Source organism: Cupriavidus sp. 05N39 (genome assembly GCF_056397325.1).
The window spans coordinates 1-47081 of sequence record NZ_JBFTNE010000093.1 but is presented as its reverse complement, the minus strand read 5'-3'; the positions used below and the strand labels follow the sequence as shown (position 1 = coordinate 47081).

Here is a 47081-nt window from a genome sequence, read left to right as displayed (position 1 = left end):
TGTTGATGGAAGCGGCGATGCAGCGCGCCAACGGTAATATGAGTCAGGCGGCGCGGTTGTTGGGGATTACGCGGCCGCAGTTGGCGTATCGGTGGAAGACGAGGGGGATTCGGGGGGAGGGGGGGTGATTTGGTTGGGTTGGTCGGTGTTTGTTTGAGCGGCGATGGCTATTGCACCCAAGTGCGTACGACATCCCCCTGCGGGGGACGCCGGTCACTCTTCTTTGCTTCGGCAAAGAAGACTAACGAGAAGAAAGCCGACCCTGCCGGGAGCAGAGCAATCGCGGGGGCGAGGGGCGCTGGTTTCGTCGTACGGCCGCAGTTTTGCTGGCATCTGCCGTTACCAGCTTGTAGGGCATCGCAATGGCATGATCCATGGGTTTCGTGGTGATGCCCTTGACCTCGTGTGTGGTGACCATTCCCACATCTGCCGTTACCGGCACGGACCACCACGACACACCACATGCCAATGGTTTCGTGGTGGGGCGGGCGCGGTGGTGAAGGCCTGGGGCATATCACCCGGTGCCACCGCGCCCACGACGGAACCGGACCGCCTGAAACTTCGTGGCCGGCCACTACGCGAGCGACAGACGGCTTGAAGCAAGTGATGTCTGCTACCGGGGGCCTCACCACGAATCCCGGAAGCTGGCAGGATCGTGGCCAGTCAAGCCGGTACCGGCAGAAGCCCGCCGGCACTCTGGGCTGTACGACGAAATCATCGATATTCGAGAGCCTGATGGCTCTGCCCCCGGCAGGGTCGGCTTTCTTCTCGTTAGTCTTCTTTGCCGAAGCAAAGAAGAGTGACCGGCGTCCCCCGCAGGGGGATGTCGTACGCACTTGGGTGCAATAACCATCGCCGCTCAAACAAACACCGACCACCCTCGCAGGGGGATGTCGTATAGCTGTTGGGTGCAAAAACCAACGCCGCTCAAACAAACCGCGCCACCCACCACCCAAAAGCCATTTAATCATTTGATGCAGTCAGCAATCCACACCCCAAGCAAGTGACCAATCCGGTTGTTGCGCCGCATGCGCCCGCAATCCCTTCCCCCTCCTACCTCTAACCTCCCCCCGCCCCCATCACTGTTGCAGCGCCGCAGCCTTACCGCGATTCCGCCGACTCCCCGCAAACCACCGCCCGGCGCGACATTTGATCAATTGATCAAATGTCGCCGCCATCTTCATCAATTGATAGAGCTATGGCGCGGGCATCGCTTCGGGTAAACGCGCAAGCCGGTCCGGCAAGATTCCCAGGATCCCTTGTGCCGTCGTGATTTGCATCCGCTGGCACGCTCTTCGCAATAGAGGCCATACAAGCCAAGCGAAGGAGCAGCGCCATGATCAACCAGTCGGTCCCCTTGTTTGAAGCCACGCCCCGCTACGTCCGCGTCGGCGGTCGCACGCCGGAAGGCTTCGTGCAGTTTGCCTTCAGCGTGTCCGACCCGGAGCTCAACGTCGAGCTGATCATGCCCGAGCCGATGTTCGAGGCTTTTTGCAGCGTCAACCACGTGCGCTTCCTGCCCCCGGAAACTCCGGTGGCCGGCCAGGACGACTGAGCACGCCAAGCCCCGCGCACCCGTTCCCCCCACATAAAAAACAGCAAGACCCAGGAGACCAAAGCGATGCAAGTCGACATTAAGACCCAGCAGATCCAGCCGCTGCGCCAGACCTACGGCCACGTGGCCCGCCGCTTCGGCGACAAGCCCGCCTCGCGCTACCAGGAGGCAACCTACGACGTGCAGTCGGAGGTCAATTTCCACTACCGCCCGACMTGGGATCCGCAGCACGAGATCTACGACAAGCGCCGCACCGCCATCGTGATGAAAGACTGGTACGCGCTCAAGGACCCGCGCCAGTACTTCTACGGCGCTTACGTGACGGCGCGCGGCCGCCAGCAGGACGCCACCGAGAAGAGYTTCGCCTTCGTGGAGAAGCGCGGCTTGCTGCAGGCGCTGCCCGCCGAATGGCAGGACCGCCTGGCCGACGGCCTGCTGCCGCTGCGCCATGTGGAGTGGGGCGCCAACATGAACAACTTCTATTGCGCCGACTACGGCTGGGGCACGGCCATCACGCAGGCCTGCACCTACTGCGCGATGGACCGTCTCGGCATTGCCCAGTACCTGACGCGCATCGGCATGCTGCTCGACGGCAATACCGGCGTGGCGCTGGAGCGCGCCAAGGTGGCCTGGATGGAGAGCGCCGCGTGGCAGCCGATGCGCCGGCTGGTCGAGCGCAGCTTCGTGATCGAGGACTGGTTCGAGACCTTCGTTACCCAGAACCTGGTGCTCGACGGCCTGCTTTACCCGATGGTGTACCAGCACGCCGACGCCGCCATCGTCCGCGGCTGCGGCACGGGGCTGGCGGTGCTGACCGAGTTCATGAACGACTGGCGTGAAGAGCATGCGCGCTGGGTCGACTCGGTGGTGCAAACCGCCGCTGCCGAATCCGACGCCAACCGCGTGCTGCTGTCCGGCTGGGCCCGCGCCGCGCGCACGCAGGTGGCCGAGGCGCTGGTGCCGGTGGCCGACACCTTGCTGGGCGAGGGTGGCGAGCAGGTGATCGCGCTGTGCCTGGAGCAGTTCGACGTACGCCTGAACAAGCTTGGCCTTGCCGCCTGAGGAGCCCGCCATGACCGCCAACGTCTATATCGCGCTGCAAAGCAACGACGACACCCGTCCCATCATCGAAGCCATCACCGAGGCCAACCCGCACGCCGTGGTGTCGCAGTTTCCCGCCATGGTGAAGATCGATGCGCCGGGCCACCTGACCATCGTGCGCGAACTGGTGTCGGAAAAGCTCGGCCGCGAGTGGGACCTGCAGGAGATCCACCTGAACCTGATTTCGCTGTCGGGAAACATCGACGAAGACGACGACGCCTTCACCCTGCACTGGAACGCCTGAGACGGCCCGCCCACCGCAAAGAAAAACGGAGACAGAACACCATGGACGCACGCAAGAAGCTGAACCTGCGGGAAAAATACGCGACGATGACCCGCGACCTCGGCTGGGAAACCACCTACGAGCCGATGGACAAGGTCTTTCCCTACGACAAGTACGAGGGCATCAAGATCCACGACTGGGACAAGTGGGAAGACCCGTTCCRCATGACCATGGACGCCTACTGGAAATACCAGTCGGAGAAGGAGCGCAAGCTGTACGCCATCATCGACTCCTTCGTGCAGAACAATGGCCACCTCAACGTCTCGGACCCGCGCTATCTGAATGCGCTGCGCCTGTTCCTGACCGGCGTGACCCCGCTGGAATACGCGGCGCACCGCGGCTACGCCCATCTCGGGCGGCACTTCCGCGGCGCCGGTGCGCGGGTCGCGGCGCAGATGCAGTCGATCGACGAGCTGCGCCATGCCCAGACCCAGATGCACACGCTGTCGGTCTACAACAAGTACTTCAACGGCTTCGGCGAGTGGCAGCACATGCACGACCGGGTCTGGTACCTGTCCGTGCCCAAGTCCTATTTCGAGGACGCCATGAGCGCGGGGCCGTTCGAGTTCATCACCGCGATCTCGTTCTCCTTCGAATATGTGCTGACCAACCTGCTGTTCATGCCCTTCATGTCGGGCGCGGCCTACAACGGCGATATGGCTACGGTGACGTTCGGCTTCTCCGCGCAGTCCGACGAATCGCGCCATATGACGCTGGGCCTTGAGGTGGTGAAGTTCCTGTGCCAGCAGGACCCGGACAATATCCCGATCCTGCAGAAGTGGCTGGACAAATGGTTCTGGCGCGGTTTCCGCCTGCTCACGCTGGTCGGCATGATGATGGACTACATGCTGCCCAAGCGCGTGATGTCGTGGGCCGAAGCCTGGGAGATGTACTTCGAGCAGGCCGGCGGCGCGCTGTTCAAGGACCTGGAGCGCTACGGCCTGCGCATGCCCAAGTACCACGAGGTGGCCACCAAGACCAAGGACCGCATCACCCACGAGGCCTGGGGCACCTTCTACAACTACGCCGCCGCGGCCGGCTTCCATACCTGGGTGCCCAAGCAGGACGAAATGGCCTGGCTGACGGAGAAGTATCCCGACACCTTCGCGCGCTACTACAAGCCGCGTCTCGACTACTGGCTGGAACGCCAGCAGGAAGGCGAGCGCTTCTATAACGGAACGCTGCCCATGCTGTGCCAGACCTGCCAGATCCCGATGGTGTTCTCGGAGCCTGACGATCCCACCCAGACCTGCTACCGCGAGAGCACCTACCACGGCATGCAGTTTCACTTCTGCTCGGACGGCTGCAAGGACATCTTCGACGGCGAGCCGCAGAAGTACGCCCAGGCCTGGCTGCCCGTGCACCAGATCTACCAGGGCAATTGCGGCGGCGCCTCGCTGGACGATGTGCTCAAGTGGTACCGCATCAACGTCGGCGCGGACAACCTCGATTTCGAAGGGTCGCAGGATCAGAAGAACTGGAACACCTGGAAGGGCGTGCCCGACACGGCGGCCTGAGCGCGCAACCGACAAGAGACAGAAGATAAGGAGACCACCATGTCCGTCGTATCCATTGGCCCCTACGAGTTCGAACCGGCCGATCGCGAGGCCGTGTTCCACGGCAACCGCCTGCTGTACATCGGCTGGGACCGCCACCTGCTGTTCTGCGCGCCGCATTGCCTGCCTTTTCCGCCGTCGATGCGTTTGCGCGATGTCGTGGAGAACGTGCTACCCGGCGTGTACGGCTACCACCCCGACTTTGCCCGCATCGACTGGAGCCGCGTGGAATGGCTGCGCGGCAACGCGCCCTGGCAGCCGGACCTGGACCGCACGCTGGAAGAGAACGGCCTGGGCCACAAGGCAGTAATCCGCTTCCGCACGCCGGGGCTGGACGGCATCGACGGCAGTTGCAGCTAAGCCGGCGCCGTGGCTGGAACGATCAGAAAGCCTAGTAGGCTAGTAGGAGACACAAGATGTATTCCCTGACCATTGAACCGATCGGGCAGACCATCCCGATCGCGCCCGGCCAGACCGTGCTGGATGCCTGCCTGCGCAACGGTGTGTGGCTGCCGCACGCCTGCTGCCACGGCCTGTGCGCCACCTGCAAGGTGCAGGTGGTGAAGGGCGAGTTCGAGCATGGCGAAGCGTCCAGCTTCGCCCTGATGGACTTCGAGCGCGACGGCGGCCAGTGCCTGGCTTGCTGCGCCACCGCGCAGTCCGACATGGTGATCGAGGCCGACATCGAGGAGGATGCCGACTCGCTCGGGCTGCCGCTGGCGGACTACCGCGCCGAAGTGGTGGAGACCCGCGCGCTGACGCCCACCATCCGCGGCATCTGGCTGCGCGTGAAGGACGGCAATGCCGCCGCCTTCCAGGCCGGCCAGTACCTCAACCTGCGGGTGCCCGGCTGCGAACAGCCGCGCGCCTTCTCGCTGGCCAACCGTCCGGGTGACGACCTGGTGGAACTGCATGTGCGTCGCGTGGAAGGCGGCCAGGCTACGGCCTACCTGCACGAGCAGCTCGCGGTTGGCGATGAGCTTGGTTTCTCGGCGCCCTACGGCCGTTTCTTCGTACGCAAGTCCGCGCAGGTGCCGATGCTGTTCCTGGCGGGCGGTTCCGGTCTGTCCAGCCCGCGCGCGATGATCCTGGACATGCTGGCTGCCGGCGAGACCTTGCCGATCACGCTGGTGCAAGGCGCGCGCAATCGCGCGGAGCTGTACTACGACGAGGCGTTCCGCGCACTGGCCGACGCGCATCCGAATTTCCGCTATGTGCCGGCGCTATCCGACGAACCGGCCGGCAGTGGCTGGGATGGCGCGCGCGGCTACGTGCATGAAGTTCTGCACGGGCTTTACGCCAATGGCGCCACCGCTGACTTCCGGGGGCACAAGGCCTACCTGTGCGGACCGCCACCGATGATCGAAGCCTGCATCCGCACGCTGATGCAGGGCCGGTTGTTCGAGGAGGACATCCACACCGAGAAGTTCATCTCCGCCGGCGATGCGCAGAACAGCGCGCGCAGCCCGCTGTTCAAGATCTGAAGGAGAGAGCGCCATGCATACCGTGGAGATCGCGGGAAGCGGCCAGCGCTATCCGTGCGCGCCGGAGCAGAACCTGTTGCGCGCGATGGAAGCGCTTGGCAAGCGCGGCATACCCGCCGGCTGCCGTGGCGGCGGCTGCGGGGTTTGCAAGGTGCGCATCGAGGCCGGCCGCTACCGCACCGGCAAGATGAGCCGGGCCTGCCTGTCGGCCGAGGAGGAGGGCAGTGGCCTGGTGCTGGCGTGCAAGGCCTATCCGGACAGCGATATCCGCCTGCGGCCGGTGGCGCTGCTGCAGCGCTGCCTGGACCGGCAGCGGGAGCGGTGGGATGAACAGGAAGCGAAGGGATCAACGTAGCAAGCTTGCAGCAAAACGTAGCAATAAAAAAGATGGACCGATAACCCCATCATCAAGGAGACCGTCATGGCATTGACAGGCGTATTGCGCCCCGGGCACGTGGCATTGCGCGTGCTGGAACTCGAACCGGCGCTGAAACACTACACCGAAGTACTCGGACTGATCGAAACCGCGCGCGACGACAAAGGGCGCGTCTACCTGAAGGCCTGGGACGAGCACGACCACCACAGCGTGGTGCTGCGCGAGGCCGACAGCCCGGGCATGGACTACATGGGTTTCCGCGTCGATAGCGGCCGCACGCTGGAACGGCTGGCGCGGGAGGTGGAGCAGTCCGGCCTCGCATCGGATTTCCGGTGGATTCCTGCCGGCGAGCATCCGCATACCGGCGTGCGCTTCCGTTTCACCATTCCCACCGGCCATCCGATCGAGCTCTTCGCCGACAAGGACAAGCTGGGCTGCCTGACCGGCGACAGCAACCCGGACCCGTGGCCGGACGACCTGCGCGGCATGGCGCCCAGCCGCTTCGATCATTGCTTGCTGTATGGCGACGATCTGGATGGCACCGTCAGGCTGTTCCGCGACGTGCTTGGCTTCACGCTGGCCGAGCAGGTGGTGGCCGGCCCGGACAAGATGATGATCGGCGCTTTCCTGACCTGTTCCAACAAGGCGCATGACATTGCGTTCATTCGTCATGCCGAGAAGAACAAGTTCCATCACGCGTCGTTCAACCTGGACAACTGGGGCGAGGTGCTGAAGGCCGCCGACATCATTTCCAAGAAGGATGTGTCGCTCGATATCGGGCCGACGCGGCATGGCATTACGCGCGGCGCCACCATCTACTTCTTTGACCCTTCTGGCAACCGGAATGAGGTCTTCTCCGGCGGGTATATCCACTATCCAGACAAGCCGACCATCACCTGGACCGACAACGAACTGGGCCGGGCGATCTTCTATCACGACCGGAAGCTGAACGATGCGTTCCTGAGTGTATTGACCTGATTCCCGGCGTAGCGTCACGGCCGATGCCAAGTGTTTTCTCCCCTTTCCCGCTTGCGGGAGAGGGGAGAAAGGCGAATCACCAGCAAGATGCGGCGCACGCTGCCGCAACCAGCGAGACAACATGAAAGAGTTCAAGAACTTCATCAACGGCGAATGGGTGGCCACCAACCGCCAGTTCGACGACCGCAACCCGGTCGACAACAGCCTGATCGCCCGTGTGCACGAAGCCGGGCAGGCCGAGGTCGATGCCGCGGTCGCAGCGGCAAGGCAAGCGCTGAAAGGCCCTTGGGGCAAGATGACCGTGGCACGGCGTGTCGAGATACTGCACGCCGTAGCGGACGGCATCAACCGCCGCTTCGACGATTTCCTGCAAGCCGAGATCGCCGACACGGGCAAGCCGCTGTCCCTCGCCAGCCATATCGATATCCCGCGCGGCGCGGCCAACTTCAAGGTCTTCGCCGACCTGATCAAGAATGTGCCGACCGAGAGCTTCGCCATGGCCACGCCGGACGGCGGCGAGGCCATCAACTACGCGGTGCGCTCGCCGCGCGGCGTGATCGGTGTGGTGTGCCCGTGGAACCTGCCGCTGCTGCTGATGACCTGGAAGGTCAGCCCGGCGCTGGCATGCGGCAATACAGTCGTGGTCAAGCCGTCCGAGGAAACCCCCGCCACCGCCACGCTGCTGGGCGAAGTGATGAACGAGGCCGGTGTGCCGCCGGGCGTCTATAACGTGGTCCACGGCTTCGGCCCGGATTCCGCCGGGGCCTTCCTGAGCGCGCACCCGGATGTGAACGGCATCACGTTTACCGGCGAGACCCGTACCGGCGAGGCCATCATGAGAGCCGCCGCCAATGGCGTGCGCCCCGTCTCGTTCGAACTGGGCGGCAAGAACGCCGGCATCGTGTTCGCCGACGCGGACTTCGACAAGGCAGTCGCCGGCATCACCCGCTCGGCCTTCGAGAACAGCGGCCAGGTTTGCCTGGGCACCGAGCGCGTCTACGTGCAGCGGCCCATCTTCGAGCGCTTCGTCGCGGCGCTCAAGGCCAGGGCCGAGGGCTTGCGCATTGGCCGACCGGGCGACGAGGGCGTGAACATGGGCCCGCTGGTGTCGCTGGAGCATCGCGCCAAGGTGCTGTCCTACTACAAGAAGGCGGCGGAGGCGGGCGCCACCGTGGTCACTGGCGGCGGCGTGCCCGAGATGCCCGGCGCGCTGGCCGAAGGCGCCTGGGTGCAGCCCACCATCTGGACCGGGCTGCCCGAGGATGCGGCCGTGATCCGCGAGGAGATCTTCGGCCCCTGCTGCCATATCGCGCCGTTCGATACCGAGGAAGAAGTGATCCACCTTGCCAACGACACGCCTTACGGCCTGGCCGCCACGGTGTGGACATCCAACTTGGGCACCGCCCACCGCATGGGTAGCGCCCTGGACGTCGGCATCTGTTGGATCAACGCCTGGTTCCTGCGCGACCTGCGCACCGCCTTTGGCGGCGCCAAGCAATCCGGCATCGGCCGCGAGGGCGGGGTGCATTCGCTGGAGTTCTATACCGAGCTGCGCAATGTGTGCGTGAAACTGTGAGCCAGTCCATGAAACCCGAACAAATCCTCGACATCGGCGCCAGCCTGCACCACGCGCTGTCCACGCGGCAGGCCGTCGCGCCGCTGACCGGGAGCTACCCCGAGCTGTCCATCGATGATGCCTACCGCATCCAGCTCGCCATGGTGCAGCACCGGCTGGACGCCGGCGAGCACGTGATCGGCAAGAAGATCGGCGTGACCAGCCGGGTAGTGATGGACATGCTCGATGTGCGCCAGCCGGACTTCGGGCACCTGCTCTCCGGCATGGTCTACGCCGATGGCGCGGCCATTGCCGCCGATACGCTGATCGCGCCCAAGGCCGAAGGCGAGATCGCCTTCGTGCTCAAGGAAGACCTGGAAGGCCCGGGCGTGACCAATGCCGATGTGCTGCGCGCCACCGCCTACGTGCTGCCGTGCTTCGAGATCGTCGACTCGCGCATCCGCGACTGGAAGATCCGCATCCAGGACACGGTGGCGGACAACGCGTCCTCGGGCGTATTCGTGCTGGGCGATGCGGCGGTGGACCCGCGCGGCCTCGATCTCGGCACGGTCGGCATGACGCTGGAGAAGAACGGCGAGATCGTCGCCACTGGCGCGGGCGCCGCCGCGCTCGGCCATCCGGCCAACGCCGTGGCGTGGCTGGCCAATACGCTGGGCCGCCTCGGCATCGGGCTGAAGAAGGGCGAGGTAATCCTGTCCGGCTCGCTCGCCGCGATGGTGCCGGTCAAGGCCGGCGACCAGCTTCGCATCAGCCTGGGCGGCATCGGCTCGGCCGGTGTGCGCTTCATTTGAACGGACCCCAGATCTGGATAAGCAGCCCGGGACATCGCCATGAAACTCACCCAAGACATCATCCAGCAGCTCGCCGAGCACCTGGAAAACGCCGAGCTCAATCGTGAGCCCGTGCGCAAGATCACCGACACCCATCCCGACATGGACTGGGATGACGCCTATGCCATCCAGGACGCGATCCGGGCACGCAAGGAAGCGCGCGGCACCCGCATCGCCGGCCTCAAGATGGGGCTGACCTCCTTCGCCAAGATGCGCCAGATGGGCGTGACCGAACCGGTCTACGGCTTCCTGACCGACTACGGCGCCTGCATGGACGGCGGCGCCATCGATACCGCATCGCTGATCCATCCCAAGGTGGAAGCCGAGATCGCCTTCGTCCTCAAGCATCCGCTCAAGGGGCCGGGTTGCCATATCGGCGACGTGCTCGCCGCCACCGATTTCGTGCTGCCCGCGGTGGAGGTGATCGACTCGCGCTACGAGAACTTCCGTTTCGACTTGAAGAGCGTGATCGCGGACAACACTTCGTCGGCCCGCTTCGTGGCGGGCGGCACGCATTGCAGCGCGCAAGGCATCGACCTGAAGAACCTCGGCGTGGTGCTGGAGAAGAACGGCGAAGTGGTCGCCACGGCGGCCGGCGCGGCGGTGCTGGGCCATCCGGCCAGCAGCGTGGCCATGCTGGCGAACATGCTCGGTGCGCGTGGGCGCGAGCTGCCGGCGGGCGTCTTCATCATGACCGGCGGCGTGACCGAGGCCATCGCGGTGGCGGCCGGTGACAACATCACGGTGCGCTACCAGCATCTCGGCGCTGTATCGATGCGCTTCGTCTGATGCGCCAGGCCAGCGTGATGGTGGCGCTGTACGATATTGCCCACTCAACCCACACAGCAGGAGAAGAGCCATGCCCATCATGCAAGTGTTTCTGATCGAAGGCCGGACCGAAGAACAAAAGGCCCGCCTGATCAGCGCGCTGACGGACGCCGCCGTGGAATCGATCGGTGCGCCGATCGAGAGCGTGCGCGTGATGATCACCGAGGTGCCCAAGACGCAGTTTGGCATCGCGGGCAAGACAGCGAAGGAACTCGGCCGCTGAGGGAGCGGCATACGGAATGCCTGGCGGCACTGGACTGCCCGGGCACGGAGACAACATGGACATGAAAGCAGGCGCCGGCGGCAGCCATCCGCCCGGCAAGCACAAGGTAGCCATCATCGGTTCGGGCAACATCGGCACGGACCTGATGATCAAGGTAATGCGCCACGGCCGGCATCTGGAGATGGGTGCCATGGTCGGCATCGACGCCGCGTCGGACGGCCTGGCCCGGGCCGCGCGGCTGGGCGTGCCCACCACGGCCGAGGGCATCGAAGGCCTGGTGAGGATGGACGGATTCGGCGAGATCCGCATCGCCTTCGATGCCACCTCTGCCGGCGCGCATTCGCACCACAACAAGATCCTGCAGCAGCACGGCATCCAGGTGATCGACCTGACCCCGGCCGCGATCGGGCCTTACGTTGTGCCGGTGGTCAACCTGGACCAGCAGCTCGGCGCCAGCAATATCAATATGGTCACCTGCGGCGGCCAGGCCACCATCCCGATGGTGGCGGCGGTATCGCGCGTGGCGAAGGTGCACTATGCCGAGATCGTCGCGTCCATCTCCAGCAGGTCGGCCGGGCCGGGCACGCGCGCCAATATCGATGAGTTCACCGAGACCACCAGCCAGGCGATCTGCTCGGTAGGCGGCGCGGCGCGCGGCAAGGCCATCATTGTGCTGAACCCGGCGGAGCCGCCGCTGATGATGCGCGACACGGTGTTTACGCTATCCGAGAACGCCGACGAAGCGGCGATGGAAGCCAGCGTGGAAGCCATGGCGAAGGCGGTGCAGGCCTATGTGCCCGGCTACCGGCTCAAGCAGCGCGTGCAGTTCGAGCGCATCGATCCGTCCGCGCCGTTGAACATCCCGGGGCTGGGGCCGATGAGCGGGCTAAAGACATCGATTTTCCTCGAAGTGGAAGGCGCCGCCCACTACCTGCCCGCTTATGCCGGCAACCTCGACATCATGACCAGCGCCGCGCTCGCCTGCGCCGAGCGCCTGGCGGAAACCCGGCTGGCCGCGTAAGCGGCGGGCGCACGGAGACAACACATGACCCAGCAAGCCACGCAGAAGAAACTCTATATCTCGGATGTCACGCTGCGCGACGGCAGCCACGCCATCCGCCACCAGTACAGCCTGGACGACGTGCGCCGCATCGCGGCGGCGCTGGACGCGGCCAGGGTGGATTCGATCGAAGTCGCGCACGGCGATGGCCTGGCCGGCTCCAGCTTCAACTACGGCTTCGGCGCGCATACCGATCTCGAATGGATCGCCGCCGCGGCCGAAACGGTACGCCATGCAAAGGTCGCCACCCTGCTGCTGCCCGGCGTGGGCACCGTGCACGACCTGCGCGCCGCGTACGACGCCGGCGCGCGCGTGGTGCGGGTTGCCACGCACTGTACCGAGGCCGATGTCTCGCGCCAGCATATCGAGTACGCGCGCGAACTCGGCATGGACACGGTGGGCTTCCTGATGATGAGCCACATGACCACGCCCGCCGCGCTGGCGCAGCAAGCCAGGTTGATGGAAAGCTATGGCGCGCAGACTGTCTATGTGGTGGATTCCGGCGGCGCGCTCAATATGAACGACGTGCGCGACCGCTTCCGCGCCTTCAAGGATGTGCTCAAGCCGGAAACCCAGACCGGCATGCACGCGCACCACAACCTGAGCCTGGGCGTGGCCAACTCCATCGTCGCCGTGGAGGAGGGGTGCGACCGCGTCGACGCCAGCCTGGCCGGCATGGGCGCGGGCGCCGGCAACGCGCCGCTGGAGGTATTCATCGCCGCGGCGAGCAGGCTGGGCTGGCACCATGGCTGCGACCTCTACACGCTGATGGATGCCGCCGACGAGATCGTGCGCCCGCTGCAGGACCGCCCGGTGCGGGTGGATCGCGAGACGCTGGCGCTGGGCTATGCCGGCGTCTATTCCAGCTTCCTGCGCCATGCCGAGGCCGCGGCCGCGCGTTATGCGCTGAAGACCGTCGACATCCTGGTGGAACTGGGCAAGCGCCGCATGGTGGGCGGCCAGGAAGACATGATCGTCGATGTGGCGCTGGATCTGGTGGCGCGGCGCGAGGCGGGAGCAACGCGGATCGCGGCGTAAGGCAGGGCGCCCGCGTCGGGCGCGGGCGCCGCTTCCCTCAAGCCTGCGCCGGTTCCTCCTCCACCCTCGTCATCCGCCGTATCGCCTGCGGCGGCTGCCCGAATGCCCGCAGGAACGCCCGCCGCATCCGCTCGCGATCGCCGAAACCGGTCTCGCGCGCCACCACGTCGACCGGGTGCCGGCCGGACTCCATCATCAGCCGCGCGGCTTCGATGCGCAGGTGTTCCACCGCCTTGGCCGGGGTTTGCCCGGTCTCCTCGCGGAAGGCGCGGCTGAACTGGCGGGGGCTGAGGTTCGCGGCGTTGGCCAGTTGCTCGACCGACAAGCCTTCATGCAGGTTTTGCCGGGCAAAGGCGAGGGCGGACTGGATGCGATCGGATTTGGGTTCGAGTTCCAGCAGCGCGGAGAACTGCGATTGCCCGCCGGCGCGGCGGTGATAGACCACGAGCTTGCGCGCCACCTGGCGCGCGATCACGGCGCCGGCATCCTTCTCGACCAGCGCGAGCGCCAGGTCGATGCAGGCGGTCATGCCTGCCGAGGTCCACACGGGCCCGTCGATGATGAAAATGCGGTCTTCCTCCACGCTGACCCCGGGATAGGCACGCCGCAACCGGGCCGCATAGAACCAGTGGGTGGTGGCGCGGCGGCCGTCGAGCAGGCCCGCTTCGGCAAGGTTGAACGCGCCGGTGCAGGTGGCGCAGACGCGCCGGGTGGAAGTTGCCGCTTGCCGGAGGAACGCCACCAGGCCCGGCGACGCGGGCTGGATATCGTTGTCGCCGACTACCAGCAGGGTATCGAACGCCTCATCGCCGAATGGCTCGGTAGTAACCGAAAAGCCGGCCGAGGTGGCTACCGGGCCGCCATGCTCGGACAGCAGGCGGACGTCGTAGAGGGCCTTGCCGGCGGTGCGGTTGGCGAACTCCAGGACCGTGGTGACGCCCAGGTTCATGACCTGGAACCCAGGATAAAGGACGATTCCGATACGTAGCATGGCGAATCCCGACGATGGCGGAAAAGGTGGCATCTATGACATTGATGCCACTGGATTATGCACCTAATCTTCGTTCCGTGAGGGCCGGCATGGGGCCGGCAGCAGCATCGGAGAACGAACATGGCAGCAACCACAGCAACCACAGCAACCACAGCAACCACAGCAACCACAGCAACCACGCTGCATCGCGGCACGGCCTTGATTACCGGGGCATCCTCGGGGATCGGCGCCGTCTACGCGGACCGGCTTGCCCGGCGCGGCTACGACCTGATCCTGGTCGCACGCAACCGCGAACGGCTCGCCAGGCTGGCCGGCCGCCTGACCAGCGAGACCGGGCGCTCCGTCGAGATCGTGACCGCGGACCTTGGCGCGGACGCCGACGTCGGCCGCCTTGAGACGCTGCTGCGCACCGACGCCAGCATCACATTGCTGGTCAACAATGCGGGCATCGGCGCCGCCGGTCCGTTGCTCGAGTCAGATGCCGCCAAGATGCAGGCGATGATTGCACTCAATGTCACGGCGCTGACCCGGCTGACCTACGCCGCCGCGCATGGACTCGTGGCCCGCGGCAGGGGGACGATCATCAACATTGCGTCGATCGTGGCGGTGGCGCCCGAGCTGCTCAACGGCGTGTACGGCGGATCAAAGGCCTTTGTGCTGGCCTTTACGCAGTCGCTCCAGCACGAGCTGGCGGACAAGGGGGTGCGGGTGCAGGCTGTGCTGCCCGGCGCGATCCGCACGGAGTTCTGGGATGTGGCCGGGAAGCCGGTGGAGAGCCTGCCGCAAGGGTGGGTGATGAGCGCGGACGACCTGGTCGACGCGGCCCTGTCCGGGCTGGACCAGGGCGAAGTGGTGACGCTGCCGTCTCTGCCGGACGCGGCCGACTGGGACGCCTTCGAGGCCGCCCGCGCGGCGCTGGGGCCGAACCTGTCGCGCAGCGTGCCGGCGGCGCGCTTCAAGGTGGCTGCGGCAAGCTGAGGCTGACGGTGGCCGGGACGCAAGCTTCAGTGGCTGGCGTCCCGAAAGCTCAGGCGCGCCGCCACACCGGGGACTCCGCCACCACCACCTTGCGCGGCAGGATCTTCTGGCTGGTGAAGGCATCCGCAATGCGCTGCTGCTCGTCGAGCGATGCCGCGTCCACGGTCTGCACCTGGTAGGTCCGGCGGCGGTTGGCGGCTTCCACGGTGGGTGCGTCCAGGCCAATCAGCGGTGCTTGCCATTGCGCGGCGACGGCGGGGTTTTGCTTGATCCATTCGCCGGCGCGGCGCAGCTCATCGTAGACCACCGCCAGCACGTCCGCATGCCGCTGCGCATAGGGCGTGGCGGCCAGGTAGAAGCGCCGGTAACTCGACAGGCCCTTGCCGTCGCGCAGGATGCGGGCGTTGGCCTGGCGTTGCACGGCTGCCAGGAAAGGGTCCCAGATCACCCAGGCCGCCACGCTCCCGCGCTCGAAGGCGGCGCGCGCGTCGGCCGGGCTCAGGTAGGCGGGCTCGATGTCGCGGATCGACAGGCCCGCGCTGGCCAGGGCTTCGAGCAGCAGGTAATGCGCGCCCGCCCCCTTGGCAAAAGCGATGCGCTGGCCCTTGAGCTGCGCGATTTCCCTGATCGGCGAATCCTGCCGCACCACGATCGCCTGCGCCTCGGGCGAGGGCGTCTCGATGGCGTAGTAGGTCAGGTTGGCGCCGGCAGCGAGCGCGAAGGGCGGCACCGCGTCGGCCACGTCGGCGCTCAGGTCGAGATTGCCGATATTGAGCGACTCCAGCAGCGGCAGCCCGGAGGTGAATTCATACCATTGCACCGACGCGCCCAGTGGCGCCAGTGCCTTCTCCAGCGTCTCGCGCGATTTCAGCAGGATCATCAGCGTGGACGATTTCTGGAAGCCGATGCGTAGCGTGTGTTTTTGCGCCTGCGCCTGCGCGCGCGCGGGCAAGGCCAGGCCGAATGTCGCTGCGGTGCCCGCGGTGGCCAGGCTGCCCACCACGATTTGCCGGCGCCGCCTGTCGAATGCCCTTGTCAACTTTGTCATTGTCGCTCTCCCCGTGTGTTCCGCCGACTCCATCATCAGCACAAGAGCGTAGGGCATGGCACGGGGGCGGGGAACGAAGAATGCCGCAGTTGCTTATGCGGGGAGGTGTGGATAAGCCGGCGCCGGTGCGTGCCGATGTGCATGATGGCGCGTCAAAGAAAGGTCCAATGAATATCGGCTGGGTCGAGTGCGTTAGACTTCATCAAGCTCGACGCTGTGATTCTGATATCTACTAGGTCCTTTCGCAGAGAATCCCATATGAAACCGACCAAAGCATGTCCTGTCGTGCTGAGAACAGCGCAGAACCGCCTTGAGATCCTGGCATTTGAGCACCCCCTGGCCGGTCTACAGATTATCAAGGGCACTATCGAGGCCGAAGAACATCCCGCGGATGCCGCCGTCCGCGAACTGTGCGAAGAGTCTGGTGTAAATGGAGTGGCTACGGTCGACTTGGGCTTATGGCAATCCGGTTACGAACACCAGATATGGTCTCTGCACATCTGTGAGGCGACCCGTTCGCTACCGAACAATTGGGTGCATCACGCAAAGGACGATGGCGGTCATGACTTCAGATTTTTTTGGCATCCGTTAGGTCACGCTCCATCGGATCGGTGGCATTGGCTGTTCAGAAATGCACTCTCGACCATTGAAATGCGACTCGCAGAGCTTGTATAGCATCGGACCAACTTCCGCTTAGCGTCGTTTTGAGACCCTCACCCCATCACGCAGATCGGCGAAGAGCCAAAAAAAAGAGCCCCGCATGGGGGCTCCCTGGCAGCGCCGCGCCATCGGTGCGCGGCCTGGCTTAGCGCTGGTACGCCGGAGGCAGGAAGCCGGCAAAACGCTGCTGCGTGGTGGCCTTGAACTCCGGCGACTGGTACGCGTCGCGGATGTCCTTGACGAACGGCTTGCCGGTGTCGGCGGTGCGCACGGCAACCAGGTTCATGTAGTAGTCGGGGATCTTCTCCAGGCTCAGCGCCTCGGTCAGCTTGAGGCCCGAGGACAACGCGAAGTTGCCGTTGACGAAGGCATAGTCCACGTCGTCGAGCGAGCGCGGCAGTTGCGCGGCTTCGAGCTGGATCAGCTTGAGCTTGTTCGGATTCCCTTCGATATCGCGCTCGCTGGCACGGATCGGGTCCGTGCCGGCCTTCAGCGTGATCCAGCCGATCTGCTGCAGCATGGCGATGGCGCGCGCCAGGTTGGACGGATCGTTGGGCAGCGACACCGAAGCGCCCGGCTTCACTTCCGTCAGCGACTTGTGCTTGCGGCTATAGATGCCGATCGGCGCGGTGGGCACCTGGATGACTTCGGACAGTTGCAGCTTGCGGTCGCCGGAGAACTTCTTCAGGTAGGCCACGTGCTGAAACGCGTTGGCGTCGATGGCGCCATCGGCCAGCGCCAGGTTGGGCTGCACGTAGTCGCTGAATTCAACGATGGTGACCTTGTAGCCCTTCTTTTCCAGCAGGGGCTTGATGCCGTAGCGGATCTGGTCGGAGTACGGACCGGCGGTGGCGCCGAAGCGGATTTCCTTCTTGTCCGGATCGGCCGCGCCGGCCGTCTGGATAACGCCAAGCGCGAGCACCGCGGCAATCAGTCGAATCCCGAAACCCATCTTCATCTAAAGCTCCCCTTATTGGATTATGTGCATCGTGGCGTGCCGGCGTGGCGCCAACAAGCAGGCCATTGTAGGGAAGTTGATACGTTCAAGGAACGAGTAAATGTGCATGGTCATATAACGCTGGTGCATAAGCAAGGATTGCGATTCCAGGCGCTTTGTACAGGCATCGGTTATTGCGCTGCGGAATATGCATATGGCAATTGCATCGTTGCGGGATAACCCGGATTGCGGCTAGTATTGAGACGTCTCCTCCGTTCCCCCCAAGGGAATTGGGTTTGCGCCCGCTTAACCAGCGGGCGTTTTTATTTGGGTCACTGCATGCACGGCGCCGGTTTTATTGAGGCGGCGGAAACGATGCTGCGCGACTGGGAGCAAGCGTCGTAGTCTCCGGAGTGACATCAGGACCAACGCGCGGAAACCGGACGGCAGAAAGCTAAAAGGCCGGTGGCACCATGCCACCGGCCTTTTTCGCCAGCGCCGCGCCGCGGCGCTACACACGCAGGACTCAGGCCGCAGCCAGCGCCCGCTCCAGGTCTTCCAGCAGATCGTCGATATGCTCGATGCCGATCGACAGCCGCACCATGTCTTCGCTGACACCGGCGGCCTTCAGTTCCGCCGCGTCGAGCTGACGGTGCGTGGTCGATGCCGGATGCGTTGCCAGCGACTTGGCGTCGCCGATGTTGACCAGGCGCGTGAACAGCTGCAACGCATCGAGGAAGCGTGCACCGGCTTCGCGGCCGCCGCTCTTCAGGCCAAACGACAAAATGCCCGGCCCGCGTCCGCCCAGGTAGCGTTGTACCAGCGCGTGGTCCGGGTGCTCGGGCAGGCCGGCGAAGTTGACCCATTCCACCTTCGGGCTGGCCTTCAGGTGACGCGCCACCGCCAGCGCGTTCTCGGTGATGCGGTCCAGCCGCAGCGCCAGCGTCTCGATGCCTTGCAGGATCAGGAAGGCATTGAACGGCGACAGCGCCGCGCCGGTATTGCGCAGCGGCACCACGCGCGCGCGGCCGATATAGGCGGCGGCGCCGAGCGCTTCGGTGTAGACCACGCCGTGGTAGGACACGTCGGGTTCGTTCAGGCGCTTGAAGCGTGCCTTGTGCTCGGCCCACGGGAACTTGCCGCTGTCGACGATGGCGCCGCCCACGCTGTTGCCATGGCCGCCCAGGTATTTGGTGAGCGAGTGCACGACGATGTCGGCGCCGTGTTCGAAGGGCCGGCACAGGTAGGGCGACGGCACGGTGTTGTCGACGATCAGCGGGATGCCGTGGTTGTGCGCCACCTTGGCAATGGCTTCGATGTCGACGATATTGCCCAGCGGATTTCCCACGGATTCGACGAAGATCGCCTTGGTGCGCGCGTCCACCAGGTCGCCGAAGGCGGCGGGATTGCGGCCGTCGGCAAAGCGGGTCTCGATGCCGGACAGCGGCAGCGTGTGGGCAAACAGGTTGTAGGTGCCGCCGTAGAGCTGGCTGGCCGAGATGATGTTGTCGCCGGCCTCGGCGATGGTCTGGATGGCGTAGGTGATGGCCGCCATGCCGGACGCCAGCGCCAGCGCGCCCACGCCGCCCTCGAGCGCGGCCAGGCGCTGCTCAAGCACGTCGTTGGTGGGATTCATGATGCGGCTGTAGATATTGCCGGGCACCTTGAGGTCGAACAGGTCGGCGCCGTGCTGCGCGTYGTCGAASGCATAGGCCACGGTCTGGTAGATGGGCACGGCCACCRCRCGGGTGGTSGGGTCCGGGGWGTAGCCGCCGTGAACGGCAATCGTCTCGATTTTCATGATGTCGTTGTCTTCTTGTTGGAATGATGGCGCTCAGGAGCAGGCATGGTAGCAGTCGTGGCTCCCGCATGTCACCGTGGCGGACCGTGGCCGGGGCCGCCGCGGATCCGCTCAGTGGCTGGCCAGCGGGAAGCTTGCCTGCCAGACGTTGTCCTTCACCTTGACGGCGGTGGGGATCAGTTTTTGCTCATGGAACAGGTCGGCCACCTGCTGCTGGACGGCGACCACCTCCGGCGTTACCGGCGTGGCGCCGTACGGCACGCGCTTGAGCCAGGCTTCGACCACCTGTATGTCCAGGCCCACGGCGGGCGCCAGCAGGGCGGCGGTCTCGCCGGGGTTCTTCACCACCCACAGCCCGGTCGTGCGCAGTTGCTCCAGGATGGCGTTGACGATCTGCGGCTGCGCCTTGACGAAGCCGTTGGCGGCTTCATAGAAGTTGAAGGGCGAGGGCACGCCTTCGTAGTCGGCGATAGTGCGCACCTTCAGCGCCTTTTGCGCCAGCGCGTAGTACGGGTCCCAGACCACCCACGCGTCCACGTTGCCGCTCTCGAAGGCGGCGCGCGCATCGGCCGGCGGCAGGTAGATGGGCTGGATGTCTTGCAGGCTGAGGCCATGCTTCTTCAGCAACTGCACCAGCAGGTAGTTGGAGCTGGAGCCCTTCTGCAGGGCGATGCGCTTGCCCCTGAGATCGGCCACGGAGCGGATGGAGGATTTCTCCGGCACGAACAGCGCCTCGTTGGTCTTGCCACCGGGCTCGGCGCCGACGTAGACGAAGTTGGCGCGCGCGGCCTGGGCGAAGACAGCCGGCGGTGCGCCGGTGTAGCCAAAATCGATGCCGCCGGCGTTGAGCGCTTCGAGCAGTTGCGGGCCGGCGGGGAATTCCTTCCACTCCACCTTGAAGCCGAGCGGGGCGAGCTTTTTCTCCAGCGAGCCCTGGGCCTTTAGCACGGCAAGCAGGCCGGCCTTCTGGTAGCCCACGCGCACGGCCAGGTCGGCGGCATGGCCGGCGGCGGACCAGGACAGCGCGGCGATAGCCAGGGCGCGGCCCGCGAAGGGCAGCCAGCGGCGGAAAGGATGCATTGCGATTTCTCCGGGAAGGGTCTTGGTTTGTCTGCGGCCCTATGGTTGCGAAATCGCGCGGGGAGGGGAACGAAGCTTATTGCATTTGAATAGAACGGCGCCGGGTGATACCCATGAATGTGATCGATGTCACGCTCCGCGTGTGATGGCGCCCCTTCCTGGATTGGTGCAGCTGCTTTCAAGGGTGCGCACCCCTGCGACACCTTGCCGCAGGCAAAATTATCCTGAACTAGTGCGGAGTTGAACGTGGGATGGGCGGAGAAGTTGCATTGTCCGATTTGCTGAACAGTGTGTTCTAGCTCACGGGTTTACCCTCAATGCTGCGATGCGGTAGATTTCGCGCCACGATGTCAGACGTACCGCGACCCTCACCTGAATACCCTGTTTGCCCGCCGGGCGAACATACCGGGCGTCGCCGTGCCGACATCCTCCTGTGTGGACCACCGCAGTCCCACAATGATCCGTCCCACAAGGACCAAGCCAGCCTGCCCCTGATCGGTGCGTCGCCTGGCACACAGGGCGCTTGACCCGGATCTGACCCAGTTTCCCCCAGCCTTAAGCCTGCCGCTTGCTCCCGCATCCGGCAGCAAAACCGCGCCGCGCCGTCGCTGCCGTGGCCAACTCAACCAGTCGTGACATGAAGATACCCAAACTTCCGCGTTGGACGCGGTTACTGCCTTGCGCCGCCCTGCTGCTGGCCGGATGCAACATGACCGTGCTAGATCCGAAGGGCCAGATTGGCGCCGACGTCAAAAACATCATCCTGATCGCGACCTGGCTGATGCTGCTGGTCGTGATTCCGGTGATCGTCCTGGTCTTTACCTTCGCCTGGAAGTACCGCGCCAGCAATAAGTCGGCCCGCTACGAGCCGGACTGGTCGCACTCCACCGGTATCGAAGTGGTGGTGTGGCTGATTCCCTGCCTGATCATCCTGGTGCTGGGCATCATCACGTGGAAGTCCTCTCACGACCTGGACCCTTACAAGCCCATCGAATCCAACGTCAAGCCCGTCACCATCGAGGCCGTGGCGATGAACTGGAAGTGGCTGTTCATTTATCCGGAACTGGGTATCGCCACGGTCAACGAGATCGCGTTCCCGGTCAACACGCCGGTGAACTTCAAGATCACGTCCGATTCGATCATGAACTCCTTCTTCATCCCGCAACTGGGCAGCCAGGTGTACGCCATGGCGGGCATGGAGACCAAGCTGCACCTGATCGCCAACGAGAACGGCATCTTTGACGGCATGTCGGCCAACTACAGCGGCGGCGGCTTCTCCGGCATGAAGTTCAAGGCCAAGGCGGTCTCCAACTACGACTTCGAACAATGGGTCAAGCAGGTCCGCGCTTCGTCGAACCAGCTGACCCTGGCCGACTACAGCGAACTGGCCAAGCCCAGCGAGGCGAATCCCGTGGCGCTCTACGCCAAGGTCGATCCGCAGCTGTACCACGGCATCCTGCACAAGTACATGGACGGCGCAGGCGGCGCGATCGCCGGTAACGGCACGTCGTTCGGTCCTGTCTGCACCTCGCGCAACACCCTTGGCGTGAGCCAGGTGTCCATGGCCGCGCCCGCTACGCCSGCGCCGGGCTCGAATTCCTAGGAGTTAAGATGTTTGGCAAATTGAGTTTGGATGCCATCCCGTTCCACGAGCCCATCATCATGGGCACGTTGTCGATGGTGGCATTGGGTGGGGTGGCGCTATGCGCGCTGATCACCTATTTCGGCAAGTGGAAGTGGTTGTGGAACGACTGGTTCACCTCGGTCGACCATAAGAAGATCGGCATCATGTACACCGTGGTTGCGCTGATCATGCTGCTGCGCGGCTTTGCCGACGCCATCATGATGCGTACCCAGCTGGCCCTGTCCACCAACGGCGCCACCGGCATTTTGCCGCCCGAGCACTACGACCAGATCTTCACCGCCCACGGCGTGATCATGATCTTCTTCGTGGCGATGCCGCTGATGACGGGCCTGATGAACCTGGTGGTGCCGCTGCAGATCGGCGCGCGCGACGTGGCKTTCCCGTTCCTSAACACGCTGAGCTTCTGGCTGTTCGTGGCCGGCGCSATGCTGGTCAACGTCTCCCTGGGCGTTGGCGAGTTCGCGCGTACCGGCTGGCTGGCCTACCCGCCGCTGTCCGGGATTGCGTACAGCCCCGGGGTGGGGGTGGACTACTACCTCTGGAGCTTGCAGATCTCGGGTCTCGGCACCTTGCTGACCGGCGTCAACTTCCTGGTGACCATCCTSAAGATGCGYRCSCCGGGCATGAMSCTGATGCRCATGCCGGTGTTCACCTGGACCGCSCTGKKCACCAACGTGCTGATCATCGCCGCYTTCCCGGTGCTGACCGTCACGCTGGGCCTGCTGGGCCTGGACCGCTATCTCGGTATGCACTTCTTTACCAATGAGATGGGCGGCAACGCCATGATGTACGTGAACCTGATCTGGATCTGGGGCCACCCCGAGGTGTACATCCTGATCCTGCCGGCGTTCGGCATCTTCTCGGAAATCATCTCGACGTTCTCGGGCAAGAAGCTGTTCGGCTACAAGGGCATGGTCTACGCGACCAGCGCCATCATGGTGCTGTCGTTCCTGGTCTGGCTGCACCACTTCTTCACGATGGGTTCGGGCGCCAACGTCAACGCGTTCTTCGGCATCACCACGATGMTCATCTCCATCCCGACCGGGGTGAAGRTSTTCAACTGGYTGTTCACCATGTACCGCGGCCGCGTSSAGATGACCRYGCCSRTGCTGTGGACGMTGGGCTTCATGGTCACCTTCGTGATSGGCGGCRTSACCGGCGTGCTGATGGCRGTGCCGGSKGCKGACTTCGTGCTGCACAACAGCCTGTTCCTGATCGCCCACTTCCACAACGTGATCATCGGCGGCGTGCTGTTCGGCTACCTGGCCGGCATTACCTACTGGTTCCCCAAGGCGTTCGGCTTCAAGCTTGACGAAGGCCTGGGCAAGTGCGCGTTCTGGTGCTGGATCATCGGCTTCTACCTGGCCTTCATGCCGCTGTACGCGCTGGGCTTCATGGGCATGACCCGCCGTCTGAACCATACCGACAACCCGGCGTGGAACCCGTACCTGTACGTGGCCGTGGTGGGTGCGCTGTTTGTCGGCCTCGGCATCGTGTTCCAGGTCCTGCAGATCGTTGTCAGCGTGCGCCGCCGCAACGAACTGCGCGACGTCACCGGCGATCCCTGGGGTGGCCGTACCCTGGAGTGGGCAACTTCGTCGCCGCCGCCGTTCTACAACTTCGCGCACACCCCGGTGGTGCGTGACCTCGACGCCTTCGCCGACATGAAGGCACGCGGCGAGCTGCCGCAGATGCAGGCGCACTACGAGCAGATCCACATGCCGAAGAACACCGGCGCTGGCTTCTACATCGGTGCCTTCAGCCTGGCGCTCGGCTTCGCCCTGACCTGGCATATCTGGTGGCTGGCGGCGGTTGGCCTGGTGGGCATGATCGTCAGCTTCATCTTCCGCAGCAACGACGACCATATCGACTACTACGTGCCCGCACGTGAAGTCGAGGCGGTTGAGTCGAGCCATTTCCAGCGCATCGCGTCACAGGCCTGAATCGAATCATGACGACTGAAGCTCTACATCGTTATCCCGCGCATGCCGCCGACGCGGCGCATGCCCACTCGCACGACCACGCCCATCACGACACCAGTGCCAACACGGTGTTCGGTTTCTGGGTGTACCTGATGAGCGACTGCATCATCTTCGCCGGACTGTTCGCCGCTTTCGCGGTGCTGCGCGGCGAAGTGGCGGGCGGCCCCTCGGGCAAGGAACTGTTCGAACTGAACTACGTCCTGGTCGAGACCTTCCTGCTGTTGTTCAGCAGCCTGACCTCCGGCATGGCGATGATCGCGCTGCACAACGGCCAGCGCGCCCGCCTGCAGTTCTGGCTCGGCGTGACCTTCCTGCTGGGCGTGGCGTTCATCGGCATGGAAATCAACGAGTTCCATCACATGATCGCCGAAGGCGCGGGTCCGGAACGCAGCGCGTTCCTGTCCTCCTTCTTCACGCTGGTGGGCACCCACGGCCTGCACGTGGCCAGCGGCCTGCTGTGGATGGCCGTGCTGATGTGGCAGATCTCCCGCAAGGGCCTGACCGCCACCATGACCAAGCGCCTGGCCTGCTTCGCGCTGTTCTGGCACTTTCTGGACATCGTCTGGATCGGCGTGTTCACCGTGGTCTACCTGATGGGAGCGATGTAATGGAACACAGCAACGTTTCTACCGCCGGCGCGCACGACGCGCATGGCACCACGTCGGCCGGCGCTAGCCACGGCAGCGTCAAGTCCTATGTGATCGGCTTCGTGCTGGCGGTGATCCTGACCGTCATCCCGTTCAAGCTGGTGATGGGCGGCACGCTGGAAGCCTCCACCACGCTGGCCGTGATCCTGGGCCTGGCCGTGGTGCAGATCGTTGTGCACCTGGTCTACTTCCTGCATCTGGACAGCTCCTCGGAGCAGCGCTGGAACGTGATGGCGCTGGCCTTCACCGCGCTGATCCTGCTGATCGTGGTGGCGGGCTCGCTGTGGATCATGCACAACATGAACAGCAATATGATGGTGCACTGAGCGATCTGTGCATCAGCGCTGACAAAGGCGGCCTCCGGGCCGCCTTTGTCGTTTTGCGCCCGGCATGGGCGCGATCCTGGCGGGACGGTCCTGAATTGACCTATGCTGGTTGAGTGCGAAGGACAGCAGCAAGAATTGGCGAGCGCCGTTACCGCCAGCATTCTTGAGAGGAGGGATGCGCCATGAAGGAATCATCCATCAAGGTGGGCGTCATCACGGACCAGACGGGGCCGCTCTCGTTCGCGGGAATCGCCAATGCAAACGTGGCCAGGATGGTGATCGATGACATCAACGCAACGGGTGGCTTGCTGGGGCGGCAAATAGATCTGTACCTTGAGGACAGCGCGACCACGGACAGCGTAGCGGAAGCCAAAGCTGCCAAGCTCATCCGGCAGGATCAGGTCGATGTGCTCTTCGGTGGCATTTACAGCTCCACGCGGCAGGCGATCAAGGGTCCTGCCGTAGTGAATGGCAAGAAGCTCTACATTTACCCGGAGCAATACGAGGGACAGGAATGTGACCCGCTGATCTTCTGCACAGGCCCGGTGCCAGCGCAGCAGGTTGAGCCTCTCATACCCTGGCTGATGCAGCAAACGGGGGCGAGGAAATTCTACCTGCCGTCAGCGGACTATATCTGGCCGCGCACGATGAACAAGAAGGTCCGTCAGGTTGTCACGGCCCACGGCGGCTCGATTGCCGGAGAGGAGTACTTTCCCCTCGATCACGCCGACTATGGCAAGACAATCGACCTGATCGCGTCCACTGGCGCAGAGGTGGTATTCAATACCATCGTCCCTCCCGGGCTCACGCCGTTCCTCGAGCAGCTCTACCGCTCCGGTTTCACGCAGCGAGGCGGATACATAGTCTGCACGTATTTCGACGAGAATTTCCTGAACCTGGTGCCGGCCGCGCATGTGGAGGGCCTGTACAGTTGCCTCGACTACTACCAGAACGTCAGCGATGCCTTCAGCAAGRCACTGATCGATCAGTACGACAAGCGCTATCCGGGCACTGCCAGGTTCACTGCCGGCAGCGCGTGTTCGGGCATGTACCGGGGCCTGAGGCTCTGGGAGGCTGCGGTCAAGGAGGCGGGCTCGCTAAAGCAGGAGGATGTCATCAAGGCGCTAGACCACGCAAGGATTGCTGAAGGGCCCGGTGGTCCGGCTGAAATGGTGCCCGGTCAGCATCACGTTCGCATGAACATGTACATTGCACAGGCAAGCAACGGCAGCTTCAGGATTGTCAAAAGCCTGGGGGTTGTCGATCCGAAGGAGTGCATGCAAGGCATCAGCTAGGCAATGCAAAGTGGCCGGGCGCGAACCGCCCGGCGCGGACCCGCATGCCGTTGCCTTAGGCCGCCGCGCTTGCCGGGGCAGCGTGATTAGCCGGCTCGCCGTGCCTGGGCGCCCCCGACTTCACCGCCACGCTCCGCCTCCCATCCACGCTGACCGGTACATCGCCCGCTATGGTCACGCGGCGCACTACGCGGTGCGCGTCGCCGTAGTCGTTGATCGCATAGTGCTGCGTCGCGCGGTTATCCCAGATCGCCACGTCGTTCGCGCGCCAGCGCCAGCGCACGGTGTTTTCCAGGCGATGCACGTGATCCTGCAGCACGGAAACCAGATGCTGCGAATCGGACGACGAGTAGCCCAGCAGCTTCCTGACGAAATGCCCCAGCACCAGCGTGCGCTCGCCGGTCTCCGGATGCACGCGCACCACCGGGTGCTCGGTTTCGTAGATGGCGGAAGTGAACACTTCGCGATAGCGCTTGATGGCCTCGGTGCTGGCCGTATTGCGGGTGGCCGCGTAATCGTAGTCGTTGGTGTGGAGCGCCYAGAGCCGGTCGGCCAGTTCGCGCAATGCCTCCGGCAGATCCAGGTAGGCCGTCGCCGTATTGGCCCACACGGTGTCGCCGCCGGCCTCCGGAATGACCACGCCACGCAGCACGGAGACCTGCGGGTAGGCCAGGTCGAATGTCACATCGGTATGCCAGGAGTTGGCAYGGCCGCCGTGCCCGGAATCGAGTTCGAGCAGGAACCGCGTGCCGTCGCGCGAGGGCACGGTAGGGTGGGGCACCGGTGTGCCGAACAGGCTGGCGAAGCCTTCCTGCGCGGCATCGTCGGCAATATAGGGTGCGATTCAGATCGCGAACCGGATATGCGGCGGCAACCCGCCGCCGGCGTCGGGATCCGGCAGGCGCCGGATGGGCGCTTCGGCCAGGTCGGCCGGGCGCCCGGTGAATTCCTGCAGCACATCGTCCTTGACCCGCGCGAAGGACAGCGCCGCGCGGTCGCGCGGATGCGCCAGCGGCACCGGCAGGATGCGGCGGATGCGGCCGGGGCGCGGTTCCATCACCACCACGCGGTCGCCCAGGTAGATGGCTTCCTCCACATCGTGCGTGACCAGGATCATGGTGATGCCCTCGGCCTGCCAGATGCGGTGCAGCTCCTGTTGCAGGTAGGCGCGGGTCAGCGCATCGAGCGCGCCGAAGGGTTCGTCCAGCAGCAGGATCTCCGGGCGCGTGACCAGCGCGCGGGCGATGGCCACGCGCTGCGACATGCCGCCGGAGAGCTGGTGCGGAAACGCGGTCTCGAAGCCGGCCAGCCCGACCAGCCCGATATGCTCGCGCACGGTGCGGCGTTTCCCGGCCTCGGTCAGGTCGGCGTTGAGCAGCGCCATGCGGATGTTCTGCTCCACCGTCAGCCAGGGAAACAGCCGGTGCTCCTGGAACACGATGCCGCGGTCCAGGCTGGTGCCGGCCACGCGCTTGCCGTCGAGCAGGATCTCGCCTTTGTAGTCCTCCTCCAGCCCCACCACCAGCCGCAGCAGCGTGGATTTGCCGCAGCCGCTGGCGCCGACGATGCTGACGAACTCGCCGGGCGCGATCGAGAGGGTGATGTCTTCCAGTACGGGCAAGGGCTCGCCCTTGACTTCATATTGCTTGCGCAGGTGCTCGATGCTGAGCGTGCCGGCATGGGCCATGAGCGGGTTTCTCCAGTGAGTTGTTGGGAGAGCCGGCGATTCAGAACGCGGCGACGGAGCGGCCGCGCCATGCCAGCAGGCGGCTTTCGATACGGCTGGCGATCCAGTTCAGCGTGAAGCCGACCAGCCCGACCACGATCACGCCGAAGATCACCAGGTCCATCCAGAAATTCTCGCGGCCATCGGTCATGGTATTGCCGATGCCTTTGCCGGAGACCAGCATGTACTCGGCGCCGAGCGTGGCCAGCCATGCGTAGATCAGGGCCAGGTGGATGCCGGCAAAGATCGACGGCGAGGCCGACGGCAGCACCACGCGCAGCAGCACCTGCCAGCGCGAGTACTTCAGCACGCGGGCCACTTCCAGCAGGTCCGCGGGCACGCCGCGGATGCCTTCGAAGGTATTGAGCACCACGGGGAAGAACGCCGCCAGCGACAGGAACACCACCTTGGCGGTGTCGCCCAGGCCGAACCACACCGAGATCAGCGGAATCCACGCAAACAGCGAGATCTGCTTGATGGTGTGGAAGGTCGGGCCGAACAATTGCTCGAACAGCCGCGACAGCCCCAGCGCGGTGCCGAACACCAGGCCCACGCTGGCGCCGAGCGCGAAGCCCGCCAGGTCGCGCCACAGGCTGGCGGAGAGCGCCACGAAGAGGGCGCCGCTGCGCACCTGCTGCACCGCCGTGTCCCAGACCTTGGAAACCGGCACCAGCAGCGGCGAGGTGCTCCAGCCGAAACGCACCGCGGCCCACCAGAGGACGATCAGCGCGACCGGCAGGACCCAGCCGCGCAGCGCGCGAGGCATGCGCACGGCACGTGCGCTGGCGGATCGGGTGGTTGGCGTCGTGATTGCATTGGCCATCCTGGCCTCCTTGTATTGCAGCGATCAAAGGCCCGGCTTGCGCCAGCGCAGCACCGCGCGCTCGGCCAGCGCCAGCACCTTGTCCAGCGCGAACCCGACCGCGCCCACCACGATCACCGCGGCGATCACCATATCGAGCTGGAACAGTTGCCTGCCATAAACGATCATGTAGCCGAGCCCTTCGGATGATGCGAGCAGCTCCACCACCACCAGCGCCAGCCAGGCGTGCGTCAGCCCATAGCGGATGCCATTCCAGACCGGCGCGGCCGCGGCGGGAAACACCACCCGCGACAGCAGTTGCCAGCGCGTGAACTTCAGCACCCGCGCCACTTCGATATAGCGCGTGGGCACGTTCTGGATGCCCTTGTACGTATTGAGCGCGATCGGCACCAGCGAGGCCTTGGCGATCAGGATGATCTTGAGCGCTTCGTCGATGCCTACCAGCAGCATCAGCAGCGGCAGCCAGCCCAGCACGGGCACCTGGCTGAAGGCCTTGAAGGTGGGATAGACGTAATCGCGGAAGCCGGGCGACAGGCCCATCGCCACGCCCAGCGCCAGCCCGCCGGCCAGGCCCAGGGCAAAGCCGCCCGCCACCCGCAGCGCGCTGACGGCCAGGTTGGCCTGCAGCTCGCCGCTCTGGTACAGCTCGGCGAGCGTGTGCCAGACCGCGTCGGGCGCGGGCAGGACCTGCGGCGGGATCCATGCGAAGCGTGCCGCCACGTACCAGGCCAGCAGCAGCGCCAGCGGCACCGGCCAGGCCAGCAGCCAGGCGGCGTGATGCAGGCCGGGGCGCCAGTGGCGGTGCGCCTTGCCGCCGTGCTCGGGCGCTGGCCCGGCTGAAACAGGCCGGGCCAGCGCAAGGGAATCGTCGGCGGCCATCGCGTCAGGCTCCGAGAATCTTGCCGTTCGGCTGGTAGACCGGCCAGTAGCTCTGCAGGCTCAGGTCGTTCAGCGCGTTCTTGAGGAAGCTCGTATCGATCCACTGGTCGACATCGAACCTGGCGCGCGACAGGCGCAGGCGGTAGGCCTGCTCGGTGGCGTCCTTGTAGCGGCTGACCAGGAAGGGGTCGAAGTTCGGGTTCAGCCGCACGCGCAGCGGTTCGCCTTCATAGTCCTCCTTCCAGTGCTCGTAAGGCGTGCCGGCGCGCGCCCAGGTGCGCAGCACGTCTTCGCGGTTCTTCTCGTCGGAGGCCCAGCGCGCGGCCTGCACCGCCGCCTTGACGAGTTGCTGGGTGGCTTCCGGATACTTGCTGGCGAAGGCGTCGGTCACCAGCACATGGCTCTGGCGCGTGTAGATCGGCGACTGGCTCTTGCTGGAGTAAAGGATGCGCACCGCGCCCTTGTCGCGCAGGCGCAGGATGTCCATGGCGCCGATGGCGCCGTCGATATCGCGTGTTGTCAGCGCGGCCAGGTAGCCGGCGGTGTCCAGGTTCAGCAGCCGCAGGTCTTTTTCGGCGAGGCCATTGGCCTCAAGCAGGCGCAATGCCGGCAGATGCATATTGGTGCCCTTGAACAGCGACACGCGCTTGCCGCGCAGGTCCGACACCGTCTTGAGCGGGGAGTCGGGCGGCACGCCGATATAGATATTGGTGCGCACGCCCGTGGCCAGCACCAGCCGCGTCTTGAGGCCGGCGGCGCGCGCCACGATGGCGGGCAGGTCGCCCTGCATGGCGAAGTCGAGCTGGTTGGTGCTGATGGCCTCGTTCACCGCCGGGCCCGCGCCTTTGAAGAAGAACCATTCGATAGGCGTGCCCGAGGGCTTGAACGCTTCCTCCAGCCATCCGCGCGCATGGGCGATGGCCATCGAACTACCCGCGAAGCTCGGCGGCGTGCCGGTGGCCGGCTGCGCCACGCCAATGCGGATCACGTCGGGCCTGGCGGCGCCGCTGGCGCTGAATGCGCTCAGCGGGCTGGCGGAAGCGGCGGCACCCAGGCTGGATACGGCAAGGCGTTTGAGAAGGGTTCGTCGCGTGATTGCCATCTTGGCTGTATCCCTGTGCAAAGCGGTGAAGAGTGAATCGACGGCTCTCAAGATACGCGGTGCTGCCGGCGCGGCAGAAGGAATGTTTTTGGCTTTGGTTATGGGCTGCGCGCATATGCGCCGCAGGTGGCAATGTTTGCGCGGCCACGCATAAGGGCATGCGTTATCCTTCGTTCCGCGAAGCAGCGGGGTGGCATAGAGTGCGCCATTTTCGAACCGTGACCTTGGCGAGCCCATGACGAACAAGAACGAGAAGAACGCGCAGCCGCAATCCGGCCGGCGCCGTTTCCTGCGCCAGGGTGCAGGACTGGGCGGCGTGGCGCTTGGCGCCGGTGCCCTCGCGGCGGCTGCGCCAGCCACGGCGCGTGCCGAAGCGCTGACGGTGCCGCCGTGGACGCGCGCGCCCGGCGAGCCGGTGCTGTGGCGCGCCTACGGCCAGCCCRCTGAGTTCGAGAAGAACGTGATCCGGCGCAACCGGGGCGCCGCGCCGATGCCCGGCGCCAACTCATCGATGACGCCGCTGCAAGACCTGCACGGCATCATCACGCCCACGGGCCTGGTATTCGAGCGCCACCACGCCGGCATCCCGCTGATCGATCCTGCCCTGCACCGGCTGGCCGTGCATGGGCTGGTGGATCGTCCGCGCATCTTCACCATGGACGACCTGGTGCGGCTGCCATCGGTGTCGCGCATTCACTTTCTCGAATGCTCCGGCAATACCGGGCGCGAATGGCGCGCGCCGAGCGCCACTTCGGTACAGATCAGCCACGGCTTGCTGTCGTGCTGCGAGTGGACCGGCGTGCCGCTCTCCGTCGTGCTGGAAGAGGTGGGCGTGCAGCCGGAAGCGGCCTGGGTGCTGGCGGAGGGAGCCGATTCCGCGGCGATGACGCGCAGCGTGCCGATGGCCAAGGCGCTGGAGGATGCGCTGCTCGTCTACGCGCAGAACGGCGAGATGCTGCGGCCCGAGCACGGCTATCCGCTGCGGCTGTTCCTGCCGGGCTTTGAAGGCAATATGAGCATCAAGTGGCTGCGCCGCCTCAAGCTCGGGCGCGAGCCGTTCATGACGCGCGAGGAAACCGCGAAGTACACCGACTCGCTGCCCGACGGTAGCGCGCGCCAGTTCACCTTCCTGATGGACGTGAAATCGGTGATCACGTTTCCCGCGCCGGATCACGTGCTGCGCGACAGGGGCTTCCATGAAATCTCCGGGCTCGCGTGGTCCGGCCATGGCCGCATCCGGCGCGTGGACGTATCCGTGGACGGCGGCCGCAGCTGGCGCGAGGCAAAGCTGCAGGATCCCGTGCTCGACCGTGCGCTCACGCGCTTCCGGCTGTCGTGGCGCTGGGATGGCGGCCCCGCGGTGCTGCAAAGCCGCGCCATCGACGAGGCCGGCAATGTGCAGCCCTTGCCGGATCAACTGGTGGCCGCGCGCGGCTACGAGTCCACTTATCACTACAACGCCATCCAGGCATGGCGCGTGGGCGCCGACGGGAGGATTGCCAATGCGCGCGCCTGACACTCTCCGTAGATCCCTTGGTGCTGTCCTGCTGGCGATGGTCGCGGTGTGCCCGCGGGCACAGGCGCAGACCTATGGCCTGGGCCTGCTGGCCAGCGAGCGCGATCTCGCCGCATGGAATATCGACGTCACGCCCGATGGCGCCGGCCTGCCGCCGGGCAGTGGCAGCGTGGCGCGCGGCAAGCAGGTCTACGAAAACTTATGCGCCGCGTGCCACGGCATCAAGGGCGAAGGCAAACCGGCCGATGCGCTGGTGGGCGCGCAAGGGAGTCTGAAGAGCGCGCACGCGAATGGCAAGCCGCCGCTGAAGACCATCGGCAGTTTCTGGCCGTATGCGACCACGGTGTTCGATTTCATCAATCGCGCGATGCCTTACAACGCGCCGCAAAGCCTGAAAGCGGACGAGGTTTATGCGGTCACGGCCTACCTGCTGCATCTGAACGGCATTGTGCCCGCGGAGGCTGTGCTCGATGCGCGGACCCTACCGCAGGTGCGGATGCCGAACCGCGATGGCTTCGTTGCCGACGGCCGGCCCGATACCGCCAACGTGCCCTGCCGCAACGCCTGTGCGGCGCGACCCTGAGTCCAATGTAAAGACATGGATATGCGTTAAACGGATAAGCGGCAGCGATTTCATTCGTTGACCGCTGCAGGCCTGGAACTCTACAGTGCAAAGCTTGAGAACGAGCGGTGCAGGGCCCGGCTTTTGCCGGAAACGGCATCGCACCTGGATCCGATATCGGATCCGCACTTTAGGTCTTCCGTTTTAGGTCCCCCGCTTAAGAGCCTGTCATGACGATTGGAACCCACACGGCCTCATTCACGCTTGCTGCCGCCCCCGCCGTTTCAGCCGCTGCTTCCGGCAGCGCCGCTTTCGAGATCCGTCCGTTCGAGGCGCCGCTCGGCGCGGAGATCATCGGCCTGGACTTGTCCGAGCCGCTGTCCGCGGAAGACTTCGCGCGCATCCATCGCGCGCATCTCGACTATCACGTGGTGGTGTTCCGCGACCAGCGCATCACGCCGGAACAGCAGATCGCCTTCAGCCGCCGCTTCGGGCCGTTGCAGATCCATGTGCTGCATCAGTTCCAGCTCGCCGGTCATCCCGAGATACTGATCGTCTCCAATGTGCTCAAGGACGGCAAGCCGATCGGCCTGGGCGACGCCGGGCATTTCTGGCATTCCGATCTCTCGTACAAGGAAAAGCCCAGCCTGGGCTCGCTGCTGCATGCGCAGGAGCTTCCGGCCGAGGGCGGCGATACGCTGTTCGCCAACATGCACCTGGCCTGGGAGACGCTGCCCGCGCACCTGAAGAGCGCGGTGGAAGGGCGCAATGCCGAGCACACCTACCTGGCCAGGTACGCCGAGTTGCAGCAACGCAGCCCGTGGCGTCCCAACCTGACGCCCGAGCAGATCGCGCAGGTGGCGCCGGTGCTGCAGCCGGTGGTGCGCACGCATCCGGAGACCGGCCGCCGCGCGTTGTTCGTCAGCGAGCATTTCACCACGCGCATCGCCGGGCTGCCCGAGGATGAAAGCCGTGACCTGCTGGCGCAACTGTTCGCGCATAGCGTGAAGCCGGAACACGTCTATCGCCACGCATGGCAGGAGCACGACCTGGTGTTCTGGGACAACCGCTCGCTGCTGCACCTGGCCGCCGGCTGCCCGGAGTCGCTGCGCCGCGTGATGTATCGCACCACGATCGAGGGCGACCTGCCGGTCTGACCGGCACGCACGTCCGGATCATCCTGTCCCATACCGAATCCACCGAACCGAATCCACCGGAGTTCCGCATGTCCCTGCTTCGTTCCCGTCTCTTCTCCGCCCGCTGGCCGCGTGGCGCCGTCGCGCTCGCGCTGGCTGCCGGCATGGCGATGTCCGGCGCGGCCCGTGCGGAAGGGAAGATCCGCATCGCCGAGCAGTTCGGCGTAGTCTACCTGCTGCTCAACGTGGCGCGCGACCAGCAACTGATCGAGAAACACGGCAGGCAGCAGGGCGTCGATGTCAAGGTGGAGTGGACGCAGTTGTCCGGCGGCGCGGCCGTCAACGATGCGCTGCTGTCCGGCGCGATCGATATCGCCGGCGCCGGCGTGGGGCCCTTGCTGACGATGTGGGATCGCACGCACGGCAAGCAGAATGTGAAGGGCGTGGCGTCGCTGGGCAACTTCCCGTACTACCTGGTCAGCAACAATCCCAAGGTCAAGACCATTGCCGATTTCACCGACAAGGACCGCATCGCGCTGCCCGCGGTGTCGGTATCGGTGCAGTCGCGCGTGCTGCAGCTTGCCGCCGCCAGGCAATGGGGCGACAAGGAATTCAACCGCCTGGACAAGTGGACCGTGGCGGTGCCGCACCCCGATGCGGCCGCGGCCATCATCGCCGGCGGCACCGAGATCAGCGGCCACTTCGGCAACCCGCCGTTCCAGGAACAGGAACTGGCCGGCAACCCCAATGCGCGCATCGTGCTGAACTCGTATGACGTGCTGGGCGGCCCCAGCTCGGCCACGGTGCTGTACGCCACCGAGAAATTCCGCAATGACAATCCCAAGACCTATCGCGCCTTTGTCGATGCGCTGGCCGAGGCGGCACGGTTCGCCACTGCCAACCCGGAAGCTGCGGCCGACCTGTATATCCGCGTGAACAAGGCCCGGATCGACCGCGCGCTGCTGGTCAAGATCCTGAAGAACCCGCAGGTGCAGTTCAAGGTCACGCCGCAGAACACCTTCGCGCTGGCCGAGTTCATGCATCGGGTGGGCGCCATCCGCAACCAGCCGAAATCCTGGCAAGACTATTTCTTCCAGGACCCGGCCACTGCCCAGGGTAGCTGACATGGCCGTGCAGCCTTCCCCGCTACGCGTGGTTTCCGCGCGCCCCGCCGCAGCCACGCCGCTGTTGCAGGTCGACGGCGTCTCGCTGGAGTACCGCACCCGCGAGCGCGTGGTGCGGGCCACCCACCAGGTCAGCTTTGATGTCCATGCCGCCGATCGCTTTGTGCTGCTTGGCCCTTCGGGCTGCGGCAAGTCGACCCTGCTCAAGGCGGTGGCGGGCTTCGTGCCGCCGTGCGAGGGCGAGATCCGGCTGGAGGGCGTGCCCGTCAGCGCGCCCGGCCCCGACCGCATCGTGGTGTTCCAGGAGTTCGACCAGTTGCCGCCCTGGAAGACGGTGCGGCAGAACGTGATGTTCCCGCTGGTGCGCTCACGCGGCATGTCACGGCGCGAGGCCTCGGCATGCGCGCTGCATTTTCTCGACAAAGTCGGGCTGGCGAATTTCGCCGATGCCTATCCGCACACCCTGTCCGGCGGCATGAAGCAGCGCGTGGCGATTGCCCGCGCGCTGGCGATGCGGCCCAAGGTGCTGCTGATGGACGAGCCCTTTGCCGCGCTCGACGCGCTGACGCGCCGGCGCATGCAGGAGGAATTGCTGGCGCTGTGGAACGACGCCGCCTTCACGCTGCTGTTCGTCACGCATTCGATCGAGGAAGCGCTGGTGGTCGGCAGCCGCATCCTGCTGCTGTCGCCGCATCCGGGGCGCGTGCGCGCCGAACTCAACAGCCACCAGTACGACCTGGCCAGCCAGGGGGGCGCGGAGTTCCAGGCTACCGCGCAACGCATCCATCATCTGCTGTTCGACGAGCCGCCGCACGCCGCGCCGTCGACGGCACGCACCGCGCAGGCGCGCTGAGCCCCGCCAGGATCGACCATGAGCACAAGCACGTCATCTATTCCCGCCACCACGGTGGTCCGCGCCGAATATGAGCGCAAGCTCGAACCCTTCACCGCCTTGCCGGTGGCGCGCGCCTTGCCCTGGCCGCAACGCCTGTGGCAGCAAGGCTGGCTGCGCAAGGCGCTGATCCTGGCGGTGCTGGCCTGCCTGTGGGAAATCATCGCGCGCGTGCAGGACAACGACCTGCTGTTGCCGGGCTTTCTCGCCACCGCGCGCGCCTTTGCCGAAGGCATCGGCAATGGCGAGCTGCTGACCAAGGCGGGCATCTCCATGTCGGTGCTGCTGCAAGGCTACGCCGGCGGCATCGTGCTGGCCTTCGTGCTGACCACGCTGGCGGTCTCGACCGAGCTGGGGCGCGATGTGCTGGACACGCTGACCGCCATGTTCAACCCGCTGCCGGCCATCGCGCTGCTGCCGCTGGCGCTGTTGTGGTTCGGGCTGGGCAGCAAGAGCCTGGTGTTCGTGCTGGTGCATTCGGTGCTGTGGCCGCTGGCACTGAACACCTATGCGGGCTTTCGCGGGGTGCCCGACACCCTGCGCATGGCCGGGCGCAACTACGGGCTGCGCGGCTTGCGCTATGTGCTGCTGATCCTGGTGCCGGCCGCGCTGCCCGCCATCCTGTCCGGTCTGAAGATCGGCTGGGCCTTCGCCTGGCGCACGCTGATCGCGGCCGAGCTGGTGTTTGGCGCGTCGTCTGGCAAGGGCGGGCTGGGCTGGTACATCTTCCAGAACCGCAACGAGCTGTACACCGACCGCGTGTTCGCCGGCCTGGCCATGGTGATCCTGATCGGCCTGCTGGTGGAGAACCTGGTGTTCAAGACGCTGGAACGCGTGACAGTGCGCCGCTGGGGCATGCAGCACTAAGGCGGTATTGGCCCGCAACGGCGTGGAGCGGGCAGAGCGCCAGCGGCGACGACTGGCTTCAGCGCGAAGTGCGCTGTGTTTCGATCAGCCGGCACAGTGTCTGGATGGCGCCTGGCATGGATTCCGCGGGGGTATTGCCAAAACCCATCAGCAAGCCTTGCCGCGCGCTTGTGCACGGCGGCGCGAAGAATCCCGATAGCGGCGCGACGCCAATCTGTTGTGCCCGTGCGGCGGCTACCAGCGCCTGGTCGTCGCAATCATCGGGTAACTCCGCAAGGAGATGCAGTCCCGTGGTAGCGGTCAAGACGGACAGATCTCCACTGCCTGCGGCACTGATAGCCGACAGCAAGGCAGAGCGCCGTTGCGCGTAGAGCGATTTGGTTCTGCGAATATGCGTGCCGAGATGGCCGTTGCCGACAAATTCTGCGGCAGTGACCTGCAGCGACATCGGCACACGGTGGCCGCTGCCATTGCGCACTTTTTGCAGAATATCGATCAGATCGTCGGGCACGACCAGGAATCCCAGCCTCAGGCCTGGGGCCAGCAGCTTACTAAGTGTACCGATATAGATCACGCGTCCGTTGTCGCCATCAAGTGCTTTCAGGGCAGTCGTCGGCGCGCAATCGTAGTGGAACTCGCTATCGTAATCATCTTCAAGAATGAACGCATCGGCATCGTGGGCCCACTGCAAGAGTGCTAGGCGCCGTGCCAGGCTCATGGTGACGCCCAGCGGGTATTGGTGCGAGGGCGACACCACCGCAAGCTTTGCATCGGGCGCGCGCGAGCGCCCATCGAGCACATCCAGGCCTTCTGCATCCACGCGAATACCGACCGCGCTCACTCCGGATAGCAAAAGGCTGCGATAGGCGGCATCGTATCCGGGATTCTCCACCCAAACGCGATCCCCGCTATCCGTGAGCGCTAGCGTTGCGATCAGGATTGCCGCTTGCGCGCCGGGGGTAACGACGATGTTGTGCGAACGGCAGCTTACACCGCGCGCCGCGCCGAGATACTCCGCCAGCGCTTCTCGCAATGGCAGGAAACCTTGCGGGTCGCCATACGAAAAATCCGGCGGCGTGCGCCGGCGCCAGATGCGGCCCTCAAGGCGGCCCCATAGCGCGTAGGGGAATGCATCCAGGGCTGGCAGACCCGGGGTCAGTGGCCACGCCGCATGCGCGACCGACATTGAATCGGGACCGACCAGCAGTCGCGCGCGTGCCGACCCCATCGTTGCTTGCCGCGGGGCTACAGGCGTGCATAGCGATTGCGCCTTGTTGCCGATCCGGGCCGCCACATAGGTACCCGCGCCCTGACGCGCCTGCAGAAACCCCTCGGCGATCAGCTGCTCGTAGGCATCGGTGACAGTCATTCGCGACATGCCGAGTTCCAGCGCCAGTACCCGCGATGCCGGAAGCCGGATGCCTGCCTGCAAGGTGCCATCCGCGATGCCTCTGCGAAAAAAACGCACCAGTTGCTCGCGCAGGGATAGGGGATCGTCTTGTGACGGCAGGAAGCCGGTCCAGATCGGATAAGCAGTGGCGCGCGTCTTCACAAGGGCGATTTGGTCTGGTCTGTGTGTGCCTGGGCAAGCGCTGCAAAAGGCGCTTGGGTCACAAAGTGGTCTGATTAATTATATATAAGTGGATATTCAAAATAGACCATTTAGACCGCAAACTCGGGACCTATGCAACCAATCAAAGACTCAAGCACGGCCCCCTTGACGGCGACGGTCCGCCGATCAGACGACTTGCTGCATCCAATCGTTGCGGCGCTGATCTCGGTGATCGTCAACTACGGTGGGACCTTTATTCTGGTGCTCCAGGGCGCGAAGTCCGCTGGACTGAGCCCCCAGCTGACCGCTTCATGGATCTGGTCGATCTCGATCGGCGTCGGAGTGACCGGGGCCTGGCTGAGTTACCGTTATCGCGAGCCAATCATCACGGCATGGTCTACGCCAGGAGCTGCCTTTCTCATTTCAGTACTGCCGAATACGCCTTATCCGGAAGTCATCGGCGCCTATATGCTGTCCGCCCTTGGTTTTGTGGTGCTGGGGCTGTCGGGCTACTTCGAGCGGGTCGTGAAGATGATCCCATCAGGCATCGCGGCAGGCCTTCTGGCTGGCATTTTGCTGCGCTTTGGCATGGGTGCCTTTGGTGGCGCGGGCGTTGATCCGTTGTTGGTAGGCGCACTGATTCTCAGCTATGCAGTGCTGCGCCGCTTTACGGCGCGTTATGCGATCATTGGCGTACTGGTGATCGCCATCATGCTGTTGCTTGGGCTGGGGCAGGTCAGCTTCCAGAGTGTTGCGCTGAGTTTGGCTGCACCCGTGCTGACCACGCCAGCCTTCTCGCTCAACGCGGTGTTTAGCGTTGCGCTCCCACTGTTCCTGATCACGCTGACCGGCCAGTACATGCCGGGAATGCTGGTGCTGCGCAACGACGGCTTCAAGACCAGTGCCAATCCCATACTTACGGTGACCGGGCTTGGTTCCCTGCTGATGGCGCCTTTCGGCTCCCATGCATTCAATGTGGCAGCGATAACGGCGGCAATCTGCACGGGCAAGGAGGCGCACGAAAATCCAGCCAGGCGGTACATCGCCGGCCTTGCCTGCGGGGTGTTCTACACGCTCGTCGGTGTGTTCGGTACGACCCTGGTGACGTTGTTTGTGGTGCTCCCCGCGACTTTCATTACCACGCTGGCTGGCCTCGCCTTGCTGGGGGCAATTGGCGGCAGCCTCGCAACCGCGCTGGGCGATCCACGTGGACGTGAAACGGCCTTGATGACATTTCTGGCGACAGCGGCCGACGTCACGCTATTCGGGCTTGGCGGTGCATTCTGGGGATTGCTTGTCGGTCTGGTTGTGCATGGATTGATCCATGGCAGTTTCAGATGTTCCAGGTGCGGCTAATCCACTTTATACCCCGCCGCGACCGCTGCCACAGGCTGAGGAGTGGCCTTATCTATCGCCTTGCGGACGCAGCAGAGTCGAGTTTTCGAGCCCGAGCTTCGCAAGCACGCGTCCGGCGGCATTCGCCACGCTCTCGCCGTGCGGGGGCATGACCAGGTGCGCCGCCTCGCGATAGAGCGGATCGCGTACCCGGTAAAGGGCTTCCAGCGTGGCGCGCGGGTTGGGGCCTTGCAGCAGCGGGCGGTTGCGGCCGCGCCGGGTGCGCTGCCACAACTCCGCGGGTGAAGCGCTCAGGTAGATCACGTAGCCGCGCGAGCGCAGCATCTCGCGGTTTTCCGGGCGCAGCACGGCGCCGCCGCCGGTGGCCAGCACGATGCCTTTACGCTGTGTCAACTCGTCGAGCGTGCGGGTTTCGCGCTGGCGGAAGCCTTCCTCGCCTTCCAGCTCGAAGATAGTGGGAATGCGCACGCCGCAACGCGCCTCGATTTCGTGATCCGTATCGAAAAAAGGCAGCCCCAGCCGGCGCGCCACCGTCCGGCCAATGGTGGTCTTACCGGCGCCCATGAAGCCGATGAAGAAGAGGTTTTCGAAGTCCAAGTGTGGGGGGGAGCCAGCGGCAGGCTCCGGATTCGGTCTTCTCTACGTTAGCACGAGATGGGCGCCGCTCAAAACGGCACGGTGTTCCGTTGCTTCGGCGGCTTCGGTACAAGGGGCTTCACAGACCGAGCAGCTGCCGCGCTTGCGCGGGCGTGGCCACGGCGCGGCCATACTCCGCGCACAACTGCGCTACCCGGCCGACCAGTTGCGCATTGCTGGCGGCCAGCGTGTCCTTGTCCCAGCGCACGTTGTCTTCCAGGCCGGTGCGGCAGTGGCCGCCGAGTTGCAGCGTCCAGTGGTTGACTTCCAGCTGGTGCCGGCCGATCCCCGCCGCGGTCCAGGTCGCGCCAGGCAGCACCTTCTTCAGTTGCTCCACCTGGAACTCCAGGATCTCCTTGCGCGCCGGCAGCGCGTTCTTGATGCCGAACACGAACTGCACATGCACCGGGGGCAGCAGCAGCCCTTCCTTGACCAGGTCCGCCGTGTTGTAGAGCATCGCCAGATCGAAAATTTCGATCTCGGGCTTGATGTGGTAATCGCGCATGGCCTTGGCCAGCGCGCGCACGAAATCGGGCGGGTTTTCGTAGACCGTGGTGGGGAAGTTGACCGAGCCGGTGGCCAGCGAGGCCATGTCGGGGCGCAGGTCGAGCATGGCGCCGCGCTGCTCCATGGCGCGTCCGCGTCCGCCGGTGGAGAACTGCACGATCATGCCGGGGCAGTGCTTGCGGATGCCGTCCTGCAATTGCGCGAAACGCGCGGGGTCCGAACTGGAGTTCCCGGCTTCGTCGCGCACGTGCAGGTGGACCAGCGTGGCGCCCGCCTCGAAGCTCTCGTGCGTGCTCTCGATCTGCTCCGCGACGGAGATGGGGATGGCGGGGTTGTCCGTCTTGCGGGGGACCGAGCCGGTGATGGCCACCGAGATGATGCAGGGTTCTTGCATTTGAAACTCCGGGGAACGATTGTGGTGCCCGCCTCAGGCGGGCCGGGCCTTGTGGTTGCGGCTGGCCAGGGCTTGGGCCGCCATGCGCAGCGAGGCGTTGGCCGCGCCGAAGCCGAGGTAGCCGTCGCGCTGCACCAGCTCGAAGAAGAAGCGGTCGTGGAAGGGCTCGGTGTAGGCGTGCAGGAATTCGCCGCCGGCATCCTTGTCGTAGAGCAGTTGCTGCCGGCGCAGGCGCTCCAGCAGCGCGTCGTCCAGTCCGAGCCGCGCGCCGACATCGTCGTAGTAGTTGTCGGGCACGTGGAGCATGGCGGCCTCGGCGGGAACGATGCGCTCCAGCGTGGCGCTCAGGCCGGGCGTACGGAAGGCAATGTGGTGGATGCCCGAGCCGGCATAGGCCGTGACGAACCTGCCGGTGGCGGTGCGGCTGCTTTCCGAGACGTTGAGCGGAATCCGGATGTTCTGCTCCGGGCTGACCATGGCGCGGCTTTTCACCAGTCCGTACGGGTCGGCGATCTCGTGCAGCGCCTCGGCCTGCAGGCCGAACACCGTCTTGTAGAACAATACGAAGCTGTCGAGCCGGTGCGGTGGCAAGGCCTGGGCGATATGGTCGATGGCCGTGAGGCCCGCGCCTGTGTCGTCGGCGCAGCCGGGTTCCAGCACGAAGTCGCTCTCGTAGATGCTGCGGTCCGAGTCCTTCTCGTCGATCAGGTAGAACAGCATGCCGTCCGGCGCGCGCACCGCGGGAATGCTGCGCTCGTCCGGGCCGATGGGCTCGCGCCATTCCTTGCACAGCAAGGCCCGCGCACGCGAGACGGCGCGCTGGGCGTCGTCCACCTTCAGCCCGAGCGCGCAGACGGAAGGCCCGTGAAGCTGGAAGTGCTCCGCGGCGGCGCTGTCCTGCTCGGCGTTGAGGATGATATTGACGCCGCCCTGGCGGTACAGGTCCACCGCCTTGGAGCGGTGGCGGCCGGCGTGGCTGAAGCCCAGCGAACGCAGCCGCGTGCCCAGTTCCCGTCCGGCTACATAGTCCACCGCGAATTCCAGGAAGTCGACGCCGCCGAAATGCGGCGCGGCTGGCAGGGCGGGGCCCCCGGCTTCGGATTCGAGCCAGATCAGCGAGCGCAGGCCATCCTGCGCGGTCAGGCGCGCGGGCGCCGCGCGGAATTCGTCGTTGAAGATCTCCAGCGACAGTGGTCCGCGATAGCCCGCGCCGATGGCCGCGCGTGCAAACTCGGTCACGGCGAGATCGCCCTGGCCGGGAAAGTTGCGGTAGTGCCGGCTCCACGACAACACGTCCATGCTCATGCGGGGCGCATCGGCCAGTTGCACGAAGAACAGCTTCTCCGCCGGCACTTCGTCGATGCCTTCCAGCGTGTCGCCCAGCGAGAGCGTGTGGAAGCTGTCCAGGATCAGGCCCAGCGCGGGGTGGTCGGCCCGCCGCACGATATCCCATGCCTGCCGCCACAGCCTGGTGTGCCGGGCCCAGGCCAGCGCCTCGAAGCCCACCAGGAGCCCGCGCTTCGCCGCGGCTTCGGCCATGGCGCGCAGGTCGGCGGCGGCGCGCGCGGGATCGTCGATGGCGATGCCCTGCACATTGCTGCAGACCAGCACCATGCGCGCGCCCAGTTCCTCCATCACGTCGAACTTGCGTTCAGCGCGCGCCATGTTGCGGGCGCGGAATTCGTCGGGCATCGCCTCGAAATCGCGGAAGGGCTGGTACAGCGGGATATCCAGGCCGAGATCGGCCGCGATGCGGCGCACATCGGCAGGGGAGCCATCGAAATTCAACAGGTCGTTCTCGAAGATTTCGACGCCATTGAAACCGGCCGCGGCGGCCGCTTCCAGTTTTTCCGGCAAGGTGCCGGACAGCGATACGGTGGCGATCGATTTCGGATGGCGCCAGGCTGCGGTTTGCATGTCAGATCCTGCGTGCTTCGTGTAGGGGAAGGTTAGGACCGATCTGACGCAGCAACAAGCGCAATCCGCGCGCATACGTGCGATAATCGCGCCATTGAGAGCGACTGGCGCTCGGAACTAGGGTTATCGCTATGGATAAAGAACCGCTGAACCGGCGCGACTGGATTGCCGGACTGGAAAAGGGCCTGGCCATCCTGGAGGCCTTCGATAACGATCATCCGCGCCTGACGCCGACGCAGGCGGCCCAGCTGACGGGCCTCACACGTACCGCGGCACGACGTTATCTGCTCACCCTGGAGCATCTGGGCTATACCACCAGCGACGGCACGCTGTTCAGCCTGACCCCCCGCGTGCTCAAGGTGGGCTGGTCCTACTTCGACTCGGCGCGCCTGCCGCGCACGGTGCAGCCTTTCCTGCAGCAGATCACGGCGGCGGTCGGCGAGCCGGCGTACCTGAGCGTGCTGGATGCATGGGAACTGGTGTTTATCTGCCGTACGGGTACGAGCCGGGTGATGAATACGGGTTTTGTGCTGGGTGCGCGCGTGCCGGCGCCGCTGGCTTCCGCCGGCGTGATGATGCTGGCCTCGGAGCCTGAGGACAGGGTCAAGGCGTGGCTGGAAGACGTCGTGCTGACGCCGTACACGCCGTACACGATCATGCAGCAGGACCGGCTGCTGGCCGAGATCAGGAAGGCGGGCGCGCAGGGTTATGCGCTGGTCGAGCAGCAGTTGCAGATCGGCGTGCGGGGGGTGGCGGTGCCGCTGCGGGATCGCCATGGGAAAGTGATCGCCGCGCTGAGCGTGAATATGCAGATCGGGGAGGAGAGCGCGGAGCAGGCGCTGGAGCGGGTGTTGCAGGTTTTGCAGGATACGGCGATATCGATCATGCGGGTGTTGTGAGCAACCAGGCGCGCCGCAAGAGTGTGTGTTTGCCGGCCAACTGACTATCACTGACCACCGAGGCCACCATGACAATCAAACGTGCGGACCTTAACAAGGTCGACCTCTCGGATGTCGCAACCGGTGAAACGATCGAGCCGGCACACCCGGGAGAAATCCTGCGCGAGGACTTCCTCGTTCCACTCAATATGTCCGCGAATGCGCTCGCGGTGGCCCTGCACGTGCCGGCACCGCGCATCAACGACATCGTGCGCTGCCGCCGCACCATTTCGCCGAATACTGCGCTGCGCCTGACGCGGCACTTTGGCACCACGCCTGAATTCTGGACGAATCTGCAAGCGACCTATGACTTGCGCGTTGCGCAAGCGGCCGCCGGCGAAGCGATAGCTCGCGAGATTGCGCCGCTGGCGGCGTGATGGATCCACTCACTCCCCACCATCCCCCAACGCCGTCGCCAGCACATGCGGCCCTTCGGTAAGCTGCGCTTTCAAAAAATCGATGCACACCCGCATCTTGGCCGACCCCGAAGCCCGCGCGGTCGTCACCGCCCACACATCGGCTGGTTGCCGGTCAGCCGGCAGCACCCGCACCAGCGCATCGTTTCCTGCGGCAGATCACAGCGGCGGCCAGCTCGGCAGCGCAACTTCTTATCGCCTGACAGGCCCACGGTCAGTGCCGCGCTTTCCCATGGCTCGGATTTCACCCGCCGACGAACCGTCCGCTCGTTGGGCCAACTGGTTGATCCCGGGCGAGCCAGTCCTGCACTTCACTGTCCAAGGCCGGCAGTTGGCGAATGCCGCATCACGCATGTCCCTAGCGACTCACCGGTCTGCAGGCAGTCCCACAAGGGTTGCAGGAGCGAGCCCACTAGGAAGCCGAACAACAGGGCGGCGATGACATAGGCACCAACACGGTCGCGGGGCGGATCGGCGCGATTGAACCAGGCGCCGATCCGGCGCAGCCCATAACCGGCCAGATAGATCGCCGGAAACAGGAGGGCGGAGAACACGGATATGATGCCGAATGCGAAATACTGCATGCTTGTTTCCTTGAGTTTGGGAAGGTGCGTAGAGCGTATCGAGCCAAGTCAGCCTGCCATGGCGTCCGAACTGCCGATCAGCACGCAGCCGCATTCGGTGCCATCGCCTTCGCAGGCAGCGGGACGCTCGCCAATCATCAGGCCGGAGGTCGCTTCGATGATCTTGTTGATGCCGTGCGGCCGCCCGTCCGGGTAGTGCTGGGGGCAGTCCACCAGATCGCCCAGGCGGGCCATCGGCTGGCCGTCCAGCAGGTCCACCTCGGACCCGGTAGCGACCACGCCGTCGTGGCTGGTCTTGTCGCCCTTCTTGATGAGTCTGCGTTGCATCCTGTGTTCTCCTGAACTGGCTTATTGGGTGACGACCACTTCGACGCGGCGGTTGGTGGCGCGTGCGGTTGCGGTGGCGTTGTCCGTCAACGGCTCGCTATCCCCCTTGCCGACGGCTTCCAGCCGCTCCTTGGCGACGCCCTGCTGGCGAGGTATTCGCTGACCACGGTGGCGCGCTCCTCGGACAGTGCCTGATTCGATGGGTAGCGGGCGCTCTTGATCGGCTGGTTGTCACTATGGCCGATGATCTGCACCGTGCCCTCCACCTTGTTGAACTCGGCGGCCAGCTTATCGAGCGCTGGTAATAGTTTCCTGCGTACCTCGGCCTGGCCTGCGCCAAACATATCGTCGCCCCGAAACACCACGGTGCTGCGGCGGTAATCGTCCTTGACGGCCACCACACCGCGCGCAATCTCGTCCTTCAAGCGCTCTGTGAGCCGTAGTGGCATGGGCGGGGGCGGTGGCTTCATGTTGCCGATGTCCGTGAGTATTTGCAGCACTTCGCGCTGTTTGACCAACAGCTGATATTTGAACGAGATGAACATTCCGAGGAGGATCACCGAGGATAGCGCTACGGTGATCCAGACAGGTATGACGCGCAGCGGGGGGAAGCGGCCAGGCGGTGCGGGCTTCCAGTGGGGCGACAGTGCTTTCGGTACGGGGCCGCGATGCTGTAGCAGCAGGTCGTACAGCCGCCGGCGAATGGCATTGATACGCTGTGTTCCATCTGGCATCTTGCAATAGCGGCCTTGGAATCCCAGTGACAGCAGGATGTACATCACCTCGATGACGTCGATGTTCTCCGTCGGGTTTTTCAGCAGCCGGGCCAGCAGCTGAAAGAAGCGCTCGCCGCCCCGGTTGTCCTGATGGTGCAGGACCAGCAAGCTGTTCGTCGTCCACCAGCCTTGCCCCCAATCGTGCCGCTGAACGCCTTCATCGATGGCGCTGCAGAGGCAATAGTGCGCAGCGACAATATGTTCGTGCTTGATGTTCGCCCGTTCGGCCAGTTCCTGGAAATCCTTCAACTCCGCTGTCACGATGTCATGGAGATGCGGAACCATCTCCCGATCCTTCACCGGCGGCATCTCCGCAACAGCGAGAGCGAGTGGCCAGGCGGCTTCCATCAGTGGATTCGGCGCCGACAGCATCGTCTTCAAGCGCTGTTCCATGGTGGGTGGCGGCCGAATCACGCGCCTCTTCGGCCTGGGTTCTTCCGAATTGATAGCGGCTGGTTTGCCGTCATTACTCAGTGCTTGTGCCATGCCACTGGCTGAGGGCGGCGTGTCCGTCGCGGGTTCGGGCTTCTTCTGCGCGTCCATGGTCAACGTCTCCCTCAATCCGCCGGCGTAACCGGGTATGGCGCATCCGTCACGGTGTAGCCAAGATCGCGCAGCTTCTGCTTGACGAGTTCACGCTGTTCCTTGGTGTAGGTGACGTGTTCCTCGATCTTGAACGGCAGGTCCAGTTTCAGTGTCTTGGCGATGATGTTCAGCGCGTAGTCGCGTGCGCGGCAATAGCGCTGTTCTTCGGGTGTCATGGCCTGCTCGAC

The 47081-nt window shown here is 64.9% G+C and carries 48 protein-coding genes and 2 pseudogenes; 31 read left to right on the top strand and 19 right to left on the bottom strand.

The annotated features are described in order from the left end of the window. The 15 genes from AC1DN0_RS31995 to dmpG all read left to right on the top strand — a co-directional run. A partial coding sequence (locus AC1DN0_RS31995; protein ID WP_477146286.1) for a helix-turn-helix domain-containing protein occupies window positions 1-128 on the top strand: 128 nt, incomplete at its 5' end. Window positions 129-1336: 1208 nt separating this feature from the next. After that, a complete protein-coding gene (locus AC1DN0_RS31990) occupies window positions 1337-1555 on the top strand; it encodes a phenol hydroxylase subunit (protein ID WP_045239875.1) in 219 nt (72 codons plus the stop codon). A 66-nt stretch (window positions 1556-1621) separates the two neighbouring features. After that, the gene (locus tag AC1DN0_RS31985) at window positions 1622-2617 is read left to right on the top strand and encodes an aromatic/alkene monooxygenase hydroxylase subunit beta (protein ID WP_441629381.1); all 996 of its coding nucleotides are present in this window, start codon (window positions 1622-1624) and stop codon (window positions 2615-2617) included. Window positions 2618-2627: 10 nt separating this feature from the next. Continuing rightward, window positions 2628-2900, top strand: coding sequence for an MmoB/DmpM family protein (locus AC1DN0_RS31980; RefSeq protein WP_035866715.1), 273 nt, complete (start codon window positions 2628-2630; stop codon window positions 2898-2900). 41 nt (window positions 2901-2941) lie between these two features. After that, complete coding sequence (locus tag AC1DN0_RS31975) at window positions 2942-4456, top strand: aromatic/alkene/methane monooxygenase hydroxylase/oxygenase subunit alpha (protein WP_477146285.1); 1515 nt, start codon at window positions 2942-2944, stop codon at window positions 4454-4456. Between the two features lie 39 nt (window positions 4457-4495). Beyond that, window positions 4496-4855: a phenol hydroxylase subunit P4 gene (locus AC1DN0_RS31970; RefSeq protein ID WP_035866711.1), complete on the top strand. Its 360-nt coding sequence runs from the start codon at window positions 4496-4498 to the stop codon at window positions 4853-4855. Window positions 4856-4911: 56 nt separating this feature from the next. Continuing rightward, complete coding sequence (locus AC1DN0_RS31965) at window positions 4912-5979, top strand: NADH:ubiquinone reductase (Na(+)-transporting) subunit F (protein WP_441629380.1); 1068 nt, start codon at window positions 4912-4914, stop codon at window positions 5977-5979. Window positions 5980-5992: 13 nt separating this feature from the next. After that, the gene (locus AC1DN0_RS31960; RefSeq protein WP_441629379.1) at window positions 5993-6334 is read left to right on the top strand and encodes a 2Fe-2S iron-sulfur cluster binding domain-containing protein; all 342 of its coding nucleotides are present in this window, start codon (window positions 5993-5995) and stop codon (window positions 6332-6334) included. Window positions 6335-6400: 66 nt separating this feature from the next. Next, window positions 6401-7333, top strand: a complete 933-nt coding sequence (locus AC1DN0_RS31955; protein ID WP_441629378.1) for a catechol 2,3-dioxygenase — start codon at window positions 6401-6403, stop codon at window positions 7331-7333. A gap of 121 nt (window positions 7334-7454) precedes the next feature. Continuing rightward, a complete protein-coding gene (locus AC1DN0_RS31950; RefSeq protein ID WP_441629377.1) occupies window positions 7455-8909 on the top strand; it encodes a 2-hydroxymuconic semialdehyde dehydrogenase in 1455 nt (484 codons plus the stop codon). A gap of 8 nt (window positions 8910-8917) precedes the next feature. Further along, window positions 8918-9700, top strand: a complete 783-nt coding sequence (gene dmpE / locus AC1DN0_RS31945; protein ID WP_441629376.1) for a 2-oxopent-4-enoate hydratase — start codon at window positions 8918-8920, stop codon at window positions 9698-9700. A gap of 39 nt (window positions 9701-9739) precedes the next feature. After that, a complete protein-coding gene (gene dmpH, locus AC1DN0_RS31940) occupies window positions 9740-10528 on the top strand; it encodes a 2-oxo-3-hexenedioate decarboxylase (RefSeq protein ID WP_441629375.1) in 789 nt (262 codons plus the stop codon). Further along, window positions 10470-10790: a 2-hydroxymuconate tautomerase gene (locus tag AC1DN0_RS31935; RefSeq protein WP_441629374.1), complete on the top strand. Its 321-nt coding sequence runs from the start codon at window positions 10470-10472 to the stop codon at window positions 10788-10790. The genes dmpH and AC1DN0_RS31935 overlap by 59 nt, the downstream gene beginning before the upstream one ends. 55 nt (window positions 10791-10845) lie before the next feature. Beyond that, the gene (locus AC1DN0_RS31930; RefSeq protein WP_441629373.1) at window positions 10846-11811 is read left to right on the top strand and encodes an acetaldehyde dehydrogenase (acetylating); all 966 of its coding nucleotides are present in this window, start codon (window positions 10846-10848) and stop codon (window positions 11809-11811) included. Window positions 11812-11835: 24 nt separating this feature from the next. Continuing rightward, window positions 11836-12888, top strand: a complete 1053-nt coding sequence (gene dmpG / locus AC1DN0_RS31925) for a 4-hydroxy-2-oxovalerate aldolase (protein ID WP_441629372.1) — start codon at window positions 11836-11838, stop codon at window positions 12886-12888. A gap of 37 nt (window positions 12889-12925) precedes the next feature. Here the strand turns inward: dmpG and AC1DN0_RS31920 are convergent, their stop codons facing one another. Continuing rightward, window positions 12926-13879 (bottom strand): GlxA family transcriptional regulator, encoded by a 954-nt coding sequence (locus AC1DN0_RS31920; protein ID WP_441629371.1) that lies wholly within the window; start codon window positions 13877-13879, stop codon window positions 12926-12928. A 120-nt stretch (window positions 13880-13999) separates the two neighbouring features. On the opposite strand from AC1DN0_RS31920, the gene AC1DN0_RS31915 reads away from it, so the two are divergent. Continuing rightward, entirely contained in the window at window positions 14000-14857 is an 858-nt protein-coding gene (locus AC1DN0_RS31915) for an SDR family NAD(P)-dependent oxidoreductase (RefSeq protein ID WP_441629370.1), read from the top strand. A gap of 49 nt (window positions 14858-14906) precedes the next feature. Here the strand turns inward: AC1DN0_RS31915 and AC1DN0_RS31910 are convergent, their stop codons facing one another. Further along, window positions 14907-15905, bottom strand: coding sequence for an aliphatic sulfonate ABC transporter substrate-binding protein (locus AC1DN0_RS31910; RefSeq protein WP_441629369.1), 999 nt, complete (start codon window positions 15903-15905; stop codon window positions 14907-14909). A gap of 258 nt (window positions 15906-16163) precedes the next feature. Here AC1DN0_RS31910 and AC1DN0_RS31905 point away from each other — a divergent pair, with 258 nt between their 5' ends. After that, complete coding sequence (locus tag AC1DN0_RS31905; RefSeq protein ID WP_441629368.1) at window positions 16164-16580, top strand: NUDIX hydrolase; 417 nt, start codon at window positions 16164-16166, stop codon at window positions 16578-16580. 130 nt (window positions 16581-16710) lie between these two features. On the opposite strand, the gene AC1DN0_RS31900 is transcribed toward AC1DN0_RS31905, so the two are convergent. The 3 genes from AC1DN0_RS31900 to AC1DN0_RS31890 all read right to left on the bottom strand — a co-directional run bounded on the left by AC1DN0_RS31900 (window position 16711) and on the right by AC1DN0_RS31890 (window position 20383). Beyond that, a complete protein-coding gene (locus tag AC1DN0_RS31900; RefSeq protein ID WP_441629367.1) occupies window positions 16711-17523 on the bottom strand; it encodes a MetQ/NlpA family ABC transporter substrate-binding protein in 813 nt (270 codons plus the stop codon). Window positions 17524-18028: 505 nt separating this feature from the next. Then, window positions 18029-19303 (bottom strand): O-acetylhomoserine aminocarboxypropyltransferase/cysteine synthase family protein, encoded by a 1275-nt coding sequence (locus tag AC1DN0_RS31895; RefSeq protein ID WP_477146284.1) that lies wholly within the window; start codon window positions 19301-19303, stop codon window positions 18029-18031. 111 nt (window positions 19304-19414) lie between these two features. Continuing rightward, window positions 19415-20383, bottom strand: a complete 969-nt coding sequence (locus AC1DN0_RS31890) for an aliphatic sulfonate ABC transporter substrate-binding protein (RefSeq protein WP_441629366.1) — start codon at window positions 20381-20383, stop codon at window positions 19415-19417. Window positions 20384-21020: 637 nt separating this feature from the next. On the opposite strand from AC1DN0_RS31890, the gene cyoA reads away from it, so the two are divergent. From cyoA to AC1DN0_RS31865, 5 genes are all read left to right on the top strand, one after another. Beyond that, window positions 21021-21986 (top strand): ubiquinol oxidase subunit II, encoded by a 966-nt coding sequence (gene cyoA / locus AC1DN0_RS31885; protein ID WP_276288204.1) that lies wholly within the window; start codon window positions 21021-21023, stop codon window positions 21984-21986. 8 nt (window positions 21987-21994) lie between these two features. After that, window positions 21995-23971: a cytochrome o ubiquinol oxidase subunit I gene (gene cyoB, locus AC1DN0_RS31880; RefSeq protein ID WP_477146283.1), complete on the top strand. Its 1977-nt coding sequence runs from the start codon at window positions 21995-21997 to the stop codon at window positions 23969-23971. An 8-nt stretch (window positions 23972-23979) separates the two neighbouring features. Further along, window positions 23980-24618 (top strand): cytochrome o ubiquinol oxidase subunit III, encoded by a 639-nt coding sequence (cyoC, locus tag AC1DN0_RS31875; RefSeq protein ID WP_035866678.1) that lies wholly within the window; start codon window positions 23980-23982, stop codon window positions 24616-24618. After that, complete coding sequence (locus AC1DN0_RS31870) at window positions 24618-24983, top strand: cytochrome o ubiquinol oxidase subunit IV (protein ID WP_035866677.1); 366 nt, start codon at window positions 24618-24620, stop codon at window positions 24981-24983. The genes cyoC and AC1DN0_RS31870 overlap by 1 nt, the downstream gene beginning before the upstream one ends. Window positions 24984-25165: 182 nt before the next feature. Beyond that, window positions 25166-26278, top strand: a complete 1113-nt coding sequence (locus AC1DN0_RS31865; protein WP_477146282.1) for a substrate-binding protein — start codon at window positions 25166-25168, stop codon at window positions 26276-26278. Between the two features lie 55 nt (window positions 26279-26333). Here the strand turns inward: AC1DN0_RS31865 and AC1DN0_RS31860 are convergent. The 5 genes and pseudogenes from AC1DN0_RS31860 to AC1DN0_RS31840 form a co-directional block, all read right to left on the bottom strand. Beyond that, window positions 26334-27104 (bottom strand): annotated as a pseudogene (locus AC1DN0_RS31860) (TauD/TfdA dioxygenase family protein); the annotation flags it as partial. Between the two features lie 18 nt (window positions 27105-27122). Beyond that, window positions 27123-27965, bottom strand: a complete 843-nt coding sequence (locus AC1DN0_RS31855; RefSeq protein WP_441629362.1) for an ABC transporter ATP-binding protein — start codon at window positions 27963-27965, stop codon at window positions 27123-27125. Window positions 27966-28005: 40 nt separating this feature from the next. Then, the gene (locus tag AC1DN0_RS31850) at window positions 28006-28827 is read right to left on the bottom strand and encodes an ABC transporter permease (protein WP_441629361.1); all 822 of its coding nucleotides are present in this window, start codon (window positions 28825-28827) and stop codon (window positions 28006-28008) included. 24 nt (window positions 28828-28851) lie between these two features. Then, window positions 28852-29706, bottom strand: coding sequence for an ABC transporter permease (locus tag AC1DN0_RS31845; protein WP_441629360.1), 855 nt, complete (start codon window positions 29704-29706; stop codon window positions 28852-28854). A 4-nt stretch (window positions 29707-29710) separates the two neighbouring features. Then, complete coding sequence (locus AC1DN0_RS31840) at window positions 29711-30808, bottom strand: ABC transporter substrate-binding protein (RefSeq protein WP_441629359.1); 1098 nt, start codon at window positions 30806-30808, stop codon at window positions 29711-29713. A 235-nt stretch (window positions 30809-31043) separates the two neighbouring features. Between AC1DN0_RS31840 and soxC the strand changes: the two genes are divergently transcribed. The 6 genes from soxC (at window position 31044) to AC1DN0_RS31810 (ending at window position 36905) form a co-directional block, all read left to right on the top strand. Next, on the top strand, window positions 31044-32324 hold the full coding sequence (soxC, locus tag AC1DN0_RS31835; protein WP_477146281.1) for a sulfite dehydrogenase: 1281 nt from the start codon (window positions 31044-31046) through the stop codon (window positions 32322-32324). Continuing rightward, a complete protein-coding gene (locus AC1DN0_RS31830) occupies window positions 32311-32907 on the top strand; it encodes a c-type cytochrome (protein WP_441629357.1) in 597 nt (198 codons plus the stop codon). The genes soxC and AC1DN0_RS31830 overlap by 14 nt, the downstream gene beginning before the upstream one ends. 209 nt (window positions 32908-33116) lie before the next feature. After that, the gene (locus AC1DN0_RS31825) at window positions 33117-34043 is read left to right on the top strand and encodes a TauD/TfdA dioxygenase family protein (protein WP_441629356.1); all 927 of its coding nucleotides are present in this window, start codon (window positions 33117-33119) and stop codon (window positions 34041-34043) included. A gap of 68 nt (window positions 34044-34111) precedes the next feature. After that, window positions 34112-35146 carry an ABC transporter substrate-binding protein gene (locus tag AC1DN0_RS31820; protein WP_441629355.1) on the top strand — a complete coding sequence of 345 codons (1035 nt, stop codon included), beginning with the start codon at window positions 34112-34114 and terminating at the stop codon, window positions 35144-35146. Between the two features lies 1 nt (window position 35147). Next, window positions 35148-35999, top strand: a complete 852-nt coding sequence (locus tag AC1DN0_RS31815; protein WP_441629354.1) for an ABC transporter ATP-binding protein — start codon at window positions 35148-35150, stop codon at window positions 35997-35999. Window positions 36000-36017: 18 nt separating this feature from the next. Continuing rightward, window positions 36018-36905 (top strand): ABC transporter permease, encoded by an 888-nt coding sequence (locus AC1DN0_RS31810; RefSeq protein WP_441629353.1) that lies wholly within the window; start codon window positions 36018-36020, stop codon window positions 36903-36905. 58 nt (window positions 36906-36963) lie between these two features. On the opposite strand, the gene pdxR is transcribed toward AC1DN0_RS31810, so the two are convergent. After that, complete coding sequence (pdxR, locus tag AC1DN0_RS31805) at window positions 36964-38457, bottom strand: MocR-like pyridoxine biosynthesis transcription factor PdxR (RefSeq protein ID WP_441629352.1); 1494 nt, start codon at window positions 38455-38457, stop codon at window positions 36964-36966. Window positions 38458-38589: 132 nt separating this feature from the next. Here pdxR and AC1DN0_RS31800 point away from each other — a divergent pair, with 132 nt between their 5' ends. Beyond that, on the top strand, window positions 38590-39813 hold the full coding sequence (locus tag AC1DN0_RS31800) for a benzoate/H(+) symporter BenE family transporter (RefSeq protein ID WP_441629350.1): 1224 nt from the start codon (window positions 38590-38592) through the stop codon (window positions 39811-39813). Between the two features lie 48 nt (window positions 39814-39861). On the opposite strand, the gene AC1DN0_RS31795 is transcribed toward AC1DN0_RS31800, so the two are convergent. The 3 genes from AC1DN0_RS31795 to AC1DN0_RS31785 form a co-directional block, all read right to left on the bottom strand. After that, on the bottom strand, window positions 39862-40410 hold the full coding sequence (locus AC1DN0_RS31795) for a shikimate kinase (RefSeq protein ID WP_441629348.1): 549 nt from the start codon (window positions 40408-40410) through the stop codon (window positions 39862-39864). Window positions 40411-40528: 118 nt separating this feature from the next. Continuing rightward, complete coding sequence (locus AC1DN0_RS31790) at window positions 40529-41350, bottom strand: 3-oxoadipate:acetyl-CoA acetyltransferase (protein ID WP_441629346.1); 822 nt, start codon at window positions 41348-41350, stop codon at window positions 40529-40531. Window positions 41351-41383: 33 nt separating this feature from the next. Continuing rightward, complete coding sequence (locus AC1DN0_RS31785; RefSeq protein ID WP_441629344.1) at window positions 41384-43267, bottom strand: bifunctional sugar phosphate isomerase/epimerase/4-hydroxyphenylpyruvate dioxygenase family protein; 1884 nt, start codon at window positions 43265-43267, stop codon at window positions 41384-41386. 131 nt (window positions 43268-43398) lie between these two features. Here AC1DN0_RS31785 and AC1DN0_RS31780 point away from each other — a divergent pair, with 131 nt between their 5' ends. Together AC1DN0_RS31780 and AC1DN0_RS31775 are read left to right on the top strand one after the other, a co-directional pair. Beyond that, window positions 43399-44166: an IclR family transcriptional regulator domain-containing protein gene (locus AC1DN0_RS31780; RefSeq protein WP_441629342.1), complete on the top strand. Its 768-nt coding sequence runs from the start codon at window positions 43399-43401 to the stop codon at window positions 44164-44166. 68 nt (window positions 44167-44234) lie between these two features. Next, the gene (locus AC1DN0_RS31775) at window positions 44235-44582 is read left to right on the top strand and encodes a HigA family addiction module antitoxin (protein ID WP_441629340.1); all 348 of its coding nucleotides are present in this window, start codon (window positions 44235-44237) and stop codon (window positions 44580-44582) included. 9 nt (window positions 44583-44591) lie between these two features. Here the strand turns inward: AC1DN0_RS31775 and AC1DN0_RS31770 are convergent. The 5 genes and pseudogenes from AC1DN0_RS31770 to AC1DN0_RS31750 all read right to left on the bottom strand — a co-directional run. Beyond that, window positions 44592-44765: pseudogene (locus tag AC1DN0_RS31770) on the bottom strand (LysR family transcriptional regulator); the annotation flags it as partial. A gap of 167 nt (window positions 44766-44932) precedes the next feature. After that, on the bottom strand, window positions 44933-45205 hold the full coding sequence (locus AC1DN0_RS31765; protein WP_441629338.1) for a hypothetical protein: 273 nt from the start codon (window positions 45203-45205) through the stop codon (window positions 44933-44935). Between the two features lie 48 nt (window positions 45206-45253). Then, window positions 45254-45532 (bottom strand): PAAR domain-containing protein, encoded by a 279-nt coding sequence (locus tag AC1DN0_RS31760; protein WP_441629336.1) that lies wholly within the window; start codon window positions 45530-45532, stop codon window positions 45254-45256. Window positions 45533-45618: 86 nt separating this feature from the next. After that, the gene (gene icmH, locus AC1DN0_RS31755; RefSeq protein WP_441629334.1) at window positions 45619-46851 is read right to left on the bottom strand and encodes a type IVB secretion system protein IcmH/DotU; all 1233 of its coding nucleotides are present in this window, start codon (window positions 46849-46851) and stop codon (window positions 45619-45621) included. 14 nt (window positions 46852-46865) lie between these two features. Beyond that, the coding region (locus AC1DN0_RS31750; RefSeq protein ID WP_441629333.1) for a hypothetical protein at window positions 46866-47081 on the bottom strand (216 nt) is incomplete at its 5' end.

Bases quoted from the DNA above. Each gene is read 5' to 3' on its own strand.
- dmpE (WP_441629376.1), top strand. From the start codon at position 8,918: ATGAAACCCGAACAAATCCTCGACATCGGCGCCAGCCTGCACCACGCG.
- AC1DN0_RS31930 (WP_441629373.1), top strand. From the start codon at position 10,846: ATGGACATGAAAGCAGGCGCCGGCGGCAGCCATCCGCCCGGCAAGCAC.
- AC1DN0_RS31905 (WP_441629368.1), top strand. From the start codon at position 16,164: ATGAAACCGACCAAAGCATGTCCTGTCGTGCTGAGAACAGCGCAGAAC.
- AC1DN0_RS31965 (WP_441629380.1), top strand. From the start codon at position 4,912: ATGTATTCCCTGACCATTGAACCGATCGGGCAGACCATCCCGATCGCG.
- AC1DN0_RS31840 (WP_441629359.1), bottom strand. From the start codon at position 30,808: ATGGCAATCACGCGACGAACCCTTCTCAAACGCCTTGCCGTATCCAGC.
- AC1DN0_RS31825 (WP_441629356.1), top strand. From the start codon at position 33,117: ATGACGATTGGAACCCACACGGCCTCATTCACGCTTGCTGCCGCCCCC.
- AC1DN0_RS31820 (WP_441629355.1), top strand. From the start codon at position 34,112: ATGTCCCTGCTTCGTTCCCGTCTCTTCTCCGCCCGCTGGCCGCGTGGC.
- AC1DN0_RS31990 (WP_045239875.1), top strand. From the start codon at position 1,337: ATGATCAACCAGTCGGTCCCCTTGTTTGAAGCCACGCCCCGCTACGTC.
- AC1DN0_RS31970 (WP_035866711.1), top strand. From the start codon at position 4,496: ATGTCCGTCGTATCCATTGGCCCCTACGAGTTCGAACCGGCCGATCGC.
- AC1DN0_RS31780 (WP_441629342.1), top strand. From the start codon at position 43,399: ATGGATAAAGAACCGCTGAACCGGCGCGACTGGATTGCCGGACTGGAA.
- AC1DN0_RS31850 (WP_441629361.1), bottom strand. From the start codon at position 28,827: ATGGCCAATGCAATCACGACGCCAACCACCCGATCCGCCAGCGCACGT.
- AC1DN0_RS31870 (WP_035866677.1), top strand. From the start codon at position 24,618: ATGGAACACAGCAACGTTTCTACCGCCGGCGCGCACGACGCGCATGGC.
- icmH (WP_441629334.1), bottom strand. From the start codon at position 46,851: ATGGACGCGCAGAAGAAGCCCGAACCCGCGACGGACACGCCGCCCTCA.
- AC1DN0_RS31785 (WP_441629344.1), bottom strand. From the start codon at position 43,267: ATGCAAACCGCAGCCTGGCGCCATCCGAAATCGATCGCCACCGTATCG.
- AC1DN0_RS31845 (WP_441629360.1), bottom strand. From the start codon at position 29,706: ATGGCCGCCGACGATTCCCTTGCGCTGGCCCGGCCTGTTTCAGCCGGG.
- AC1DN0_RS31855 (WP_441629362.1), bottom strand. From the start codon at position 27,965: ATGGCCCATGCCGGCACGCTCAGCATCGAGCACCTGCGCAAGCAATAT.
- AC1DN0_RS31765 (WP_441629338.1), bottom strand. From the start codon at position 45,205: ATGCAGTATTTCGCATTCGGCATCATATCCGTGTTCTCCGCCCTCCTG.
- AC1DN0_RS31800 (WP_441629350.1), top strand. From the start codon at position 38,590: ATGCAACCAATCAAAGACTCAAGCACGGCCCCCTTGACGGCGACGGTC.
- AC1DN0_RS31815 (WP_441629354.1), top strand. From the start codon at position 35,148: ATGGCCGTGCAGCCTTCCCCGCTACGCGTGGTTTCCGCGCGCCCCGCC.
- AC1DN0_RS31760 (WP_441629336.1), bottom strand. From the start codon at position 45,532: ATGCAACGCAGACTCATCAAGAAGGGCGACAAGACCAGCCACGACGGC.
- AC1DN0_RS31955 (WP_441629378.1), top strand. From the start codon at position 6,401: ATGGCATTGACAGGCGTATTGCGCCCCGGGCACGTGGCATTGCGCGTG.
- dmpG (WP_441629372.1), top strand. From the start codon at position 11,836: ATGACCCAGCAAGCCACGCAGAAGAAACTCTATATCTCGGATGTCACG.
- AC1DN0_RS31900 (WP_441629367.1), bottom strand. From the start codon at position 17,523: ATGAAGATGGGTTTCGGGATTCGACTGATTGCCGCGGTGCTCGCGCTT.
- AC1DN0_RS31960 (WP_441629379.1), top strand. From the start codon at position 5,993: ATGCATACCGTGGAGATCGCGGGAAGCGGCCAGCGCTATCCGTGCGCG.
- dmpH (WP_441629375.1), top strand. From the start codon at position 9,740: ATGAAACTCACCCAAGACATCATCCAGCAGCTCGCCGAGCACCTGGAA.
- AC1DN0_RS31915 (WP_441629370.1), top strand. From the start codon at position 14,000: ATGGCAGCAACCACAGCAACCACAGCAACCACAGCAACCACAGCAACC.
- AC1DN0_RS31980 (WP_035866715.1), top strand. From the start codon at position 2,628: ATGACCGCCAACGTCTATATCGCGCTGCAAAGCAACGACGACACCCGT.
- AC1DN0_RS31830 (WP_441629357.1), top strand. From the start codon at position 32,311: ATGCGCGCGCCTGACACTCTCCGTAGATCCCTTGGTGCTGTCCTGCTG.
- AC1DN0_RS31890 (WP_441629366.1), bottom strand. From the start codon at position 20,383: ATGCATCCTTTCCGCCGCTGGCTGCCCTTCGCGGGCCGCGCCCTGGCT.
- AC1DN0_RS31775 (WP_441629340.1), top strand. From the start codon at position 44,235: ATGACAATCAAACGTGCGGACCTTAACAAGGTCGACCTCTCGGATGTC.
- AC1DN0_RS31790 (WP_441629346.1), bottom strand. From the start codon at position 41,350: ATGCAAGAACCCTGCATCATCTCGGTGGCCATCACCGGCTCGGTCCCC.
- AC1DN0_RS31810 (WP_441629353.1), top strand. From the start codon at position 36,018: ATGAGCACAAGCACGTCATCTATTCCCGCCACCACGGTGGTCCGCGCC.
- cyoC (WP_035866678.1), top strand. From the start codon at position 23,980: ATGACGACTGAAGCTCTACATCGTTATCCCGCGCATGCCGCCGACGCG.
- AC1DN0_RS31910 (WP_441629369.1), bottom strand. From the start codon at position 15,905: ATGACAAAGTTGACAAGGGCATTCGACAGGCGGCGCCGGCAAATCGTG.
- AC1DN0_RS31920 (WP_441629371.1), bottom strand. From the start codon at position 13,879: ATGCTACGTATCGGAATCGTCCTTTATCCTGGGTTCCAGGTCATGAAC.
- AC1DN0_RS31950 (WP_441629377.1), top strand. From the start codon at position 7,455: ATGAAAGAGTTCAAGAACTTCATCAACGGCGAATGGGTGGCCACCAAC.